Annotated in this window: 42 protein-coding genes (1 of these 42 running past the window's edge); 23 read left to right on the top strand and 19 right to left on the bottom strand. The window is 70.2% G+C overall.

Annotated features, from left to right (window positions below; all coding sequences use genetic code 11):
- The 6 genes from ACWGDB_RS24775 to ACWGDB_RS24800 all read right to left on the bottom strand — a co-directional run.
- Positions 1–104, bottom strand: the beginning of a protein-coding gene (locus tag ACWGDB_RS24775; protein WP_453824391.1) for a Yip1 family protein. The gene continues 835 nt to the left of window position 1, outside the view; the window shows 104 of its 939 coding nt (coding positions 1–104); its start codon is at positions 102–104; the stop codon falls past the left edge of the window.
- Positions 105–210: 106 nt separating this feature from the next.
- The gene (locus tag ACWGDB_RS24780) at positions 211–1,656 is read right to left on the bottom strand and encodes an FG-GAP repeat domain-containing protein (protein WP_453824392.1); all 1,446 of its coding nucleotides are present in this window, start codon (positions 1,654–1,656) and stop codon (positions 211–213) included.
- 89 nt (positions 1,657–1,745) lie between these two features.
- Positions 1,746–3,179, bottom strand: coding sequence for an FG-GAP-like repeat-containing protein (locus ACWGDB_RS24785; protein WP_453824393.1), 1,434 nt, complete (start codon positions 3,177–3,179; stop codon positions 1,746–1,748).
- Positions 3,180–3,199: 20 nt separating this feature from the next.
- A complete protein-coding gene (locus ACWGDB_RS24790) occupies positions 3,200–4,630 on the bottom strand; it encodes a hypothetical protein (RefSeq protein WP_453824394.1) in 1,431 nt (476 codons plus the stop codon).
- Between the two features lie 35 nt (positions 4,631–4,665).
- Positions 4,666–6,078: an FG-GAP-like repeat-containing protein gene (locus ACWGDB_RS24795; RefSeq protein WP_453824395.1), complete on the bottom strand. Its 1,413-nt coding sequence runs from the start codon at positions 6,076–6,078 to the stop codon at positions 4,666–4,668.
- A 120-nt stretch (positions 6,079–6,198) separates the two neighbouring features.
- Positions 6,199–7,686: an FG-GAP and VCBS repeat-containing protein gene (locus tag ACWGDB_RS24800; protein WP_453824396.1), complete on the bottom strand. Its 1,488-nt coding sequence runs from the start codon at positions 7,684–7,686 to the stop codon at positions 6,199–6,201.
- Between the two features lie 353 nt (positions 7,687–8,039).
- On the opposite strand from ACWGDB_RS24800, the gene ACWGDB_RS24805 reads away from it, so the two are divergent.
- From ACWGDB_RS24805 to ACWGDB_RS24820, 4 genes are read left to right on the top strand one after another with little or no spacing between them, the layout of a single operon-like run.
- Positions 8,040–8,345: a hypothetical protein gene (locus tag ACWGDB_RS24805; protein ID WP_453824397.1), complete on the top strand. Its 306-nt coding sequence runs from the start codon at positions 8,040–8,042 to the stop codon at positions 8,343–8,345.
- 9 nt (positions 8,346–8,354) lie between these two features.
- Positions 8,355–9,662 (top strand): hypothetical protein, encoded by a 1,308-nt coding sequence (locus ACWGDB_RS24810; protein WP_453824398.1) that lies wholly within the window; start codon positions 8,355–8,357, stop codon positions 9,660–9,662.
- On the top strand, positions 9,659–10,393 hold the full coding sequence (locus ACWGDB_RS24815; protein ID WP_453824399.1) for a hypothetical protein: 735 nt from the start codon (positions 9,659–9,661) through the stop codon (positions 10,391–10,393). Before ACWGDB_RS24810 ends, ACWGDB_RS24815 begins: the two co-directional genes overlap by 4 nt.
- Before the next feature lie 5 nt (positions 10,394–10,398).
- A complete protein-coding gene (locus ACWGDB_RS24820; protein ID WP_453824400.1) occupies positions 10,399–11,031 on the top strand; it encodes a hypothetical protein in 633 nt (210 codons plus the stop codon).
- Between the two features lie 13 nt (positions 11,032–11,044).
- On the opposite strand, the gene ACWGDB_RS24825 is transcribed toward ACWGDB_RS24820, so the two are convergent.
- The gene (locus tag ACWGDB_RS24825; protein WP_453824401.1) at positions 11,045–12,322 is read right to left on the bottom strand and encodes an FG-GAP repeat domain-containing protein; all 1,278 of its coding nucleotides are present in this window, start codon (positions 12,320–12,322) and stop codon (positions 11,045–11,047) included.
- 244 nt (positions 12,323–12,566) lie between these two features.
- Here ACWGDB_RS24825 and ACWGDB_RS24830 point away from each other — a divergent pair, with 244 nt between their 5' ends.
- Positions 12,567–13,253 carry a DUF5701 family protein gene (locus tag ACWGDB_RS24830; protein WP_453824402.1) on the top strand — a complete coding sequence of 229 codons (687 nt, stop codon included), beginning with the start codon at positions 12,567–12,569 and terminating at the stop codon, positions 13,251–13,253.
- Positions 13,254–13,310: 57 nt separating this feature from the next.
- Positions 13,311–13,796, top strand: coding sequence for a MarR family winged helix-turn-helix transcriptional regulator (locus ACWGDB_RS24835; RefSeq protein ID WP_453824403.1), 486 nt, complete (start codon positions 13,311–13,313; stop codon positions 13,794–13,796).
- Between the two features lie 105 nt (positions 13,797–13,901).
- On the opposite strand, the gene ACWGDB_RS24840 is transcribed toward ACWGDB_RS24835, so the two are convergent.
- The gene (locus ACWGDB_RS24840; RefSeq protein ID WP_453824404.1) at positions 13,902–14,552 is read right to left on the bottom strand and encodes an FMN-dependent NADH-azoreductase; all 651 of its coding nucleotides are present in this window, start codon (positions 14,550–14,552) and stop codon (positions 13,902–13,904) included.
- 154 nt (positions 14,553–14,706) lie between these two features.
- Between ACWGDB_RS24840 and ACWGDB_RS24845 the strand changes: the two genes are divergently transcribed.
- Complete coding sequence (locus tag ACWGDB_RS24845) at positions 14,707–15,375, top strand: nitroreductase (protein ID WP_453824405.1); 669 nt, start codon at positions 14,707–14,709, stop codon at positions 15,373–15,375.
- A gap of 99 nt (positions 15,376–15,474) precedes the next feature.
- Positions 15,475–16,203: an SDR family oxidoreductase gene (locus tag ACWGDB_RS24850; protein ID WP_453824406.1), complete on the top strand. Its 729-nt coding sequence runs from the start codon at positions 15,475–15,477 to the stop codon at positions 16,201–16,203.
- Here the strand turns inward: ACWGDB_RS24850 and ACWGDB_RS24855 are convergent.
- The 3 genes from ACWGDB_RS24855 to ACWGDB_RS24865 are packed head-to-tail and all read right to left on the bottom strand — an operon-like array spanning position 16,182 to position 17,439.
- Positions 16,182–16,685 (bottom strand): GNAT family N-acetyltransferase, encoded by a 504-nt coding sequence (locus tag ACWGDB_RS24855; RefSeq protein WP_453824407.1) that lies wholly within the window; start codon positions 16,683–16,685, stop codon positions 16,182–16,184. The two genes, ACWGDB_RS24850 and ACWGDB_RS24855, sit on opposite strands and share 22 nt — an antisense overlap.
- A 35-nt stretch (positions 16,686–16,720) precedes the next feature.
- Positions 16,721–16,942: a helix-turn-helix domain-containing protein gene (locus ACWGDB_RS24860; protein WP_453824408.1), complete on the bottom strand. Its 222-nt coding sequence runs from the start codon at positions 16,940–16,942 to the stop codon at positions 16,721–16,723.
- Complete coding sequence (locus tag ACWGDB_RS24865) at positions 16,942–17,439, bottom strand: DUF2975 domain-containing protein (RefSeq protein WP_453824409.1); 498 nt, start codon at positions 17,437–17,439, stop codon at positions 16,942–16,944. Before ACWGDB_RS24865 ends, ACWGDB_RS24860 begins: the two co-directional genes overlap by 1 nt.
- A 181-nt stretch (positions 17,440–17,620) precedes the next feature.
- Between ACWGDB_RS24865 and ACWGDB_RS24870 the strand changes: the two genes are divergently transcribed.
- Positions 17,621–18,238, top strand: a complete 618-nt coding sequence (locus tag ACWGDB_RS24870) for a dihydrofolate reductase family protein (RefSeq protein ID WP_453824410.1) — start codon at positions 17,621–17,623, stop codon at positions 18,236–18,238.
- A 454-nt stretch (positions 18,239–18,692) separates the two neighbouring features.
- The gene (locus ACWGDB_RS24875) at positions 18,693–19,412 is read left to right on the top strand and encodes a DUF2637 domain-containing protein (protein ID WP_453824411.1); all 720 of its coding nucleotides are present in this window, start codon (positions 18,693–18,695) and stop codon (positions 19,410–19,412) included.
- A 5-nt stretch (positions 19,413–19,417) separates the two neighbouring features.
- On the opposite strand, the gene ACWGDB_RS24880 is transcribed toward ACWGDB_RS24875, so the two are convergent.
- Together ACWGDB_RS24880 and ACWGDB_RS24885 are read right to left on the bottom strand one after the other, a co-directional pair.
- Positions 19,418–19,723 (bottom strand): zinc-ribbon domain-containing protein, encoded by a 306-nt coding sequence (locus ACWGDB_RS24880; RefSeq protein ID WP_383615256.1) that lies wholly within the window; start codon positions 19,721–19,723, stop codon positions 19,418–19,420.
- A gap of 121 nt (positions 19,724–19,844) precedes the next feature.
- Positions 19,845–22,139, bottom strand: coding sequence for a (Fe-S)-binding protein (locus tag ACWGDB_RS24885; protein ID WP_453824412.1), 2,295 nt, complete (start codon positions 22,137–22,139; stop codon positions 19,845–19,847).
- A gap of 204 nt (positions 22,140–22,343) precedes the next feature.
- On the opposite strand from ACWGDB_RS24885, the gene ACWGDB_RS24890 reads away from it, so the two are divergent.
- The 5 genes from ACWGDB_RS24890 (at position 22,344) to ACWGDB_RS24910 (ending at position 27,679) form a co-directional block, all read left to right on the top strand.
- Positions 22,344–23,408: an MraY family glycosyltransferase gene (locus ACWGDB_RS24890; RefSeq protein WP_453824413.1), complete on the top strand. Its 1,065-nt coding sequence runs from the start codon at positions 22,344–22,346 to the stop codon at positions 23,406–23,408.
- Positions 23,409–23,502: 94 nt separating this feature from the next.
- Positions 23,503–25,353 (top strand): molecular chaperone DnaK, encoded by a 1,851-nt coding sequence (gene dnaK / locus ACWGDB_RS24895; RefSeq protein WP_383615265.1) that lies wholly within the window; start codon positions 23,503–23,505, stop codon positions 25,351–25,353.
- Complete coding sequence (gene grpE, locus ACWGDB_RS24900) at positions 25,353–25,997, top strand: nucleotide exchange factor GrpE (protein WP_328425405.1); 645 nt, start codon at positions 25,353–25,355, stop codon at positions 25,995–25,997. The genes dnaK and grpE overlap by 1 nt, the downstream gene beginning before the upstream one ends.
- 42 nt (positions 25,998–26,039) lie before the next feature.
- Positions 26,040–27,227 (top strand): molecular chaperone DnaJ, encoded by a 1,188-nt coding sequence (dnaJ, locus tag ACWGDB_RS24905; protein ID WP_453824414.1) that lies wholly within the window; start codon positions 26,040–26,042, stop codon positions 27,225–27,227.
- A gap of 5 nt (positions 27,228–27,232) precedes the next feature.
- On the top strand, positions 27,233–27,679 hold the full coding sequence (locus ACWGDB_RS24910) for a heat shock protein transcriptional repressor HspR (RefSeq protein WP_037706704.1): 447 nt from the start codon (positions 27,233–27,235) through the stop codon (positions 27,677–27,679).
- A 62-nt stretch (positions 27,680–27,741) separates the two neighbouring features.
- Here the strand turns inward: ACWGDB_RS24910 and ACWGDB_RS24915 are convergent, their stop codons facing one another.
- Both ACWGDB_RS24915 and ACWGDB_RS24920 read right to left on the bottom strand, forming a co-directional pair.
- Entirely contained in the window at positions 27,742–28,257 is a 516-nt protein-coding gene (locus tag ACWGDB_RS24915) for a hypothetical protein (protein WP_453824415.1), read from the bottom strand.
- 32 nt (positions 28,258–28,289) lie between these two features.
- Complete coding sequence (locus ACWGDB_RS24920) at positions 28,290–30,038, bottom strand: PA14 domain-containing protein (protein ID WP_453824416.1); 1,749 nt, start codon at positions 30,036–30,038, stop codon at positions 28,290–28,292.
- Between the two features lie 295 nt (positions 30,039–30,333).
- Here ACWGDB_RS24920 and ACWGDB_RS24925 point away from each other — a divergent pair, with 295 nt between their 5' ends.
- Together ACWGDB_RS24925 and ACWGDB_RS24930 are read left to right on the top strand one after the other, a co-directional pair.
- Positions 30,334–31,464, top strand: a complete 1,131-nt coding sequence (locus tag ACWGDB_RS24925) for a sugar ABC transporter substrate-binding protein (RefSeq protein ID WP_453824417.1) — start codon at positions 30,334–30,336, stop codon at positions 31,462–31,464.
- 537 nt (positions 31,465–32,001) lie between these two features.
- Positions 32,002–33,072 carry a LuxR C-terminal-related transcriptional regulator gene (locus ACWGDB_RS24930; RefSeq protein ID WP_453824418.1) on the top strand — a complete coding sequence of 357 codons (1,071 nt, stop codon included), beginning with the start codon at positions 32,002–32,004 and terminating at the stop codon, positions 33,070–33,072.
- A 62-nt stretch (positions 33,073–33,134) separates the two neighbouring features.
- Here the strand turns inward: ACWGDB_RS24930 and ACWGDB_RS24935 are convergent, their stop codons facing one another.
- Complete coding sequence (locus ACWGDB_RS24935) at positions 33,135–34,079, bottom strand: helix-turn-helix transcriptional regulator (RefSeq protein WP_453824419.1); 945 nt, start codon at positions 34,077–34,079, stop codon at positions 33,135–33,137.
- Between the two features lie 373 nt (positions 34,080–34,452).
- Between ACWGDB_RS24935 and ACWGDB_RS24940 the strand changes: the two genes are divergently transcribed.
- The gene (locus tag ACWGDB_RS24940; RefSeq protein WP_369272452.1) at positions 34,453–34,788 is read left to right on the top strand and encodes a hypothetical protein; all 336 of its coding nucleotides are present in this window, start codon (positions 34,453–34,455) and stop codon (positions 34,786–34,788) included.
- 203 nt (positions 34,789–34,991) lie between these two features.
- Here the strand turns inward: ACWGDB_RS24940 and ACWGDB_RS24945 are convergent, their stop codons facing one another.
- Entirely contained in the window at positions 34,992–35,405 is a 414-nt protein-coding gene (locus ACWGDB_RS24945) for a pyridoxamine 5'-phosphate oxidase family protein (protein WP_453824420.1), read from the bottom strand.
- A gap of 127 nt (positions 35,406–35,532) precedes the next feature.
- On the opposite strand from ACWGDB_RS24945, the gene clpB reads away from it, so the two are divergent.
- Positions 35,533–38,130: an ATP-dependent chaperone ClpB gene (gene clpB / locus ACWGDB_RS24950; protein WP_453824421.1), complete on the top strand. Its 2,598-nt coding sequence runs from the start codon at positions 35,533–35,535 to the stop codon at positions 38,128–38,130.
- A gap of 98 nt (positions 38,131–38,228) precedes the next feature.
- Here clpB and ACWGDB_RS24955 read toward each other — a convergent pair whose 3' ends face one another.
- A complete protein-coding gene (locus ACWGDB_RS24955; RefSeq protein WP_453824422.1) occupies positions 38,229–38,723 on the bottom strand; it encodes a hypothetical protein in 495 nt (164 codons plus the stop codon).
- Between the two features lie 136 nt (positions 38,724–38,859).
- Here ACWGDB_RS24955 and ACWGDB_RS24960 point away from each other — a divergent pair, with 136 nt between their 5' ends.
- Complete coding sequence (locus ACWGDB_RS24960; protein WP_328425384.1) at positions 38,860–39,387, top strand: YbjN domain-containing protein; 528 nt, start codon at positions 38,860–38,862, stop codon at positions 39,385–39,387.
- Between the two features lie 115 nt (positions 39,388–39,502).
- Here the strand turns inward: ACWGDB_RS24960 and ACWGDB_RS24965 are convergent, their stop codons facing one another.
- Positions 39,503–40,693, bottom strand: coding sequence for a pyridoxal phosphate-dependent aminotransferase (locus ACWGDB_RS24965; RefSeq protein WP_453824423.1), 1,191 nt, complete (start codon positions 40,691–40,693; stop codon positions 39,503–39,505).
- Between the two features lie 1,032 nt (positions 40,694–41,725).
- Between ACWGDB_RS24965 and ACWGDB_RS24970 the strand changes: the two genes are divergently transcribed.
- The 3 genes from ACWGDB_RS24970 (at position 41,726) to ACWGDB_RS24980 (ending at position 45,061) form a co-directional block, all read left to right on the top strand.
- Complete coding sequence (locus tag ACWGDB_RS24970; protein ID WP_453824424.1) at positions 41,726–42,283, top strand: DUF2617 family protein; 558 nt, start codon at positions 41,726–41,728, stop codon at positions 42,281–42,283.
- 93 nt (positions 42,284–42,376) lie between these two features.
- On the top strand, positions 42,377–44,020 hold the full coding sequence (locus tag ACWGDB_RS24975; protein WP_453824425.1) for a polyamine aminopropyltransferase: 1,644 nt from the start codon (positions 42,377–42,379) through the stop codon (positions 44,018–44,020).
- Positions 44,021–44,143: 123 nt separating this feature from the next.
- Entirely contained in the window at positions 44,144–45,061 is a 918-nt protein-coding gene (locus tag ACWGDB_RS24980) for an SRPBCC domain-containing protein (protein ID WP_453824426.1), read from the top strand.
- Positions 45,062–45,158 lie beyond the last annotated feature (97 nt).

Here is a 45,158-nt window from a genome sequence, read left to right on the forward strand (position 1 = left end):
TACGACTGTCCCTGGGGCGCCTGCTGCCCGTACGGAGGTTGTTGGGGGCGCGCTTGCGGGCTGCCGTTGTTCCGGCTTCCGCGTCCGATCCTGAATCCAGCCACGTCTTCGAACGTACCTGGTCCGGGAGAATCGCGTGCCGGGCCCTGCGGTCAGGGCCCGGCTTTGCTGCCGAGCTGTGACATCCCCTAGGGGGAGCCACTAGGTCCCCTAGCGCAGCATCACCTGCCCGAGCCTCAGGTAGCCGGACGGCAGGCCCAGCGAACCCGGGCCGAAGCTGATCGCCTTGCCGGTGGTCACGCCCGAGGCCGCGCCGCGCAGGTTGTGGAGGGAGCCGGCGGGGTGGTTCTCGCCGTCGGCGGCGACGGACAGGTCGGCCTTGCCGTCGCCGGTGAGGTCGGAGAGGCGCACGGACGCGCCGAAGCGGTCGGCGGTCTCGGCGGTGCCGGGGACGCCGGCGGTGTTCTGGGTGAAGGACTGGGCGCCGGTCGCGGTCAGGCCGGAGGCCGAGCCGCGCAGCACGGTCACGCTGCCGGCGATCCTGGCGGTGCCGATGGTCTCGTGAATCGTGCCGACGGCCACCTCCGCCTTGCCGTCGCCGGTGACGTCGGCCACGGAGAGGGCGTTGCCGAACCAGTCGCCTTCCTCGTCGGAGCCGGGGACGCCGGGGGTGTCCTGGGTGATGGTGGTCTGCGGCTGGGTGCGGACGCCGGTCGCGCTGCCGAGGTAGGCGCTGACGGAGCCGCCGAGGCTCGTGCGGCCCTCGTCGCCGTACGTCGCCGTGACCACGTCCGCGTAGCCGTCGCCGTTGAGGTCGCCGACGGCCGCCAGCTCGTACGCGCCGTTCCTCAGGAACGTCTGGCGGGTGAGGCCGGATGAGGAGCCCAGGTAGACGAAGGCGCCTTCGTCGTACGTCTCCGTCTGGGTGCCGCTGACGACCAGGTCGGCGGTGCCGTCGCCGTTCAGGTCGCCGGCGGCCAGGCTCTGGGCGCCGTGGATGCTGTAGCCGCTGTTGTACAGGTCGGTGGCGATCTTGTGGCGGGACGCGGCGCCGGTGGTCTTGGTGAAGCCGCCCCTGTGGATCCAGATGTCGCTGCCGGTGCTGCCGACGGCGAGGTCGGCCTTGCCGTCGCCGCTGAAGTCGCCGACGGCGAGGGACATGCCGTACTCGTTGTGGTCGGCCGGGGCGGGGTCGGGCACGACCTGGCCGCCGGAAAGGCCGCTCCTGGCGCCCCAGACGATCACGACGGCCCCGGACTCGGCGTTCTCGCCCGTGCTGCCGATCACCAGGTCGGCGTATCCGTCCCGGTTCAGGTCGCCGGAGGCGAGGGCCTGGCCGAACTCGTCGTCCGTCTCGGCGGTGCCGGGGACGCCGGCCGTGTTCTGGGTGATGATCGTGCGGCGGGAGGCGCTGATGCCGTTCGCGGAGCCGTAGTTCACGACGACGGCGCCCGCGCCGGTCCTGCCGCCGACCGGGGTGTACGGCGCGGCGGTGGCGAGGTCGCGGTAGCCGTCGCCGTTGAAGTCGTCGGCGTACTTGGCGGGGGCTGCCGCCGCCGGGGCGGCGGTGAGCAGCGGGGCGGCCGTCAGCGCGGCGGCGACGGTGGCCGTGGCGAGGACCAGGGCGGGGAGTCGGCTGCGGTGGTGCCGGAGCATGTGGGGTCCTCCTGCGGTGGGGTGGGTGGTGAGAGGGGAGGGCCGCCCGCGCGGCGACGCGGACGTGCGGGCGGACCGTCAACGGGCGGTCAGCCCGCCAGTACGTCTCCGAAGTACGCGTCGCCCGTCGGGCCGCCCACCGTCGAGGCGCCGAAGGACTTGGAGCCGGTGGCGGTGATGCCGGACGTGCCGGACTTGAAGAGCCAGACGGAGCCGTCGCCGGTGTTCTCGTGCGCGGCGCTCGCGACGAGCTCCGCGCGGCCGTTGCCGTCGACGTCCGTGAGGTGGACCGCGCCGCCGAAGTTGTCCAGGCGCTCGGCCGTGCCGGGGACGCTCGCGGAGTCCTGGCTGAAGACCTTGGCGCCGCTGCCCGTCAGGCCGGACGCCGAGCCGCGCAGGACCGCGAACGAGCCCGCCTGGTACACCGAGCCGACGGCCTCGTTCTCGATGCCGACCGCGATGTCGGTGTATCCGTCGCCGTTGGTGTCGCCCGCCGCGAGGCTCCAGCCGAAGGCGTCGCCCTTTTCGGCGGCGCCGGGTACGCCCGCGGTGTCCTGGGTGATACGGACCGGGGTGCGGGAGCTGATGCCGGTGGCCGCGCCGTACGTGACGGTGAGCGCGCCGCCGGGGCCGCCGTTCGGCTCGGTGGCCGACTTCTCCATGAAGTTGCCGGTGACGATGTCGCCGTAGCCGTCCTTGTCGACGTCGGCGATGACCGCGTCGTAGCCGCCCGCGACCTTGTTGCCGGCGGTCAGGGCGGAGGCCGTGCCCTTGTAGAGGACGCTGCGGGTGCGGTAGCCGCCGGTGAACTCCTCCTGGCCCATGACCAGCAGGTCCGTCCTGCCGTCGGCCGTGACGTCGCCCGCGACGAGCTTGTCGGCGTTGATGCCGGTCTGCTCGTACGTGTCGATGCCGACGAGCTCCGTGGCCTTTCCGGTACGGGTGAACGGGCCCTTGAAGACGTTCAGTTCGGGGAAGGCGATGTTCGAGGCGGCCAGGTCGGTGTCGCCGTCGCCGTCGAAGTCGCCGGTGGCGACGGACCAGCCGAGCTCGTTGCGGTTCTCGGGGAGCGGCGAGGAGATGTCGGTGCCGGACTTGATCCCGCTCGCGCCGCCCCACAGCACCGTGAGCACGCCGGAGTCGTCGGTCGAGCCGATGCGCTCGCCGTGCACGCCGACGACGATGTCCGTGTAGCCGTCGCCGTCCAGGTCGCCGGTGGTGAGGCGGTCGCCGAAGTAGTCGCCCGACTCCGGGACGCCCGGGATACCGGCGGTGTCCTGGCTGATGACCTGCCGCTTGGCGGTGTCCAGGCCGCTCGCGCTGCCGTAGACCACGGCGACATAGCCCGCGCCGGTCTTCCCGGCGACCTTGGCGATCGGCGCGGCGATCGCGACGTCGCGGTAGCCGTCGCCGTTGAAGTCGCCGGACAGGTCCGAGGGGGCGGCGGAGGCGCTGGTGGCGGGCAGGGCGGTCAGCAGGCCCGTGGTGAGCGTCGCCGCGAGCAGAAGAGTGCGCTTGCGCATGGTGAAGTCCTTTTCAGGGCTCAGGAGTTGAGGGCCGTGCCGTAGCCGGGGCTGCCCGCCGTGGACACGCCCGTCGTGCCCGGGCCGAAGCTCGTCGCCCCGCCGGTCGTCACGCCGGTCGTCGCCCCGCGCAGGGACCAGACGGCGCCGTCACCGTTCTCGCCGGTCGCGGCGACGGTGAGCTCGGCGCGCCGGTCGCCGGAGTGGTCGGCGAGCAGGACGCGGGCGCCGAAACGGTCGTTCGACTCGGACGTGCCGGGTACGCCCGCGGTGTTCTGCGTGAGGGACTGCGCGCCGGTCGTCCGGAGGCCGGAGGCCGAGCCGTACAGGACCGTCACCGAGCCCGCCCCGGAGTTCTCGCCGGACGCGCCGACGGCCAGGTCGGCGTAGCCGTCGCCGTTGATGTCGCCGAGGGAGACGTGGCTGCCGAAGCGGTCACCGGACTCGGAGGCGCCGGGAACGCCGGCGGTGTCCTGGGTGAGGACGAGCGGGGCGCGGGAGGTGTCCGTGCCACCCGAGCCGCCGTAGACCACCGTGACCTTGCCGCCCTTGGCACCGGCCGGGTCGGCGGAGGTCTCGCGCTCGTTGCCGATGGCGATGTCCGCGTACCCGTCCTTGTCGATGTCGCCGATCGCGGAGACGTAGCCGGACGGCAACTCCTGCATCCAGTCGGTGAAGTTGCCGATGGACGGATCGGTCACCAGGTGGGTGATCGCGTCGTCGGTACCCGTCCGGCGGCCGTGGACGACCACGTTGGTGTGCCAGGAGGCGGTGACGGGTCCGACGGCCAGGGACGTGATGCCGTACGAGGACGCGTACGGGTGGGGGAAGCCGGAGCCGGAACCGCCCTGGAAGGAACTGGTCCGGGTGAAGGGGCCGTTGACGAAGGCGAGGGTGAACAGGCCGTTCGCGCCGACCAGGATGTCCAGGTCGCCGTCGTCGTCGACGTCTCCCACCCCCACCGACTGCCCGTAGCGGTCCACGTCCCGGTCGTTGGAGTTGGGCACCGTACGCGCCCCCGACAGGCCCGACTTGGCGCCCCAGATGACGACGACCGTGCCGTCGTTGGTGTCGCCGTAGACGTCCTCGCCGGGCGTGCCGATCAGGAGGTCCGCGTACCCGTCGGTGTTGAGGTCGGCGGAGGCGACGGCGGACCCGAAGGCGTCGTCGGCCTCCGCGGCGCCGGGCACACCGGCGGTGTTCTGGGTGATCAGGGTGCGCGTCGAGGTCTTCAGCCCGGTGGAGCTGCCGTAGACCACGGAGACGGCGCCCGCCTTGGCCTTGCCGCCCACCGTGGCGCCCGGCGCGCCGATCGCGAGGTCGGCGAGGCCGTCCCCGTTGAAGTCGTACGGCTGGGCGGCCGGGGCGGCGTGGGCCGCCGGGGCGGAGAGGGTGAGCGCGAGCGGGGCCAGGGCCGCCGCGAGGAGGGCGCAGGCGATGCGGTTGCGCATGGGGCGGCTTGCCTCGCAGGGGAGTTGACGGGTGGTCACTGGGAGATCACCGAGCCGAGGTGGTTGCCGGCCTTGAGGGAGATGCCGGCGACGGTCAGGCCCTTGGCGCCCGAGGTGGTCAGGCCGGTGGACGTGCCGCGCAGGGTCCAGACGCCGCCGGTGCCGTTCTCGCTGTCCACGCCGATCGTGAGGTCGGCCTTGCCGTCCTTGGTCACGTCGGTCAGGTCGACGGCGGAGCCGAAGCGGTCCCAGGTCTCGGCGTCGCCGGGGACGCCGGCCGTGTTCTGGGTGTAGGACTTCGCGCCCTTGGTGGTCAGACCGGAGGCCGAGCCGAACAGGACGGTCACCGAGCCGGCTTCCTTCGCCGAGCCGATGTCCTCGCCCCAGGCGCCGGCCACGACGTCCGCGAACCCGTCGCCGTTGATGTCGCCGGTACTCAGGGCCGAACCGAAGGAGTCGTCCGTCTCGCCGGAGCCGGGCACGCCGGGGGAGTCCTGGTGGACGACGGTCGGCGTCTGCGCGGGGTCGGGGCCGTTCGGGCCGCCGTACCAGACGGTGATCTGGCCGCCCTTGTGGCCGCCGGGCTTGTCGGCGTTGGGGTCCGAGGAGTCGCCGAGGACGAGGTCGCCGTAGCCGTCACCGTCGATGTCGGCGACGGAGCCCGCGAAGCCGTCGGCGTTCACCAGCTCGGAGAGCTTGTACCCGGTGGCGGTGTGGCGGTAGTAGAGGATCTCGCCGCCGGAGTCGCCGTCCACGCTGAACGGGTAGACGCGCTCGGCCGCGCCGTCGCCGCTCAGGTCCCCGGCGATCACGTCGAGCGTCGTGCCGAGCTCGCCGACGCGGTAGTGGCTCAGCGGACCGCCGGTGCGGGTGAACGGGCCCAGGTAGAGACGGGTGTGGTTCTGGCCGGTGAGCGTCACGTCCGTGTCGCCGTCACCGTCGAAGTCCCCGGTGGCGGCGCCACGGGAGAAGCCGCCCCACTCGGCGATCGTGGACGGCTGCGGCAGCCCCTTGCCGCCGGACAGGCCGGACTTGGAGCCCCACAGCACGGTGCCGGAGCCGACGCCGTCCCGGTCGCCGATGCTCTCGCCTGAGGAGCCGACGACGAGGTCGGAGTAGCCGTCGCGGTCCAGGTCGCCGGAGGCGAGGGAGGACCCGAACAGGTCGCTCGACTCGGCGGTGCCGGGCACGCCGGGGGAGTTCTGGGTGATGACGGCCTTCTTCGTCGCGGAGATGCCCGACGACGAGCCGTGCAGCACGACGACGGCGCCGGCGCAGGACGCGGAGCCGACATGGGTGCACGCGGCGCTGACGGCCACGTCGCGGTAGCCGTCGCCGTTGAAGTCCCCGGCCAGGCCCGACGGGGCGGCGGAGGCGCCGGCGGCGGGCAGCGCGGTGAGCAGGCCCGTGGTGAGGGTGGCGGCGAGGAGAAGGGGGCGCTTGCGCAAGTGGGTGCTCCTGGGAAGAGGGCCGGGCCCGCGGGGGACGGGCCCGGCCGTTCAGGGCGTACGACGGCCGGGTGCCGCCGTACGGCGATGCAGGCCGGACAACCGCACGGCCTGCCGGACTCAGTCCGCGAAGACCGCGCCGAACTGCGGGGTGCCGGTCGTCGAGAGGCCCGAGCTGCTCGGGGCGACGGAGCGCGAGCCGGACGTGGTGATCTTCGTGCCGTTGGAGGGCAGGTAGGTCAGGCCGCCGTTGCCCGCGTTCTCGTACGAGCCGAGGACGAGGTCGGCCCTGCCGTCGCCGGTGACGTCGTCCAGCTTGACGTCCGCGCCGAACAGGTCGTTCTTCTCGTCGTTGCCGGGGACGCCCGCGGTGCTCTGGGCGAGGCCCTGGACGCCGGAGACGGTGTCGATGCCGCTCGCGGAGCCGTACAGGACGGTGACCTGGCCGGTGTTGGCGACGCCGGCGATGTCCTCGTTCGGCGAGGCGACGACCAGGTCCTGGTATCCGTCACCGTTGACGTCACCGAGGTCCAGGTCCCAGCCGAAGCCGTCGCCCTTCTCCGAACTGCCGGGCACGTTGCCGGAGTTCTGGGTGATGCCGGAGGTGGCGGCGGGCCCGGAGGCGGCGCCGTAGGTGATGTTCACCTTGCCGCCGTTGGAGGCGTCCGGGACGGGGGTGCCGTCGGTGGTGGTGCTGTCCCAGCCGGCGCCGCTGACGATGTCGCCGTAGCCGTCGCCGTTGATGTCGCCGATGGCGGTGATGATGCCGGGCTTGAGGACCTCGGCGGAGGCGACGCTCAGGCCGCTCGCGGTGCCGGGCACGAAGTAGTTCTGGTTCCACCCGTAGTCGCTCTGGGTTTCGTACCCGTCGACGATCAGGTCCGTGCGCCGGTCGCCGTTGACGTCTCCGGCGGTGAGGCTCAGCGGGCCGTAGGGGAAGTCGTTGGTGCCGGTGTGGATGGGCGGCTTGATGGTGTAGCGCCCGCCGGGGGTGCCGGTGGCGTTGAAGCCGCCCTTGAAGACGTGGATGGTGCTGGACGAGTTGCCGACGGCCAGGTCCGCCTTGCCGTCACCGTCGAAGTCGCCGGCGGCCAGGTCCTTGCCCCAGAAGTCGTGCGAGGAGGGGGCCGGGTCCGTGACGGTGACGCCCTTGCCGGTGAGGCCGCTCGCGGAGCCCCACAGGACGGCGACGCCGCCGCCGTTGGTGTCGGTGCCGACCTTCTCCCACGGGGAGGAGACGGCGAGGTCGTCGTATCCGTCGCCGTTGAAGTCGGCGTACGCGGACTCGGCGCCGAAGCCGTCGCCCGCCTCGGCGGTGCCGGGGGATCCGGCGGTGTTCTGGCTGATGGTGGTGCGCTTCGCGGACGATACGCCGGTGGTGGTGCCGTAGAGCACGACGACCTGCCCGGCGCCCGCGCGGCCGCTGACGTAGGAGCCGTGCGCGGAGGCCACGACGTCGCCTCGGCCGTCACCGTTGAAGTCGGCGGCCGGCACGTGCATGGAGTCGGCGGCGGTCGCCGGCGTGGCCGTCGCGAGCGTGAGCAGTCCGCCCGTCACCGCGGCCGCGGTGGCTGTCGCGAGGGCGAGTCTCAGGTGGTGCTTGTGCATGCGGGTTCTCCTGCTGCATGCGGGGATGCCTGGCGGGCATCCGCAGTCAATGGGGTGCGACCGCTCGTGTTCTCCGGGAGTTGGCCTCGGGTTCACGGGGGTGGTCGGCGATCAGGAGACTCACGGTGGGGTGTGAGGGTTGTACGTGAGTTCGAGAAACTTCTGGGGTCCTAGATGCGGCACCGGCACCCGCGATCTCGGCCATCACCTGTGCGTTCACCGAGGTGGGGCGTTTCGTGTGGATTCCGTGACCCGTTGAGGTCTCGTCACGCGTCCATGGCATCATCGGGCCCATTCGGCCACCGGCTGTTGTTTGCCGATGCGACCGCGAAGCGCGAACGGGGAGAGACTGCGTGGGGGACCACTTCAAGACCGATATCGATCAGCTTGCCGCGTTCACCAAGGACCTCAACGGCGCCAACGAGTCCCTTGAGCAGGTGCGAACCGCGCTGCAGCACGTGCGGTCCGACCAGATCGGGACGGCGGAGCTGGACGAGGCGTGCGACACGTTCCAGGAGCGCTGGAAGTACGGCAACGAGCAGATCCGCGAGCGCATCGGCAAACTCACCGAGGGGCTCCAGAAGAACACGGACAACTATCGCGAAGTGGAGACCTCCCTGGAGGAGAGCTTCAGGCGGGCCGCGGCCGCGGGGAAGTGACTGATCGCAATGGCACAGAATCCCTACGTCCACCTCGGCTGGAACCCCGTCCCCGGTCAGCCCGGCGAGGTCGAGAAGCTCCGCACCCAGCTCGTGAACTCGGCGAGCGCGCTGCAGACGGCGTACCAGAAGATCGACAAGCTGCTCGGCGAGTCCAGCTTCTGGGAGGGCGACGCGGCCGTCGGCTTCCGTGAGGCCCTCGACGGCGATCTGCCGAAGTACATGAAGGACGCCCACAAGTCGCTGACCCTGGCCGCCGGTCACCTCGGCAGCTGGCACGGCGGGCTGACCGGCCGGCGCGAGCTCGCGCACAAGTACGACGCCGAGGCGGGCGACCACAAGGGCGACCTGAAGACCGCCAACGCCCGGCACGAGACGGCCAAGCAGGACCCCGACCTCAAGCTGGCGGGGCAGACCTTCCAGGACGGCCCCGAGCTGGAGTCCGCGCAGTCCCGCCTCAACGCCGCCCAGACCCGGCTCAACGACGCCGTCACCGCCGTGAACAACGCGCAGGGCGCCCTCGACGACGTACTGCGCAAGGCGCGCGAGCTGGAGGGGACGCACGAGGCGGAGGCGCGGGACCTCGCGAAGAAACTGAAGGACTCCACGAACGATCTGGCGCCCGAGGAGCCGGGGTGGCTGAGCAAGGCGCTGAGCTGGATCGGGGACAACCTCACCAACATTCTGAGTGTGCTGGCGGCTGTTGCGGGGTTGCTGGCGCTGCTGTGCACGGGGCCGTTCGGGGTTGCGATGCTGCTCGTGGCTGCCGGAGCCAGTCTCGCCACCGCGGGGTCCCGGCTCGCCAAGCCCGAGGTGCGCGCCTCCCTCGCGGATGGCTTCACGAAGGGTGAGTTCGATGCCGACTTCTGGGAGAACGCCGTGGGGCTCGCGGGTGACGCGGCGGGCGCGGTGCCGGGACTCGGGGCTGTCACGCGCGGAGCCAATGGCGCCATCAGGTCGGCGATCCACGGGGGCGAAGCCGCGGGTGGAGCGCTGCAGTTCTTCAAACAGTTCGGGGACAACACGTTCACGGCCGCTACTCGGATCTCGACCGCAGGTGCCTTCAACCCCGTCGGGGACTGGGTGGCTCATGCTGCGGGCGGCAGCCAAGCCGTCAGGGCGGGGATGGACTACCTCTCGCCTGTGGCCGGCGTCGCCACATCCGGGTTCGGGCTCGCCGCCGACAATATCGACGCACTGGACGGTGACGCGGGGAAGGACACGACCACCGGGATCGACGGCGCGCGCTGGGGTCTGTTCGACGGCCCCGGTGCCTTGTCCACGGCCCTGGACACCATCAAGGTGGTGGCACGGTGACTGGCGAATCCAACGCGTCGCCACGGCTGCTCATCGACGACTCGGCCCGGGACCCGAGTTCCAAGATCTGGTATGCGCTGCCCGGCGGCTACTTCGACATTCCGCTTGGCGCCCTTGATGCCGAGCCCGGATCGGAGCACGAGGAACGGCTCGAGCACCTCATGGCACTCGTCGTCGACTGTGCTCCCGAGACCGAGCGCGACCGCTATGCCGGCGCGGTGCACGACGTGCGGCACATGGTGCGGTACATGCGAAACGAAGGCATCATCGGCTGCTCGCTCGGTATGCACTACGCCGATGACGGCTCATCCGCGGTCTCGGTCCTCACCGTGGCGTTGAAGGACATCGAATGGGCCCCGCCCAAGCTCACGGCCGTCCGAGCGGTTTCGTTGCGTGAATGCCCGGAAAATGTCGGGCTGTTGACGCTTCCGGGCGGCCGTCCTGGCTCAGTGTCGGACACGATGGTCACCGCGCCCGCTGTTGCCGGAGCCGCCGCGCAGGAGCTCTATCAGTGCAACCTCTACGTGCCGGCTCCGTCGGGTGCGCAGCTCGCTGTCCTGACGCTGAGCACGGTGGCGGTGAACTCCCGAAGGCACTACCGCGACCTGATGGAGAGCATCGCGCACACCGTGGCCTTCCAGGACCCCATGCCTGAGATCGAGCGTGCCGCACGGGGCGATGGGGGCGGCGGCAGGACCATCAAGGACGACATCGCCGGCGACTTCGGGTGATCGACATGAGACTGAGCAAGAACGCCGGGGGCTTCGACGGCCCTGTTGCCTGGGAGACCCCCGGAACCCGAGCTGCATTGTGCCGCTGGGCGGGACGGCTTGTGGGCAAGATGCTGGCTTGGGCGGCCCTGTGGCTGGCCTGGCTCTACGGTGTGGTGATCGCGACCTTCTCGGGAGGTGCGGCAATTGCGGCGGCCCTGCCCCTGGTGGTGATCGCTTACCTCGTCAGTGTCCAGATCTACGGACTCTTCAAGCTCTGGCGCATGTACCGGATCCTCAAGGTCTATCCCTGGCGGCAGCAGTCCGACGGTGTGCACGCTGACCAGCGACGGTCCAGGTGGGCGAGAGCAAAGTTCGTCCTGCCGAATCCGGACCGGCCGGAGAAGACGGAGTCGCCCGAGGAGCATGGAGGACTCTTCCGCATCTGGGACCGCGTCGTCCGCAAGGGGTTCCACGATGCGTTGTGGTACGCCGGAGACCCGCGCTTCGCTTGTGTGGTCGCCAGGCCTGGGCCGAAGACGTTGAGCTACGTGGCCCAGCCCACCGCCTACGACCACCGCACCTCCCCCCGCCGCAAAGGCCTCAGCCCCGAAGCCCGCCGCCGCGCCCGTGCCATCGGCGCCCGGGTGGCCGACTGACGGACCGCGCCCCCTATGACGCCAGGAACTCCGAGCTGGAGAACCTGACCGAAGGCTCCGCAGCCACCAGCCCCTTCGTCGCACCCGGATACACCGCCACCGTGTCCTTCGTCTCGCCGACATACGTCCGCACCACCAGGTCCGCCCGCCCGTCCCCGTCGAAGTCGGCGGCCGTCACGACGCGTGTGGTGCCCCGGGCGGGCGGCTTCACCGTCACCATGCCCGCCGCCGTGAGCCCTGCCGTACGGCCGCGAAGGATCCGCAACTCGGTGCCGCTGGTGAGGAGTTCGCTCAGGCCGTCACCGTCGAAGTCGGCGGCGTCGAGCACCGAGCCGGGGGTGGCGAGGGTGCCGCGGGCGGTGGCCGCCGGGAGGTCGTAGCGCAGGGACGTTCCGTCCATCGTGCCGATCGCCGCGTCGAGGGCGGCCTTGCCCTTGCCGAAGGTGCCGAGCGCCACGTCGATGCCGGAGGGGAGGGTGGCGCCGGTGCGGGTCGGTCCGTTCGGGCCGCCGAGGACGAGGGACGATGTGCCCGCGCCCTCCGTCGTACGGACCACCAGGTCGTCGTATCCGTCGTCGTTCACGTCGGCCGCCGGGCCCGTGGGGGCATTGCCGGGGGCCTCGATGGGGGCGCCCGCCGCGCGCGGGGCGCCCTTGCGGGTGAACGGGCCCCGCAGGAAGCTCAGTTGGCCGCCGGAGGCGTGGACGACGAGGTCCTGCGCGTCGTCGCCGTCGAAGTCGCCGCACACGGGCTGGTCGGGCCAGTCGTTGCCGACGCGCGCACGGGCCGGGATCGCGAGCTTGACCGCCTTGCCGGTGAGGCCCTCCGGGGAGCCGTAGAGGATCTGCAACGGCACCGGGGGCTGCCCCTGGCCGTCGTAGGGCGGGTCGGTGGAGACGACCAGGTCCGTGAAGCCGTCGCCGTCCAGGTCGCAGGTCGCCTCCGCGTCGAAGACGGCCGGGAGTTGGCCCTTGGTCGGGGCCGCCTGACGACGGGGGCTGAGCAACTGCCGCGCACCCGGAGTCAGTCCGTGCGCGCCGCCGTAGACGATGCCGATGCCGGCGTCGTCGGCATGGACCTGCGCCTTGACCAGGTCGTTGAGGACCAGGTCACGGTGGCCGTCGCCGTTGAAGTCGGCCGGCGTCTTGCTGCCCTTGCCGTGCGGGACGGGGAGTTGGGCGGGGGCGTCGGCAATCTGGACGGGCGTGTGACGGGCCGGCTTGGCTTCGTCGTGGGGGGTGGGGCCGCAGGCGGTGAGGGGGAGGGCGAGGGCCAGGAACGTGCCCGTCACGGCCGCTTTACACTTCCCGCTTCTTCGCGCGCGCACCGCTCACCTCGTCAACACCAGGGGCAACAACTGGGTAATGATGCACGCGTTCGAGTTGGGGCGACAGACCTGTGCGCGGACGGGGTGCGGGGGATGTGCGGTCTGGCTGAAAGTGTCCGCAGGGCGCGCAGAGGACTCCGGGGGAACGTTTCCGGTGGGCCGCGGCGTTGACCTCAGGCCTGCTGCGAACCGCGAACCTAGGAGGACCATGCCCGATACCTCGTCCGACGCCACCGTGACCGCCCTCCCGCCGCTCACCGCCCAGGCGGCACGCCTGATCGAGCTCGGGGTGCATGAGCTCGCGGGGATGCCGGCCGACGAGCTGCGCACGTTCGCGGCGAACGCCGGCGGCACCGGCGGCGGAGAGGGCGATGCGCTCCTCGCCGTCCACCCCGACCGCGTCCCCGCGTCCGCCCTGGCCCCGCTGCTCCGCCGTGACGGCAAGCCCGGCTTCGTCGTCGTCGACATGCCGGACGTCGACGACTTCGCCCCCGACTCCGTCGAACTGCCCGACGCGCCGCTCTACGTCGTCACCGGCCTCGACCGCGGCGACCGCATGGCCAACTGGAGCCCGGAGGAGGCGCTGCCCGCCCTGACCGCGGAGGGGCGCAGTCCGCTGCTGCTCCACGAGGGCATCCACTGGGTGCTCCAGCAGCCGCCGATCCTCGAGCGCAACCGCTGCTTCATGACCATCGGTTCCCGGCTGCGCAAGCCGAACGGCACCCTGGACGCCCGTACTCCGGCGATCTGGATCAGCAACGGCACGGGACGCGACGGCCGCGAGCGGCGCAATGCCCCGAAGGTCGGCTGGTGCTGGTGGGGCAACCGCCACACATGGCTGGGATTCGCATCGGCGACGGGCCGTGGCAGCGGGGCTCAGAGGCAGGAGTCGTAGCCGCATTCGTTTCGATTGATACCGTTTCGAGTGAATCGGTCGCTGTAGTGTGGCCTCATGCCCGCCGACGTTCCCGCTGTGCCCGCCGCCTCGCGTGCGACCGACCGCCCCGGTGACGGGTCGCCGTTCGCTCTCGGTCTGTTGCTGCGCCGGGCGCACTGGCGCGCGCAGACGGTGATGACGGAGGCGCTCCGGCCGCTCGGCATCGAGTTGCGGCATTTCGCCGTGCTGATCGTGCTGGTGGACCGCGGGCCCACGGTGCAGCGGGACCTGGCGGCGGCCACCGGGACCGACAAGGCCGGGATCATGCGGGTCGTGGACGACCTGGAGCGCAAGGGGCTGGCCGTACGCAAGGCCGTGCACGGAGACCGGCGGGTGCGGGCGGTGGAGATCACGCCGCAGGGCATGGAGCTCTTCGACGCGGCCCATGTGGCGGCGGAGCCGCGGGCCGAGCGCCTGGTCGCCGGACTGCGGCCGGGCGAGGCCGAGCAGCTGAGGGATCTGCTGACCCGGTTCGCCCATCCGGCGGACGGCGAGGCGTAAGCGTACCGGCGCACCCGTCCGCCGGGCGCACGGGCGGACGGGCGCACCGCAGCGCGCCCGTCCGCCGGTCATTCCCCCAGCACTCACACGGCACGCACGCGGCACTCACCCGGCGACGCGCTCCGCGACTTCCTTGGCCTTGGCGGCAGCGTCCGCGAAGGCGCGCGTACGGGAGGCCTCGTAGCGGGGGACCAGTTCGGACATGGCCGGGTTGCGGGGGGCCATGGTGAGCTCCGGGACGATGAAGTCGAGGTCCAGGCCGAGCGTGCTCTTCAGGACGGCCTCCAGGTAGTTCTGCACGAACTCGAAGCCCTCGCGCGGGGTGCCCGGCGCGTACGAGCCGCCGCGGCTGGCGATGACGGTGACCGGGGTGCCCTGCGCGGACGGGTTCTCGCCCGCGGTGCGGCCCACGAGGATCACGTTGTCCAGCCATGCCTTGAGGGTCGACGGGACCGAGAAGTTGTGCATCGGGGCGCCGATCAGTACGGCGTCCGCCGCCTCCAGTTCCTCGATGAGCCGCACCCGCGCGGCGAACGCGGCGGACTGCTCCGTGGTGCGCTCCGACGGGGTGGTGTAGCCGGCGGACCAGGCGCCGGCCGTGATGTGCGGGACGGGGTCGGCGGCGAGGTCACGGTAGATCACCGCTCCCTCCGGGTGCTGCTCCTGCCAGGCCGTACGGAAGGCGGCCGCGACCGAACGGGACGAGGACGCCTCGCCGGGGAGTACGGACGAGTCGATGTGCAGCAGCGTGGCCATGGGCTTTCTCCAAGGGGGGCGCCCGAGGCGGGGACACCAGGGGCTGACGGACATGGCTTGAGATCGACCATAGTTAAACACGAGACGGTATCGAATGATACCGTCGCGACTGCAACGGAGACGGACGCACCGAGCAAAGAGGAGGCAGGCGACCTTGGACGTCTACGAGGCGGTCACGAGCCGACGGGCAGTGCGCGGGTTCACCGACCGGCAGGTCCCGAAGGAGGTGCTGGCCCGGGTGCTGACCGCCGCGGCATGGACCCCCTCGGCGTCGAACGTCCAGCCGTGGCACGCGTATGTGCTGACCGGCGCACCGCTGGCCGGGCTCAAGAAGCGCGCCGGCGAACGCGTGGTGTCGGGCGATCCCTGGGACGAGCCGGAGTACCAGCAGTACCCGCCCGATCTGAAGTCCCCCTACCGCGAACGCCGATTCGCCTTCGGCGAGCAGCGGTACGGCGGACTCGGCATCCCCCGTGAGGACCTGGAGGCGCGCCAGCGGGCCGCTGCCGCGAACTGGGACTGCTTCGGCGCGCCCGCCGCCCTGTTCTGCTACCTCGACCGTGACATGGGGTCGGCACAGTGGTCCGACGTCGGCATGTATCTGCAGACCGTCATGCTCCTGCTGCGCGCCGAGGGGCTGCACAGCTGCGCGCAGATGGCGTGGGCGAAGTACCGCAAGACCGTCGCGGAGGTACTGGCGCCGCCGGATGAGCTCATCCTCTTCTGCGGCATGTCGATCGGGTTCGAGGACGTCACCGTGCGGGAGGCGCGCACGGGCCGGGCGCCGCTGGAGGAGACGGTCACGTTCGTCCCCGGCTGCTGACAGGAGCCGCGTTCAGCCGGCCGGGCGGCGCTTTCTTGCCATGCCCACCTAGTTCTGCACATGCCACATTGCAAAGACGCTCGCGACGAAAGGCATCTCATGAAGTTCGCGGTCATCGGCGGTACCGGCCTCATCGGGTCGCAGGTCGTCAGCAATCTGAACGCCGTCGGGCACGAGGCGGTGCCGCACTCGCAGTCCACCGGCGTCGACGTCATCACCGGCCAGGGGCTGGACGAGGCGGTGGCGGGGGCCGAAGTCGTCGTCAACCTGACGAACTCCCCGACCTTCGACGAGGCCTCCCCGGCCTTCTTCCGGACCTCGATGGACAACCTGCTGGCCGCGGCCGGCAAGGGCGGCGCCGGCCACTTCGTCATCCTCTCGATCGTCGGCGTGGACCAGGTGCCCGAGCTGGACTACTACCGGGCCAAGTCCCTCCAGGAGAGCGTGCTGGCGGCCGGGCCGATCCCCTACTCGATCGTGCGGGCCACCCAGTTCATGGAGTTCATGGACGCCGTCATGTCCTGGACGGCCGACGGCGACACCGTCCGCTTGCCCGCCACGCCGATCCAGCCGATCGCCGCCAAGGACGTGGCGAGGGCGGTGACGGACGTTGCCGTGGGCGCCCCGCTGAACGGCATTCGCAACATCGGCGGGCCCGAGGTCTTCACCCTGGACGAGCTGGGCCGTGCGACTCTGGCCCACAAGGGAGACAGCCGTACGGTCGTCACCGACCCCACCGCCGGTATGTTCGCCGTCGTCAAGGGCGACGTCCTCACCGACAAGGAAGCCCACCTCGCCCCCACCCGCTACAGCGACTGGCTCTCCTGACCGTTCGCCCCGGGCGCTCCGTTCGGCTCGCGCACCATGAACACGTCCACCGCGTCCTCGGACCCGACCGTGAACCCGTGCCGCTCGTACAGCCGCCGGGCCGGGCTGCCCTGCAGGACGTTCAGCCGGACGAGGACGCCGTCGCGGTCACACCGCTCCAGCAGTTCGCGCAGCACGCCTGAACCGATACCCCGGCCCTGAAGAGGCGGGGCCAGGTAGAAGTGCTCCAGCCACAGCTCCTGCCGCCGCTGCGGCCGCCGACCGTCCTCGGCCGGTCGCAGCGCCACGCAGCCGGCAAAGGCGCCGCCCGCCTCGATCACCCAGGTGTGCGCCGGATCGAATCCGTCCCGCAGCCGCTGCCGCACCCGCCGCTCGTCGTACCGTCCGAGCCGCTCCAGATCCGCCCGCAGCACCACGGCACGCAAGGCGGCCACCGCCTCGACGTCGTCCGCCGACGCCGGCCGAAGCCCCCAGTCCGCCATGATCGGCACGCTATCGCGCAGGGCTCCGGCCGGCCTCAGAGGTCCGTCGCTCCGTTCCCCTCCCAGCGCAGCAGGTCCCCCGGCTGGCATTCGAGCACCTCACAGAGGGCCTCGAGGGTGGTGAAACGCACGGCCTTGGCACGGCCGTTCTTGAGTACGGCCAGGTTGGCGGGGGTGATGCCGACGCGGTCGGCCAACTCGCCCACGGACAGCTTCCGTTTGGCCAGCATCACGTCGATGTCGACGACGATCGGCATCAGATCACGGCCTCCAACTCGGCCTGCATCGCCGTCGCCTCGACGTCACGCGCCACGGCCTGGGCGAGCAGCATCCGCAGCACGAGCACGATGAGCGCCACGCCCATCACCGCCGTGGCGACCCCGCCGATCAGCAGGACGACACCCGGAGCCACGGCCTCGCCGGGGGCCAGGAGCACACCGAGCGAGAACACCAGGAGGGAGGCCGCCGCGATCGCACCGATCACGATGTGCACGTAGCGGAAGGCGCCGTGGGAGAACACCGTCCCGCGGCGCACCATCGTCACCAGCCGCCAGACGCAGACCACGATCACCTGGCCCGCCAGCACGCCCAGGAACACGAGCGTCAGCAGCGGGGCGCGCAGATACGCGTACTCCGGGCGGAGCCCCTCCAGGTCACCGGCCATCAGCGGCACCATCACCGCCTGCACGAACAACGAGCCGACGAGCAACATCGCGAGCACGACGCGCAGTGCCAGCACGGTCAGCTTTCCCATCCCTGTCGTCCTTCCTATCGTCCCACGATGGAAATCTATTGAATATCGATAGGTGCGGCAAGGAGGAGGCGGCAGCCGTCGATGAGTTCCCGCCCCGCGGAAGGTCAAAGGGGGTACAGAGATCCGACGTGCCCCGGACAGGACAGGACATCCAGGGCCCCGAGTGGAAACGGTGTGTGCGATGAAGGTGACGGTGCAGGAGTTTCTGTCGCTGGACGGTGTCTCCCAGGGGCCCGGGTCCCCGGACGAGGACACCAGTGACGGGTTCACGCAGGGGGGCTGGTTCGTGCCGTATGCGGACGAGGAGTTCGAGCGGCTGGTCGGCGGCTGGCTCGGGGAGGCGGACGGGTTCCTGTTCGGGCGGCGTACCTACGAGAACTTCGCCAGGGACTGGCCGAAGATGACCGACCACCCGAACGCCGGGCCGCTGAACGGTCTCCCGAAGTACGTGGCCACCCACACCCTGACCAGGGCCGACTGGAATCCGACCACGATCCTGTCCGGTGACGTGCCCGCCCAGGTGGCCGAGTTGAAGCAACGTCCGGGCCGGGAGCTGCAGATCCACGGCAGCGCGCGGCTCGCCCAGTCCCTGCTGGCCGCCGGGCTGATCGACACGCTGCGGCTCGCGATCGCCCCGGTCGTGGTCGGTCAGGGCCGACGCCTGTTCCCGGACGGCGGCGCCCCCGCGGGCCTACGGCTCGTCAGCCGGCAGACGACAGCCGGCGGACTGTCCGTGCACGTCTTCGAGGCGGCGGGACTTCCGCGGTACGGGACCTACGGGGCCGCCCCTCAGTCGTGACCCCCCGAACCCCCGGGTCCCTGCACTCGCCGACGTGAAGGGTCGAGCGGGACCGGCTCACCGACGCCGCCCGGGACGGGACTGGCCTAGGCGGCGCCGAGCCGCCGACGACGCGTCGGCTGTGACCTGCCCGGACCAATGGAGCCGGTAATAGTAAGTCCCTCGATAACACCGCGTCATAGATTTTCGTTGGATATTTTAGATAATCACCGTTGACGCATATTCCCCCGAATGCCAGATGTCCTGCCCCGCGCGGTACTCGTTAGGTGGGCGTGACTTGGCATGAAAAACATGCAGCTGAGGGTCGTACGCTCCGCTCGCTTCAGGCAGCTGATCAGACCACTGCGGAAGGCATCACGCACTGCTCGGATCTGCTTGAGGACTTTCTGAGAACCATCAGCCGGATGGAGAGCGAATATCTCCGGGCCACGATGGAAGGGGAAAGGTTCTAGCGATGAGGGCCGACTATGACGCGGTAGGCGAACAGCCTCTTTACACTCAGCAGCTCGACATGCAGAACCTCTGGCATGTCCCCGATGCGGCGATCTCGTCGCCGGGCGGCTGGGATCTGGACGAAGAGCTGGCCCAGATGCTGAACACGACGCAGGGCCTGGATCTTTCCGCCGCTCCTGTTCCCACTCCTGCTCCGACCCCGCCGCCGGCACACCGTGACAGGCCCCCGCCCCGGCCGGTCCATCGAAAGCGGCCTCAGCCCAGCAATCACATCCTTGCCGGAAACCCAAAGATCTTCACCGTCGGGGTCCTGGTCACACTCATCACCCTGTGTGCGGTCACGATGCTCACCTGGTCCATTTCGTATTCGTACGATCAGCTGCGCTCCATCGCGCTGCTGGTGGTGTCGCCGAATCTGGCCCATTGGTGGCCATTGACGGTCTATGGACCGTGGCTGCTGGCGGGTCTGTCCATCCTGCGGGCTTCCGTTCAGCGTCGGACGGCCCGGCGTTCCTGGGCCGTCATGCTGATCTCCTCCGGGACCGCGGTGGCGCTGTGCATCGGCCAGTCGGCGCATTCCCTGCTGGCGATGGTGGTCGTCGGAATTCCGCCGATCACCGCCCTGGTCTGCTTTCGCGAACTCGTCGGACAGTTCTCGTCACGGCCCGGCCCCCGGCACGCGGCCGACGCGATGAACGGACCCAAGCAGCCGAAGCCGTAGGCCGCTCAGGACTGGTACGGCTGCTGCGGCTGCCCGTAGGGGTGCTGACCGCCGTGGGTGCCGGGCTGTCCGCCGGCGGCGGCCTGCGCCTGCAGCTGCTCCGCCTGCTCGCCGGTCACCTTCTGCTCCGCGCCGCAGAACGTGCACTGCGTCGCGTACTTGGTCGAGACGGGGAACAGCGGCACGAAGAACAGCGTGAACTTCGTGACGCGCTTGCGCAGCGTGTGCGCGGAGGGGTTGCCGCACTGGCCGCACACCAGCGTCAGTATCGCCAGCTGGTAGAGGTAGCCCTTGGTGCCGAAGATGATCACGAGGTGGTCCTTCCGGAGCGGGTTCTGCCGCAAAAGTACAACTGTCGAGCGTACGGCGACGCCCCCAGGCCCTGCGGGGCGTGGGGGCGTCGGACTGCCGTAGGGATTGCCGTGGCGGTTCCTACTTGACCGGCTGGGGCTCCGGCTCGCTCTCCGCCTCGGCGGTGCCCGCCGGGGGCTCGTCGTCCGGGACCGGGGTCTTGACCGACTCCAGCAGCAGCTGGGCGACGTCGACGACCTGGATGGACTCCTTGGCCGTGCCGTCGTTCTTCTTGCCGTTCACGGAGTCCGTGAGCATGACCAGGCAGAACGGGCAGGCCGTCGAGACGATGTCCGGGTTCACCGAGAGAGCCTCGTCGACGCGCTCGTTGTTGATGCGCTTGCCGATCCGCTCCTCCATCCACATCCGCGCACCACCGGCGCCACAGCAGAAGCCGCGCTCCTTGTGGCGGTGCATCTCCTCGTTGCGGATGCCCGGGACGCTGGCGATGATCTCGCGCGGGGGCGTGTAGATCTTGTTGTGGCGGCCCAGGTAGCAGGGGTCGTGGTAGGTGATGATGCCCTCGACCGGGGTCACCGGGACCAGCTTGCCCTCGTCCACCAGGTGCTGCAGCAGCTGGGTGTGGTGGATGACCTCGTAGTCGCCGCCGATCTGCGGGTACTCGTTGCCGATCGTGTTGAGGCAGTGCGGGCAGGTGGCGACGATCTTCTTGGCCGACTTGGGCTTGCGGGACTCCTCGGTCACCTTGCCGTCGTCGTCCATCTCCTCGCCGAACGCCATGTTCAGGGCCATGACGTTCTCCATGCCGAGCTCCTGGAACAGGGGCTCGTTGCCGAGGCGGCGGGCGGAGTCACCGGTGCACTTCTCGTCGCCGCCCATGATGGCGAACTTGACGCCCGCCATGTGCAGCAGCTCCGCGAAGGCCTTGGTGGTCTTCTTGGCGCGGTCCTCCAGGGCGCCGGCGCAGCCGACCCAGTAGAGGTACTCGACCTCGGTGAGGTCCTCGATGTCCTTGCCGACGACCGGTACCTCGAAGTCGACTTCCTTGAGCCATTCCAGGCGCTGCTTCTTCGCCAGGCCCCAGGGGTTGCCCTTCTTCTCCAGGTTCTTGAGCATCGTGCCCGCCTCGGACGGGAACGCGCTCTCGATCATCACCTGGTAGCGGCGCATGTCGACGATGTGGTCGATGTGCTCGATGTCCACCGGGCACTGCTCGACGCAGGCGCCGCAGGTGGTGCAGGACCACAGGACGTCCGGGTCGATGACGCCGTTCTCCTCGGCGCTGCCGATCAGCGGACGCTCGGCTTCCGCGAGGGCGGCCGCGGGGACGTCCTTCAGCTGCTCCTCGGACGCCTTCTCCTCGCCCTCCATGGTCTTGCCGCCGCCGGCCAGCAGGTACGGCGCCTTGGCGTGCGCGTGGTCGCGCAGCGACATGATCAGCAGCTTGGGGGAGAGGGGCTTGCCCGTGTTCCAGGCGGGGCACTGCGACTGGCAGCGGCCGCACTCGGTGCAGGTGGAGAAGTCCAGCAGGCCCTTCCAGGAGAACTGCTCGACCTGGGAGACACCGAAGACGTCGTCGTCACCGGGGTCGGTGAAGTCGATCGGCTTGCCGCCGGAGGTCATCGGCTGGAGGCCGCCGAGGGCCGTCCCGCCGGTCGCCTCGCGCTTGAACCAGATGTTCGGGAACGCCAGGAAACGGTGCCAGGCCACACCCATGTTGGTGTTGAGCGAGACCACGATCATCCAGATGAACGAGGTGCTGATCTTCACCATCGCGGTGAAGTAGATCAGCGTCTGGAGCGTGGACAGGCTCAGGCCCTTGAAGGCCAGGACCAGCGGGTACGAGGCGAAGTACGCGGCCTCGTAGTGCTCCACGTGGTGGATCGCGCCCTCGAGGCCGCGCAGCACGTAGATCGCGAGGCCGATCGTGAGGATGACGTACTCGACGAAGTACGCCTGCCCGGACTTCGAGCCCGCGAAGCGGGACTTGCGGCCCGCGCGCGAGGGCAGGCTGAGCAGGCGGATCACCATGAGCACCGCGATGCCCAGGATCGTCATCACACCGATGAACTCGATGTACAGCTCGAACGGCAGGAAGCCGCCGATGATCGGCAGCGTCCAGTCGGCCTGGAAGAGCTGACCGAATGCCTGGGCGAGGGTCGGTGGCAGCGTCAGGAAGCCGACCGCCACGAACCAGTGGGCGACTCCGACGATGCCCCACCGGTTCATCCGGGTGTGGCCGAGGAACTCCCGCACGAGCGTCACGCTGCGCGCGTAGGGGTTGTCGGTCCGGCTGCCGGCCGGCACCGGCTGGCCGAGCTTGAAGTACCGGACGAACTGGCCGATGGCGCGTGCGAGCAGCGCAACGCCGACCACGGTCAGCACCAGCGACACGATGATCGCGGCGAGTTGCATTTCGGGGCTCCTCGGGCCTGCGAGGGGGTGGTTCGAGGGTGTCCTCGACATTACTAAGCGGTAACTTATGTAGTCCTCTGAGACTACCCGCATCCTCCGCCGCACTGTAGCCAGGCACGGAGTGATGTGAGTCGCTGAGGGTTGCCTTAAGAACCGATCGTGTTATTCATCCCGAAATGGTATATACGGCACTAACCTATCCCCGTGCTTTACGGGATCGCCGCCGCCACCACCGCCCTGCTGCTCGCCGCCCTGCTCGCGGCGCTGCTCCGGCTGCCAGCCCTGCGCTTCGGCATCCTCGACCGCCGGCGCCAGCGGCCGACGCCCCTGCTCGGCGGTGTCGCCGTCGCGCTCGTGACCTGCCTGGTGGCCGCCGCCGGGGAGTGGACCCGGTTCGCCCCGTTGGGCTCGGAGATCATGCGGCTGGTGGTCGCCGCGGGTGCCGTCGCCGCGCTCGGGCTGGTCGCCGACGTACGGCGGGTGAAGGCGCGGTTCCTGATCGGCGGTACGGCGGTGGCGGCGGCCTGCGTGGTGCCGTACGGCGACACCGGGATCCTGCTGGGGCTGGTGGCCATCGGCTGGATCGTTCTCGTGGCCATCGGGTTCAAGGCGCTCGACCATGCGGACGCACTGGCCGGCACCGTCGGGGTGCTCACCGCATTCGGCGTCGGTATCTGCGCGGCGGCCGAGGTGATGGACGAACTCGCGGTGCTGCTCAGTGTGCTGGCGGCCGCCCTGACCGGGTTCCTCATGCACAACTGGCATCCCGCGCGGATCGGGCTCGGGGCGTGCGGGTCCCTGTTCGTCGGGTTCGTGCTGGCCGCGTCCGCCGTCATCACCCGGGCCGGGCACGACCCCGTGTCGAGCGCGGCCGTGCTCTACTCGCTCACCTCCTTCGCCACCGCCGACGTACTCCTCGTGGCGCTGTCCCGGCGGCTGGCCGGACGGCCCCTGCTGCGGGGCGGGCCCGACCATTTCGCCCATCGTTTGCGCCGGGTCGGACTCACCCCGCAGGGTGGGACGGTCCTGCTGGGGGTCGCGGGCTTCTCCGGAGTGCTCGTCGGCGTCCTCGTGCACATGGGATGGATGGCGCCGTCCGGGGCGTTCTGGGTGGGAGTGGGTGCCCTCGTCACCGTATTCGCGATGCTGCACATCAAGCCGTACGGGTCTCGGCGTCACCCCTCTTTTCCCGTGGGGGGTGCTGTTCGCCCGCCCGCGCAGGCCACATCGTCGCAGGTCGGAGCCCAGTTGCGTGTAAGGAACGGATAAGAGTTGAGTGGGGTCGACTCAGCTCTGTTGACCGGTTGCGAGCCGTCATGCACACTTGAGTCCGTTCCACTCAAGTCAGCTGGAGGAATCAACCATGGCACGTGCGGTCGGCATCGACCTGGGCACGACTAACTCCGTCGTCAGCGTTCTCGAAGGCGGCGAGCCCACCGTCATCACCAACGCCGAGGGTGCCAGGACCACGCCGTCCGTCGTCGCCTTCGCGAAGAACGGCGAAGTGCTTGTCGGCGAGGTCGCCAAGCGCCAGGCGGTCACCAACGTGGACCGGACCATCAGGTCCGTGAAGCGCCACATGGGCACCGACTGGAAGACGGAGCTCGACGGGAAGCCCTTCAACCCGCAGCAGATGTCCGCCTTCATCCTGCAGAAGCTGAAGCGGGACGCCGAGTCCTACCTGGGCGAGAAGGTGACCGACGCGGTCATCACCGTCCCGGCGTACTTCAACGACTCCGAGCGCCAGGCGACGAAGGAGGCCGGCGAGATCGCCGGTCTGAACGTCCTTCGCATCGTCAACGAGCCCACCGCGGCCGCGCTCGCGTACGGCCTCGACAAGGACGACCAGACGATCCTCGTCTTCGACCTCGGTGGCGGCACCTTCGACGTGTCCCTCCTGGAGATCGGCGACGGCGTCGTCGAGGTGAAGGCCACCAACGGTGACAACCACCTCGGTGGTGACGACTGGGACCAGCGCGTCGTCGACTACCTGGTCCAGCAGTTCAAGTCCGGTCACGGCGTGGACCTCGCCAAGGACAAGATGGCTCTCCAGCGTCTGCGTGAGGCTGCCGAGAAGGCCAAGATCGAGCTGTCCTCGTCCACCGAGACCTCGATCAACCTGCCCTACATCACCGCCTCCGCCGAGGGCCCGCTGCACCTGGACGAGAAGCTCACCCGGGCTCAGTTCCAGCAGCTGACCGCGGACCTTCTGGAGCGCTGCAAGACCCCGTTCTTCAACGTCATGAAGGACGCCGGCGTCTCCATCAACGAGATCGACCACGTCGTCCTCGTCGGTGGCTCCACCCGTATGCCCGCCGTCGCCGAGCAGGTGCGCGAGCTGACCGGCGGCAAGGACGCCAACAAGGGCGTCAACCCGGACGAGGTCGTCGCCATCGGCGCCGCCCTGCAGGCCGGTGTTCTCAAGGGTGAGGTCAAGGACGTCCTGCTCCTCGACGTGACCCCGCTGTCCCTCGGTATCGAGACCAAGGGCGGCATCATGACCAAGCTCATCGAGCGCAACACCACGATCCCGACCAAGCGGTCCGAGATCTTCACGACGGCCGAGGACAACCAGCCGTCCGTGCAGATCCAGGTCTACCAGGGCGAGCGCGAGATCGCGGCGTACAACAAGAAGCTCGGCATGTTCGAGCTGACCGGTCTGCCGCCGGCCCCGCGCGGTGTCCCGCAGATCGAGGTCGCCTTCGACATCGACGCCAACGGCATCATGCACGTGACCGCGAAGGACCTCGGCACGGGCAAGGAGCAGAAGATGACCGTCACCGGTGGCTCCTCGCTGCCGAAGGACGAGGTCAACCGGATGCGCGAAGAGGCCGAGAAGTACGCGGAGGAGGACCACGCCCGCCGCGAGGCCGCCGAGTCCCGCAACCAGGGCGAGCAGCTCGTCTACCAGACGGAGAAGTTCCTCAAGGACAACGAGGACAAGGTCCCCGGCGAGGTCAAGACCGAGGTCGAGGCCGCCGTCGAGGAGCTGAAGACCGCGCTCAAGGGCGAGGACACCGCCGAGATCCGCACCGCCACCGAGAAGGTCGCCGCGGTCTCGCAGAAGGTCGGCCAGGCCATGTACGCCGACGCCCAGGCCGCGCAGGGCGCTGCCGGCGGTCCGGAGGGCGCTGCCCCGGGCGGCAAGGCCGCTGACGACGACGTCGTCGACGCCGAGATCGTGGACGACGAGCGCAAGGACGGTGCCGCGTAATGACGGAGGAGACCCCGGGCTTCGAGGAGAAGCCCGACGTCCCCTCCGGCGCGACCCCTGACGACGCCGAGTCGAAGGCCGCCCCTCAGGAAGGGGCGGCCCCGGCCGGGGACGGAGCAGCAGACCCGGGCCTGGTGGCCCAGCTGGACCAGGTGCGTACGGCGCTCGGCGAGCGCACGGCGGACCTCCAGCGGCTCCAGGCCGAGTACCAGAACTACCGCCGCCGCGTGGAGCGGGACCGGATCACGGTCAAGGAGATCGCCATCGCGAACCTCCTGACCGAGCTCCTGCCCGTGATCGACGACATCGGCCGCGCGCGTGAACACGGCGAGCTCGTCGGCGGATTCAAGTCCGTCGCGGAGTCGCTGGAGACCGTCGCGGCGAAGATGGGACTGCAGGCGTTCGGCAAGGAGGGCGAGCCCTTCGACCCGACGATCCACGAGGCCCTGATGCACTCCTACGCGCCGGACGTCACCGAGACGACCTGCGTGGCGATCCTGCAGCCCGGGTATCGCATCGGCGAGCGCACCATCCGCCCCGCGCGGGTGGCCGTCGCCGAGCCCCAGCCGGGCGCGCAGACCGTCAAGGAGGAGTCTGCCGAGGCGGCCGACGACAAGGAGAGCGGTGGCCCGGACGAGGGCTGACGTTGAACTGACGAGGGACTACGGGAAGGGGGCACGTCGAGGATGAGCACCAAGGACTTCATCGAGAAGGACTTCTACAAGGTCCTCGGCGTCCCCAAGGACGCCACCGAGGCCGAGATCAAGAAGGCGTACCGCAAGCTCGCCCGCGAGAACCACCCGGACGCCAACAAGGGCAACGCCAAGGCGGAGGAGCGCTTCAAGGAGATCTCCGAGGCGAACGACGTCCTCGGCGACCCCAAGAAGCGCAAGGAGTACGACGAGGCTCGCGCCCTGTTCGGCAACGGCGGCTTCCGCCCGGGGCCGGGCGGCGCGGGCGGCTCCTTCAACTTCGACCTGGGCGACCTCTTCGGAGGCGGCGCCCAGGGCGGCGGCGGCCAAGGAGGAGCCGGCGGCTTCGGCGGCGGACTCGGCGACGTCTTCGGGGGCCTGTTCAACCGCGGCGGCACGGGGACGACCCGTACCCAGCCCCGGCGCGGCCAGGACATCGACACCGAGGTCAACCTCAGCTTCACCGAGGCGATCGAGGGTGCGACGGTCCCGCTGCGGATGTCCTCGCAGTCACCGTGCAAGGCCTGCGCGGGCACCGGCGACAAGAACGGCACACCGCGGGTGTGCCCGACCTGCGTCGGTACCGGCCAGGTGGCGCGGGGCTCGGGCGGTGGTTTCTCCCTCACCGACCCGTGCCCGGACTGCAAGGGGCGCGGTCTGATGGCCGAGCACCCCTGCATGGAGTGCAAGGGCAGCGGCCGGGCCAAGTCCTCGCGCACCATGCAGGTCCGCATCCCCGCCGGGGTGTCGGACGGCCAGCGCATCCGCCTGCGCGGCAAGGGCGCACCCGGCGAGCGCGGCGGCCCCTCCGGCGACCTGTACGTCACCGTGCACGTCGACGCGCACCCGGTGTTCGGCCGCAAGGAGGACAACCTCACGGTGACCGTCCCCGTGACCTTCACGGAGGCGGCCCTCGGCGGCGAGGTCAGGGTCCCCACCCTGGGCGGACCGCCGGTCACCCTGAAACTGCCGCCCGGCACACCCAACGGCCGCACCATGCGGGCGCGGGGCAAGGGCGCGGTCCGCAAGGACGGCACCCGCGGCGACCTTCTGGTCACCGTCGAGGTGAGTGTTCCGAAGGACCTGACGGGGAAGGCTCGTGACGCGCTCGAGGCGTATCGCGAGGCGACCGCGGGTGAGGATCCGCGTGCGGAGCTGTTCCAGGCCGCGAAGGGAGCATGAGTCAGATGGACGGTCGTCGACGCAACCCGTATGAACTGACCGAGGAGACCCCGGTCTACGTCATCTCGGTGGCGGCCCAGCTGTCCGGCCTGCACCCGCAGACCCTGCGCCAGTACGACCGCCTGGGCCTGGTGTCTCCGGACCGCACCGCGGGCCGGGGGCGCCGTTACTCGGCCCGTGACATCGAACTGCTGCGCACCGTCCAGCAGCTGTCGCAGGACGAGGGCATCAACCTCGCCGGCATCAAGCGCATCATCGAACTGGAGAACCAGGTCGCCGCGCTCCAGTCCCGGGTGGCCGAACTCCAGGCCGCCGTCGAAGGGGCCGCCGCGGCGATGCAGCAGCGCGAGGCGGCGGTGCACGCGTCGTACCGCCGCGATCTGGTGCCGTACCAGGAGGTGCAGCAGACCAGCGCGCTGGTGGTGTGGCGGCCGAAGAAGGCCAAGGACTAGCGGCACGCAGCGGAAAGGGGCCCGGAGAACTCTCCGGGCCCCTTTCCCATGCCGGCACCGCGTCAGGGAATCAGATCCCCGATCGCATCCACGACCAGCATCCACATCGGCTGCGCCCCCGTGCCGAATCCGGCTGCGAGGGCGTGTCCGAGGCTCACGTCCATGGCCTCGGGGGCCGCGTCCGCGCGCCACTCGGCGGAGACCTCGCCGTTGCCCTGGGAGGTGAACTCACCGAGGGGCCGCCCGTCGCGCAGGAGCAGACTGTCCGGCACGGAGTCGGGTAGCAGCCGCCAGACATGGCCGGCATGCCGGACGTCGACCGCGTACGAACGCCGGGTCAGCCGCCCCTTCGCCGGGCGCACGTCCGCCTGCGCGCCGTCCACGGTGAGCGTGAGCCGGTCGCCGGCCCGGGTGCCGACGGGGATGTGCTCCTCGGCCTCGGTGCCGACGGACCGGCTCAGTACGATCCGCGGTACCGCCGCGCCCTCGACGACGACTTCGCCGCGCCCGGTGTCCAGACGGACGGTCAGCGTGCCGAACTGGCTGTCCTCGACGAGGGTTTCGGTGATGACGGTCATGCGGATGATCTTCGCAGCTCCGGTCGGGTCGGTCAGGCGGCGGGTGCGGTCACCGTCCAGTCGCCCGCGGGGACGGACTCGGTGCCGTCGGCCTGCACACCCGTGACCCAGTAGAAGGACGTGGTGCCGCGCCGGGCGCCCTTGTCGAAGTAGGTGAAGGCCCCGGCCGGGAGCTCGGCGATCTTCTCGTACGTGGCTGAGGCGGGGTTCCACCGGTGGACGCGGAAGCTCTGCGCCGGGTCGGCGGACTCTTCCTCGCCCGCGCCGAGCCCGGACCACACGAGCTGGTTGCCCTCGTCGCCCTCGGCACCCGAAGCCGTCAGACGCAGCGGCGAGCCGTCGGGCGTCGGCACGCTCGGCGTCATGTCGAGCTCCGTCGCGCGCACGGCCTCGACCGGATCGTCGCTCCACCTGATGGCGGAGTTCCCCTCGTCGTCCACGGCGTCGACGAAGAAGCAGACCTCGTCACCGTCCGGGCGCGTGGTGTACGCGTAGGAGGTCTCGGAGGGGGAGACGTGGTCCACCAGGCTGCCGTAGCAGACCTGTTCGCCCTCGTCGCCCGCGAGCTCGCCCCAGTGGACCGTGTAGTGCCGCAGATCCCTGGCCGGGCTCCTGTCCCAGTCCAGCTGGAAGCCGTACTCGGTCGGGGTGACGCTCAGCCCGGTGACGAGCGGCGGCGGATCGTTGTCCCAGATCTTGCCGGACTGCGTCGCGGACCGGGCGGACGCATTGCCCGCCGCGTCGGCGGCCGACACCCGGTAGTGGTACACGGTGCCCTCGGCGGCCGAGGTGTCCAGGTGGGAGAGCCGGTCCGTGCTCGCGACCTCGGTGTACGTGCCGTTGCGGCTCGTCGCCCGGTAGACGCGGTACGTCGCCGCGTCCGCGACCTCGTCCCACTCGACCAGCAGCCCGCCCGTGCCCCCGGCCGGGGTCACCTCGCCGGTCGCACCCGTGATGGTGGGCACGCCGGGCGCGACCCGGTCGACGGTGGTGACGGCCTGGTCCGCCGTACCGGCCGACTCGTTGCCGGCCCTGTCGTGGGCGCGGATCTCGTAGAAGTAGGTCGCGCCGGTCACCGGCAGGGTGCTGTCGGTGTAGGTGGTGGAGGTGGTCGTCGCGAGCGGGGTGCTCCCGAAGGTGGCGCCCTTGAGGCGGCGGTGGACGCGGTAACCCGCGTGGTCCATCTCCTTGTTCTTCGCCCAGGTCAGCTTCGCCTTGCCCGTGGCCCTGTCGTACGAGACCGAAGTGCCGGTCGGCGCGAGCGGCCTGACCTTGTCGACGGTCGCCGAAGTGCGGGGCGTGTAGGCGAACTTGACGTTGGCCGTGCCGGTCCAGTTGACGTGGTCGACGCGCAGGGTGTGCTTGCCGGCCGGGACGGTGACGTTGACCGTCTTCTTCGCGGTGGTCGACACGTTCTTCCAGATATCGACCTTGCGGGAGCCGTCGAGGTAGACGCGGATGCCGTCCTGGGAGGAGACGGCGAAGGAGAAGGGGCCACCGGAGCCGAAGTCGCGGGTCAGGGTCCAGCGGACGGAGAAGTTGTCCTTCGGGAGACCGGAAGCGGGGGCACCCGTGCCCCAGTTCTGGTCGATGACCGAGTCGCAGTCCGTCCTCTTCGCGGTGCCCGAAAAGGTGGTGTTCGCGAAGAACTGGCGCTTGAAGACCGGCGAGGTACAGGTCACTGCGGCGGACGCGGGGGAGGTCGTCGTGAGCAGGGCGCCCGTGGTGGCGAGCACGACCGTCGCCGCGGCTGCGGCGGTCGTGCGTCTGGCTGGGTTCATTCGATCCTCTGGTCGAGTGCGGGACGACAGGCGGGCGTCGTCCTGAACAGGACTCGTGACGAATGGGGTTGGTTGTACGGATCTTGGAAGCGTGTTCGATCGAAAGATCGGTGGAGGGGGTGTAACGGGTGATGCGATATGTTTCGCCATGTCTTTACATGATCAGCGGAGCGTGGTGTTGCGCACTCGTTAAGTGATTCCGCTTGACGCTGGGGGCGGTCGACGCGTTGGCTTTTCAGTCATCTGGGCGCAATGGCGCGCCCGTGTCCCGAAGGCACCAGAAGTGAGCTCCTCTATGCGTCCCTTGCGCCCCCTGCGCCGCACCGCCACCGCCGTGGCCGCCGCGTCCACGATGACCCTCTCGCTGGCAGCGTGCGGGGCACTGGGCGTCACCGGGGACAGCAGTGAGGCGAGCCCGACCAAGGGTGACGACGTCACCGTGGGACTGCTGCTGCCGGAGACGGCGAACACGCGCTACGACAAGTTCGACTACCCCATCATCAAGAACAAGGTCGCGGAGCTCACCGACAAACAGGGCCAGGTCGACTACCGCAACGCGGACGCAGACGCCAAGAAGCAGGCGAACCAGCTCCAGCAGATGATCAACGACCAGGTCGACGTGATCCTGCTGGACGCCGTGGACGCCCACGCGATAGCCGACGGCGTGCAGAAGGCCAAGGACGCCGGCATTCCGGTCATCGCCTACGACCGCCTGGCCGAGGGCCCGATCGACGCGTACGTCTCCTTCGACAACGAACTGGTCGGCGAGGTGCAGGGCCGCTCCCTCATGGAGGCCATGGGCCCGGACGTCGACTCGTCCGACAAGATCGTCATGATGAACGGGTCGCCCACCGACCCGAACGCCAAGCAGTTCAAGGCGGGCGCCCTCTCCGAGCTCAACGGCTCGGTGGACATCGCCAAGAGGTATGACACCAAGGACTGGAAGCCGGAGAACGCCCAGGCCAACATGACCGAGGCGATCAAGGCCATCGGCGCGAACAACATCAAGGGCGTCTACTCCGCCAACGACGGCATGGCCGGCGGCATCATCAAGGCCCTGCAGGCCGAGGGCGTGACCGACCTGCCGCCGATCACCGGACAGGACGCCGAACTGGACGCCGTCCAGCGGATCCTGAGCGGCGAGCAGTACATGAGCGTGTACAAGTCGTATCCGCAGGAGGCCGAGAGCGCCGCGGAGATGGCCGTGGCCAAGGTTCAGGGCAAGGACATCCAGTTCGACTCCCTCACCCAGGACCAGGTCGACAGCCCGACCGCCAAGGACATCCCGGCCCTGCTGGTCCCGGTGGTCGCCCTGACCGAGAACAACATCAAGCAGACCGTCCTCGCCGACGGGATCTACGATCTGTCGGAGATCTGCGCGGGCGAGTACAAGTCCGCGTGCGCGGCGGCCGGGCTCACCAAGTAGGGCACAGGCACGGCTCAGCGGACAGGGTCCGTCGGTTCTACCGGCGGGCCCTGTCTCGTTGTCCGGTGGGCGTTGACGTCGCCGTCGCCGGTGGCGAAGGGTCTGCTTTGCGAGTGCGTCGTGCCGGATCAGGTCGCCGACTCGGGGGTGGGGGGCTTGTCGTCGACGACGCCGTTCCCGACGGCGTTCGCGAGTGTGACGCGGCCCGCCCGGTCGGCCGGCGTGCTTTGCAGCGCACAGCGCAAAGGCCGGGATGACACCCCCAGCTTGTTGCAACCCGACGGACGGAGGCCGGGAAATACCGGGGCGTAACGGTGTTTTACGGCGGCCGTCCCGGCGGGAGCCGTGTTGCGGAGCACGGCCGGTCCGCGCATAGTTGCGCTGCGGAAGCGCGAGCGAACCGTAGGCCCGACGGGCCGAGCACGGTGGGCCTGTCGACCAGGGCCACGCCCGGCCCGGGTGTCCCGGCAGAGGTCGACACCGCGCTCCGGAGGTGAGCGAGCCGGCGAAAGGCAAGAACCGGGGGTGGATGGGGCGATGGCCGGGCACGGGACCGAGGAGCATCCCCACGGTGCCGACCGACTGTGCGACGCCGGGGACCGCGTGTACTCCCGGGCCGTACGGCGCGGTCGCGTGCCGCGCCGGGATGCGGAGCCGGTGCCCTGCCTGCTGGACCTGGCGCTGCTGCATCCCGACCCCGACGACATGGACTGGCTGGTGCCGACCGCCCCGCAGGAGGTCATGACACGGCTGCTGCGCGGGGTGTACGACGAGGTCAGCGCGAGCCAGCGGCGGATGGGCTCGGCGGTGGCGGCGTTCGAGTGGTACGCCGGGCTCGGGCCGCAGCTGCCGCAGGCGTCCGGCGTCGAGGGTACGGCGATCCGGGTCCTGGACGGTGACGCGCGCATCCAGGGCGCGCTGGACGAGGCGACGCAGGCGTGCACCAGCCAGGTACTGACCGTGCAGCCGGGCGGCATCCGTCCCGAGCACGAGCTGACGGAGGGGCTGCACCGGGCGATGGAGCTGCGGGGGCGGGGCGTGCGGATGCGCGACCTGTACACGCACGTGGCGCGGCACGGTCAGGGACTGCTGAACTACCTTGAACTGATGGGCGATTCGGTGGAGGCCCGCACGCTGGACGAGGTGATCGACCGGCTGATCCTCTTCGACCGCACGGTGGCCTTCGTCCCGGCGAACGCCGACCGCACGATGGCGCTGGAGCTGCGGCATCCGGCGCTGGTGAACTATCTGGTCACGGTCTTCGAGCGGCTGTGGCGCCTCGCGATCCCGCTGACCGCGCCCCTGCCCGACACCGGCATCGAGGGCATTTCCCACCGTGAACAGTCCATCGCGGCGCTGCTCGCCGAGGGCCACCAGGACGCGGTGATCGCGGAGCGGCTGGGGATAAGCGTACGGACGTGCCGTGCGCACATCGCGCGCCTGTCGGAAACACTGGGCGCGGCGAGCCGTACGCAACTCGGCGTCCGTATCGCCCAGGTGGGCCTGGACCGCTCGCGGGCGTCGTCGTCGGGGGCCGCGGTGATCAGCGTGGCGGGGGTTCCCCGGGTGCCCGGTCTACCCGGTCAGGAGTCCTCGACCGGCCGGTGAGACAGCCGGGTTGAGACCGAACCGGCTGAGCCCGAACCGATTCCTCACCGCACTCCCGTCGCTCAGCTCTCGTTGTCGAGGATTCCGGACTGCGCGATGAGGAAGCCGAGTTGAGCCCGGCTCCCGCTGCCCAGGGCGGTGGCCAGCTTGGCGATGTGGGCTCGGCAGGTGCGCACGTTCATGCCCAGCCGGCGGGCGATCGCCTCGTCGACGTGTCCCTCCACGAGGAGCTTCGCGATGGAGTGCTGGATCTCCGTGATGCCGTCGGGCGCGGTCTCGTAGGGCGCGTGCTCGGTCAGCGGAACCGCGCGGCTCCACATGAACTCGAAGACCTTGATCAGGTAGCGGATGAGTCCGGGCTGGCGCAGCTCCAGGGCCACCTGCTGGTCGTCGCGGGTGGGGATGAAGGCGACCGACTCGTCGCAGATGATCAGGCGCTCGACCAGTTCGTCGATGGTGCGGTACTCCACCTTGCCGTCCGAGAGCTGGGCGACATAGGCAAGCTTGCCCGGGTTGTGGCGCACCGTGTGCTGATAGAGGGTCCTTATGCGCACGCCGCGTTCGATCAGTGGACGGTCCCGCTCCAGACCCTGCAACAAGCTGCTCTCCGAGATGCGGTTGCTCGGCTGGACCGTGAGCATTTCGGTCTGGCACTGGGCCGTGGCCAGGTTGAGGGCGGCGTTGATCCGCTCCCCGCCCTCCAGCACGGTGATGGAGTGCGTGCCCCCCGTCACCTGAGCGCTGAGGTCCATGAATGGCTGGAGTGCGTCGGCCAGCTCGACGGACAGCCGCCTGCGGTCGGAGATCTCCCGCTCGATGGGATTGAGCCGCTGAGCCAGAGCGACCGACGCCGGAACGGGACGCAGCCAGTTCGGGTCGTCGGCGTCCGGGTAGAGCAGAGCGAACTCCATCAGGCAGGGGACGGACTCCACGTCGATGCGTGCGATACGCCCCGTGCGCAGCGCGTTCGCATAGAGTCGGCCACCTTCCGCGCACATCTCGGTCATCGCATGGGGATGTATCGCTTTAGTCTGATTCGTCACCAAATCTCCACCCCCCAGGGTCCTGAACATGCAGGAACATGATGCACCGATCGTGTGGCCATGAAGTGCCCGAATGAGCCATCGTCTTACTCGACGGGGGAAGAGGGGACCTTCAAGTGAGGACGAAGCCGACTATGCGGAACAGAATGCTTCGCTCGATTCTTGTCGCCGCCTTCTCCACCGTTGTGGCCTTCGGAGTCCTGAGTGGCCTCTCGGAAGCGAAGAGCGACTCGCGAGCGGACAGTAGCTGGCCCACCCAGTCCCAGACTGTCACGATCGCCAAGGACAGTTCGTGGCCGGCCAACGCCGTGGCGAGCAGCGGCGAGCAGGGGTCGGCATGACCACCCCACCCGACGACCGCTCCTTCCGCCGAGAAATGGCCACCGCCTACCGCTCCGGCTGGCACTTCATCGACCTGGTCACCGCGATCCCCCACTCCGGTGACTCGTTGATGGTGACCGTCTTCGGAGAGCCGGTGGTCGTCACGCGGGACGAGGACGAGGACGTGCGGGCTTACCGGTGTCTGCGACGGCCTCGGGGGGCGCCGCAACCCGTCAGGTGCGCCATCCGGTACGGAATGATCTTTGTCAATCTTGATCAGCGCGACCACCGCCTGGTGGAACCGGAGGCCCCGGCCCCAAGGACCATCTCAGCCACCCCCCGCAGTGCCTGACGCGATTCCCCCGTCGTAACAGATCGCTCAGGTGCTTCCCCCCGCAGCGGCGTCACCGTGACCTGAACACGGTGACGCCGCTGCAGTTTCCGGGGGACATTTCCTCGTATCCCCCTGTTCCTGCGGTGGCCGAAACCGGTCACCCGGTATCCGGCCACCTGGAACCCGGACCCCGGGAATCCCGTCCCAGGGCCCACTCGGGTTCACCCCTGTCCCATCGCCCGCGTCAGTTCGATCTCGATCACCACGCGGTCGGGATTCGGCCGCGGCATGCGCCCGTACCGCTCCGCGTACCGGCGCACCGCCTCCGCGACCCGCTCGGGGTCGTTCCGGACGTGCGCCAGGCCCTCCAGCGTTGCCCATCGCCGTCCGTCCACCTGGCAGACCGCGACCCGGGCGCCGTCCGGGCCGGCGGCCCGGACATGGCCCACCTTCGCGCTGGACTTGTTCGTGATCACCCGAGCAAGCCGCGCCTCAGGGTCGTATGTCACTCCGACGGGTACGACGTGCGGGGTGAGGTCCGGGCGCAGGGTCGTCAGGGTGCACAGGTGTCTCTCCTGCCAGAAGGTGAGGTACGGCGCGTCCGGCGCGCCGGGATCCTGGGGGTATGCCGCCATGGCCCGGAACCTAGCCGCCCCAAGCCTCCCCGGACTACCTTGAGTGGAATAGACTCAACTTTGTGTACGCTGACTCAGTCAGTAATGGGAGACGCTGAGACGCTGACGCCAGGAGGAGAACGCCAACGTGGACGCCGAGCTGACCAACAGGAGCCGGGACGCGATCAACGCGGCCAGTAACCGGGCCTTGACCGAGGGGCATGCGGACCTCACGCCCGCCCATCTGCTCCTCGCTCTGCTCCAGGGGCAGGAGAACGAGAACATCATCGACTTGCTGGCGGCCGTCGACGCCGACCAGGCCTCCGTGCGGGCCGGCGCCGAGAAGGCGCTCGCCGCGCTGCCCAGCGTGACCGGGTCCACGGTCGCGCCCCCGCAGCCCAACCGCGAGCTGCTCGCCGTGATCGCGGACGCGCAGGCGCGGGCCAAGGAGCTGGGGGACGAGTACCTCTCCACCGAGCACCTGCTCGTCGGTATCGCCGCCAAGGGCGGCCAGGCGGGTGAGGTGCTCGCCCAGCAGGGTGCCACCGCGAAGAAGCTGCTGGAGGCCTTTCAGAAGGCCCGCGGCGGGCGCCGCGTCACCACCGCCGACCCCGAGGGGCAGTACAAGGCGCTGGAGAAGTTCGGGACCGACTTCACCGCCGCCGCCCGGGAGGGCAAGCTCGACCCCGTCATCGGGCGGGACCAGGAGATCCGGCGGGTCGTGCAGGTGCTCTCCCGGCGCACCAAGAACAACCCCGTCCTCATCGGCGAGCCCGGCGTCGGCAAGACCGCCGTCGTGGAGGGGCTCGCCCAGCGGATCGTCAAGGGGGACGTGCCGGAGTCGCTGAAGAACAAGCGGCTCGTCGCGCTCGACCTGGGCGCCATGGTCGCCGGGGCGAAGTACCGCGGCGAGTTCGAGGAGCGGCTGAAGACCGTGCTCGCGGAGATCAAGAACTCCGACGGGCAGATCATCACCTTCATCGACGAGCTGCACACGGTCGTGGGCGCCGGTGCCGGCGGGGACTCCGCCATGGACGCCGGGAACATGCTCAAGCCCATGCTCGCGCGCGGTGAGCTGCGCATGGTCGGCGCGACCACGCTCGACGAGTACCGCGAGCGGATCGAGAAGGACCCCGCCCTGGAGCGGCGCTTCCAGCAGGTGCTGGTCGCCGAGCCGACCGTCGAGGACACCATCGCGATCCTGCGCGGGCTCAAGGGGCGTTACGAGGCCCACCACAAGGTGCAGATCGCGGACAGCGCGCTGGTCGCCGCGGCCACCCTGTCGGACCGGTACATCACCTCCCGGTTCCTGCCCGACAAGGCCATCGACCTCGTCGACGAAGCCGCCTCCCGGCTCCGGATGGAGATCGACTCGTCCCCCGTCGAGATCGACGAGCTCCAGCGGTCCGTGGACCGGCTGAAGATGGAGGAACTGGCCCTCAGCAAGGAGACCGACGCGGCCTCCCTCGAACGCCTGGAGCGCCTGCGCCGCGATCTCGCCGACAAGGAGGAGGAGCTGCGGGGCCTGACCGCCCGCTGGGAGAAGGAGAAGCAGTCCCTCAACCGCGTCGGTGAGCTGAAGGAACGGCTCGACGAGGCACGCGGGCAGGCCGAACGCGCCCAGCGCGACGGTGACTTCGACTCCGCCAGCAAGCTGCTCTACGGCGAGATCCCCGCCCTCGAGCGGGACCTGGAGGAGGCCTCGCAGGCCGAGGAGGAGGCCGCCAAGAGCACGATGGTCAAGGAGGAGGTGGGCTCCGACGACATCGCCGACACCGTCGCCGCCTGGACCGGCATCCCCGCGGGCCGCCTCCTGGAGGGCGAGACGCAGAAACTCCTGCGGATGGAGGAGGAGTTGGGCAAGCGCCTCATCGGACAGGGTGAGGCCGTGCGCGCCGTGTCGGACGCGGTACGCCGCACCCGTGCCGGCATCGCCGACCCGGACCGCCCGACCGGTTCCTTCCTCTTCCTCGGCCCGACCGGCGTCGGCAAGACCGAACTCGCCAAGGCCCTCGCCGACTTCCTCTTCGACGACGAGCGGGCGATGGTCCGCATCGACATGTCGGAGTACGGCGAGAAGCACAGCGTGGCCCGGCTGGTCGGCGCGCCCCCCGGGTACGTCGGCTACGAGGAGGGCGGCCAGCTGACGGAGGCGGTGCGCAGGCGGCCGTACAGCGTCGTGCTGCTCGACGAGGTCGAGAAGGCGCACCCCGAGGTCTTCGACATCCTCCTTCAGGTGCTGGACGACGGACGGTTGACGGACGGACAGGGCCGTACGGTCGATTTCCGCAACGCGATCCTGGTGCTGACGTCCAACCTGGGCAGTCAGTTCCTGGTCGACCCGATCACCAGTGAGGCGGAGAAGAAGGAGCAGGTCCTGGAGGTGGTCCGGGTCTCCTTCAAGCCGGAGTTCCTCAACCGCCTGGACGACCTGGTGGTCTTCTCGGCCCTGTCGAAGGACGAGCTGGGCCGGATCGCCCGGCTGCAGATCGACCGGCTCGCCAAGCGGCTGGCCGAGCGGCGGCTCACCCTGGAGGTCAGCGACGAGGCCCTGGCCTGGCTCGCCGACGAGGGCAACGACCCGGCCTACGGCGCCCGGCCCCTGCGCCGCCTCGTCCAGACCGCCATCGGCGACCGCCTCGCCAAGGAGATCCTCTCCGGCGAGGTCAAGGACGGCGACACGGTACGGGTGGACGCCTTCGGGGACGGCCTGATCGTGGGGCCGGCCACGGGGAAGACGCTGTAGCCGCGCCCGAGCCGTGGGACGGCCCGCCCCGAATCCCGGGGCGGGCCGTCGTCACTTGGTCACTCGGTCGCGGGTCACTCAGTCACGTGGTCGCGCGGTCACATGGTGAACGCGGCGAAGCGTACGAGTGCGGTGTCGGCGTCCTCGTGCTCCACCCTCACCTGCACCTTGTGGGCGCCCGCGTCGGGATGGCCGCCCGGGGCGTCCAGATCGAGACACAGATCCACGTCCAGGCCGCCGCAGAACTCGGTCCCGGGCGCCGGCGCGTCCGGATAGGTCTCCTCCAGCCAGCCCGAGACGTCGGCGCGCGGCATGCGGAAGGTCGCGCTGTAATGGATGTCCTGGAACCCTTGCGTCGTGCACGACCCGACGACCTCGGCGCCGTCCGGCAGCTCGGCCCCGCCGAAGTGCAGGGCGTCCGGGCAGGCGACCGTTTCGGGACCGGAGCGGGGCGGGTCGTCCGCCTCCACCCACATCACACCCAAGGCCATGAGGCCCGCCAGGACCAGCCCCGGCAGTGCCACGATCGCGGCGAACACCGACCATCTGGTGCGGCCGCGGCGCTCCTGTGCGCCCACCTTTGTTCCGGACATGACCCCCACCTTCCGCAATGGTCCGTTGCGACAGGCCAGATCATGTCAGCCGACGGCTGACAGGGCCTGTCCGGGCTTGCCACCCCCCTCCCCGCATGGGGGAGGATGGCGGAATCCGTACGAAGGGAAAATCACGGTGAGCATCGACCCGTCCTCGATCCCGAACTTCGGGGGCCAGCAGCCGGAGCCCGGGCCACCGCCCGGCCCCGTTGTCCCGGATCAGGACCTCGTGAAGCAGCTCCTCGACCAGATGGAGCTGAAGTACGTCGTCGACGACGAGGGTGACCTCGCGGCGCCGTGGGAGCAGTTCCGTACGTACTTCATGTTCCGCGGCGAGGGTGACCAGCAGGTCTTCTCGGTGCGGACGTTCTACGACCGGCCCCACAAGATCGACGAGAAGCCCCTGCTTCTCGAGTCGATCGACGACTGGAACCGCCGGACCCTGTGGCCCAAGGTCTACAGCCACACGCACGACGACGGCACCGTCCGCCTGATCGGCGAGGCACAGATGCTGATCGGCACCGGCGTGAGCCTGGAGCACTTCGTCTCGTCGACGGTCAGCTGGGTGCGGGCCGCCATCGAGTTCGACAAGTGGCTCGTCGAGCAGCTCGGCCTGGAGCAGGAGATCAACGAGGCGGACAAGCCCGAGGACGACGAGGAGTAGTCCTCGACACCAGGATTCGGCAGAGCCCGGCCAGGGCACCGGCCATCAAGGTCGCGTGCCGGGCCGGGTTCGTGCTGTCCGCCCCCGTCCACAGGCTGTGGACGAGTGCGAGCGCTCAGCCCGCCAGGGACTTGAGCCGCTTCACCGCCTCCTGAAGGACCTCCGTCCGCTTGCAGAACGCGAACCGGACGAACGGCGCCCCCGCGTCCCGGTGGTCGTAGAAGACCGCGTTGGGGATGGCGACCACCCCGGCCCGCTCCGGCAGGGCACGGCAGAAGGCGAAACCGTCCGTCTCGTCCAGGGGGCGGATGTCGGTGGTGATGAAGTAGGTGCCCGCGGGCTCGAAGACCTCGAAGCCCGCCTCCGCCAGCCCTCCTGCCAGCAGGTCCCGCTTGACCAGCATGTCGTCACGGAAGGCCGCGAAGTAGCTGTCGGGCAGGGCGAGCGCCTCGGCGACCGCGTACTGGAACGGCCCCGACGAGACGTACGTCAGGTACTGCTTCGCCGAGCGCACGGCCGTGACCAGGGCCGGCGTCGAGGTCACCCAGCCGACCTTCCAGCCGGTGAAGGAGAAGGTCTTGCCCGCCGACCCGATGGACACCGTCCGCTCCCGCATGCCCGGGAACGTGGCGAGCGGCAGATGCTCGGCGTCGTCGAAGACCAGGTGCTCGTACACCTCGTCGGTCACCACCAGCAGGTCCCGCTCCACGGCCAGCTCGGCGATCGCGGCCAGCTCCTCGCGGGTGAGGACCGTGCCGGTCGGGTTGTGCGGGGTGTTGATCAGCAGCAGCCGGGTGCGGTCGGTGACGGCGGCACGCAGCTCGTCGAGGTCCAGCCGGAAGCTTCCCTCGTGCGGGCGCAGGGTGACCGGCACGCGCGTGCCGCCCGCCATGGCGATACAGGCCGCGTAGGAGTCGTAGTACGGCTCGAAGGCGATGACCTCGTCGCCGGGTTCGACGAGCGCGAGCAGGGCGGCGGCGATGGCCTCGGTGGCGCCCGCGGTGACCAGGACCTCGGTGTCGGGGTCGTACGGCAGTCCGTAACGCCGCTCCTGGTGCGCGGCGATCGCGGTGCGCAGCTCGGGGACTCCGGGGCCCGGCGGGTACTGGTTGCCGCGCCCGTCGCGCAGGGCCCGTACGGCCGCCTCACGGACCTCCTCGGGTCCGTCCGTGTCGGGGAAGCCCTGACCCAGGTTGATGGATCCGGTCTGCAGGGCCAGCGCGGACATCTCGGCGAAGATCGTCGTCCCGAACTCGGCGAGCCGGCGGTTGAGCAGGGGGCGGGAGCTGGAGGTCATGCCGGCCATCCTGCGCCCAAGCTCCGGAGTTCCTCAACTCATGTCGCCGAGGTGCACCTGAGCACCTGCGTCGGCACCCGAGTGGTCGTCGGCCGCGTCCCGCCGCAGTTGACGACGTCTCAGACCGGATCGACGGTTGGAACGGTGACTTCAACGACAAGGCCGAGAGCGCCAAGACCGTCGCCAGCTGCTGGCCCACAGCCGGCCCAGGGGACCCGGACGGCCCCTGAACTGCGCTTATGTGCAGGTCAGGGGCTGTTTCTCCAGGAGAACCCTCTGAAGTTCCTCAACTCCGCTTTGGGCTGTGACGCGGCCGGGCATCTCCCTCCCACGCACCGAGCGGGAGGCGCCCACGGGGGGACGCCACGGTCCGCTTCGGGGGAACGGAAGGAGGCTGACGCCATGATCACAGGGTTCGTTCTGGCGCTGGTCGCAGTGGTGTTCGTGTTGATCGTCGTGTCCGCCGTGCGCGGCGGCTCACGGTCGGCCAACCGCTCGCACAGCCGCCGGAGTCGCTCGCACGACAGCGGCGGCAGCAGCAGCTGGTGGGCCGGCGGGGGAGACAGCGGTGGTTCGTCCTGCGGGGGCGGCTCGTCATGCGGAGGCGGGTCGTCCTGCGGAGGAGGAGGGGGCGGGGGCGGATGCGGTGGCGGAGGCAGCTGACACGGGGCAGCTGAGCTCCCCGAGCAGGGGGAACCGCATCCGTATGGAGCGGGGCCGGTACCTGGGACCGGCCCCGCTTTCGTGTTCACGCCGGCGCACCGGCGCACGCCCCGCCCTCAGAGGCGTACGCCGGAGTTGAACAGTTGAGCTGATAAGCCCTCTGAGGGATGGAAACCCTACGAACTTGGGTAAAAACGCTGTGGTGGCGCCACACTTCATGATTCCCTGAAAATCACCAACGCAGCCTCTCGGACGTCCCGCGGACACCCCTTCTGACCGGCCGACTGGGCTGACCGGGTCGCCTCCCGGTGTCGGCCGGGGTGTGCCGCCGGAGACCGAAACCTCCCCTTTTTCTTTGCGTGCTTGCGGAGCCGACCCATGCTCACGACCCTGAACACCGCCTATACCGACACGCGCGCGGCCGACCTCGCCTGGGCCCTCGGGCGGGAGCCGCTGCCCGCGCTGGCCGCGCTCGACCTCGAACTGACCGGGACAAAGCTCCAGTTGCGACTGCTCGGCGCGTCCCACCAGGTACTCCTGGAGGAGGACCGGGGCATCTGCTCGGAGACGGTGGCCTGTATGCCCGGCAGCAGCACGCCCCTTCCGCTCGGCGTGGCCAAGCGGGCGGGCGACTGGGAGTACGAGTTCGCGGCCCGGGTGGAGATCCTGTCGCCGGGTCAGTTCGCCGGTCGTGCCCAGGAGCTGCTGGCCCTGGTCTCCGACCACCCGCACGGCCTGGCCGGCGTCTTCCCCGGCAGCCCGCACGCCTTCACCGCGATGCTGGCCCAGCACCACGAGGGACAGATGCACTGGCGGACGTGGCACGCGTACCCGCAGGACGGGCAGTTGGTGGCGACGCGCACGAGGGTGGGGGTAAGGACGGTGGCGGTCACGCGCAGACCCCGGTCCAGGCAGTCCAGCCCGTCCGGCGCTTGAGCCCACCGGTGGTGGCGACGCAAACGTCCCCCACCTCAACAACACACGTGTGGGTGACGAAGCGTGCCGCAGGCGTAACGTACCGTCGGCAACGTGATCGAGCCGCACGCCCCCGCCCCGCCCGGCACAACACCGCCCTGGGGTGGCCCCGCACGGCTTCCGGTCAGGCCGGGGACCGGGCGATTCCTCGTTCTCGCGGGCGTCTTCGTCTGTGCTGCCTGCGGACTCGTGTACGAACTCGAACTCGTCGCCCTCGCCTCGTACTTGATCGGTGACTCGGTCACCCAGGCCTCCGTCGTGCTGTCCGTCATGGTCTTCGCGATGGGCCTCGGCGCCCTCGCCGCGAAACGCCTGCGTCCCTACGCCGCGGCCGGCTTCGGCGCCATCGAGGCGGTACTCGCCCTCGTCGGCGGGTGCAGCGCGTTCGCGCTCTACGCCGTCTTCGCCTGGACCGGCGACTGGGGCGGCCTGTGGGCCAGCGGTCCCCGCTGTCTCCTCGTCGCCTTCTCCCTCATCATCGGCCTGCTGATCGGCGCCGAAGTGCCGCTGCTGATGGAGCTGATCCAGCGCATCCGGCGCCAGGACGCGGGCGGCGCGGTGGCCGACCTGTTCGCCGCGGACTACGTCGGCGCGCTCGTCGGCGGCCTCGCGTTCCCCTTCCTTCTCCTGCCGCTGCTGGGCCAGTTGACCTCCGCGCTGATCACCGGCGCCGTCAACGCCGTCGTGGGCGGCGCGCTGGTCCTCGGTCTGTTCCGCAGGGACCTCAGCCGCCGCGCCCGCTGGCTGCTGGTGATCGCCAACGTCGCCGTGCTCGGCGTGCTCGCCTCGGCCGCCGTACTCGTCGACGACTTCGAACGGGCGGCACGGCACGCGGTGTACGGGCGGGACGTACGCGTGGCAGTCCACACCGGCCTCCAGGAGGTCGTCATCACCGGCGGCACGCACGGCCGCCCCCTGAACCTCTTCCTCGACGGGCGCCTGCGGGTCAGCGGCCAGGACGAACGCCGCTACCACGAGGCCCTGGTCCACCCCGTGATGAGCGGCGAGCGCACGCGCGTGCTGATCCTCGGTGGTGGGGACGGGCTGGCGGCGCGCGAGGTGCTGCGCCATCCCGGGGTGCACCGGGTCGATGTCGTCGAAGCCGACGCCGGGGTGGTGAGCCTGGCGCGCCGCGACCCTCCGCTGGCCGACCTCAACGACCACGCCTACGACGACAACCGCGTCCACGTCATGACCAGCGACGCCTTCCGCTGGCTGCGGGCGGCGCCGCCGGCGACGTACGACGTCGTCATCTCGGACCTGCCCGACCCCGGCATCACCGCCAGCACGAAGCTGTACTCGCAGGAGTTCTACGGCCTCGCCCGGCGCGCGCTGGCCCCGCACGGCCGGCTGGCCGTCCACGCCGGCCCGGTCTCGTCCCGGCCCCGCGTCTTCTGGACCGTCGACACGACACTGCGCGCTGCGGGCCTGCGGACCGCCCCGTACTGCGTCCGGGGCCGCGGGTCCGGTTTTGCGGCCGGCCCCGACCGCTCGGCGGGCCCCACGCGGGCGCCGCACGACTGGGGGTTCATCCTGGCGGGCCATGGCGAGCGTCCGGCGTTGCGGCTCGGCGCGGGGGAGGGGGTGCCGCGGCCCGGGACGTTGACGCGGCAGGGGCTGGCGGCGGATGCGCGGGCGGCCGAGGGGACGCGGGTCGGGGGGCTGGCGGCGTCGACGTTGGTGCATCCGCGGTACTGAGGGGCGTGGTGGGTGCAGGGCTCTCGGGCGGGGCGGGGAGGGTAAGCCCGGCGGGAGGGCTTGCGGTGAGAATCCTCGGATGTGTGGGTGCGGTTCACGCCAGGCTGGGTAGGCTCGGTCCCCATGGAGCATGAGGTGTTCGTTCCGGTTGCGGCCGAGCGGCTCAGGGCGGTGCTGGCCGATCCCGCACGGGTTGCCCGGGCGGTCCCCGGGCTCCAGCAGGACGCCGGGGCCGAGCCCGTTGCCGGGCGGCTGAAGGTGCGCGTCGGCGGTCACACGATCACGTATCGGGGTGCCGTACGGGTCTCCGCGCAGGAGGACGGTGACGGTGCGTCCGCCTACGCCGTCGAGGGCGATGCGACCGAGGTGCGGGGCAGCGGGGTCGTGAAGCTCGCGCTCACGGTGCGGGTCCTCGAAGCCGAGGGTGGGGCCACCGTGAAGTTCGCGGGGACCGCTTCGGCGGACGGGCGGGTGGCCGAGTTCTCGGCGGAGGCGGTCGGCTCTGCTGTGGGTCGGTTGCTGAACCGTTTCGGGGAGCAGTTGGGGGTTGTGGCGGAGGAGGCTGTGTCGCCGGAGGCGGGGCAGGAAGCGGGTGCCTCCGAGGATGTGGAGGGGCTGGCTCCTGGGGAGTTCGAGACCCGGGTGACCAGTGACTTCGAGACGACGCCGGATGCGGATGACGCTGCGGCGCCCGGGCCGGCTTCGGCTCCCGCGGCGGGGTCGGATTCCGGCGACGGGGGTGAGGAGGCGTCCGTCTTCGACGCCGAGGTTCCGCCGCCGGCGCTCGAACCGGAGGTGGAGGCGGAGGCTGAGGCCGGGGATGGTGGGGCTCCTGTGGCCGAGGCGGCTCATGCTCGGCGGACGATGATCGGGCGCAGCGCGGAGGAAGTGGATCACGCGCCGCCGCGGGGGCGGTATGCGCCTGTGCCGGCGCCGCAGACTGTCGTGCCGAGTTCTGCGTTGCGGTGGGCTGCTCCGGCGGCGGCGATCGTGGTGGCGTCGGCGATTGTGGTGGGGCGGGCGTTGCGGCGGCGCCGTTGAGGGCGTGTTTTTTCGCCCCCGCCGCCCCTACCCTTCCCGTCCTCCAGGGACTCCGCCCCTTCGACCCCGGCTCCTGGGGGGGGGGGGCCCCCCCCCC

Source organism: Streptomyces sp. NPDC055013, assembly GCF_053608645.1.

Excerpts from the sequence above, each read along its gene's own strand:
- ACWGDB_RS24780 (WP_453824392.1), bottom strand. The coding sequence starts at position 1,656 with ATGCTCCGGCACCACCGCAGCCGACTCCCCGCCCTGGTCCTCGCCACG.
- ACWGDB_RS24785 (WP_453824393.1), bottom strand. The coding sequence starts at position 3,179 with ATGCGCAAGCGCACTCTTCTGCTCGCGGCGACGCTCACCACGGGCCTG.
- ACWGDB_RS24790 (WP_453824394.1), bottom strand. The coding sequence starts at position 4,630 with ATGCGCAACCGCATCGCCTGCGCCCTCCTCGCGGCGGCCCTGGCCCCG.
- ACWGDB_RS24800 (WP_453824396.1), bottom strand. The coding sequence starts at position 7,686 with ATGCACAAGCACCACCTGAGACTCGCCCTCGCGACAGCCACCGCGGCC.
- ACWGDB_RS24810 (WP_453824398.1), top strand. The coding sequence starts at position 8,355 with ATGGCACAGAATCCCTACGTCCACCTCGGCTGGAACCCCGTCCCCGGT.
- ACWGDB_RS24820 (WP_453824400.1), top strand. The coding sequence starts at position 10,399 with ATGAGACTGAGCAAGAACGCCGGGGGCTTCGACGGCCCTGTTGCCTGG.
- ACWGDB_RS24830 (WP_453824402.1), top strand. The coding sequence starts at position 12,567 with ATGCCCGATACCTCGTCCGACGCCACCGTGACCGCCCTCCCGCCGCTC.
- ACWGDB_RS24835 (WP_453824403.1), top strand. The coding sequence starts at position 13,311 with ATGCCCGCCGACGTTCCCGCTGTGCCCGCCGCCTCGCGTGCGACCGAC.
- ACWGDB_RS24840 (WP_453824404.1), bottom strand. The coding sequence starts at position 14,552 with ATGGCCACGCTGCTGCACATCGACTCGTCCGTACTCCCCGGCGAGGCG.
- ACWGDB_RS24850 (WP_453824406.1), top strand. The coding sequence starts at position 15,475 with ATGAAGTTCGCGGTCATCGGCGGTACCGGCCTCATCGGGTCGCAGGTC.
- ACWGDB_RS24855 (WP_453824407.1), bottom strand. The coding sequence starts at position 16,685 with ATGGCGGACTGGGGGCTTCGGCCGGCGTCGGCGGACGACGTCGAGGCG.
- ACWGDB_RS24860 (WP_453824408.1), bottom strand. The coding sequence starts at position 16,942 with ATGCCGATCGTCGTCGACATCGACGTGATGCTGGCCAAACGGAAGCTG.
- ACWGDB_RS24865 (WP_453824409.1), bottom strand. The coding sequence starts at position 17,439 with ATGGGAAAGCTGACCGTGCTGGCACTGCGCGTCGTGCTCGCGATGTTG.
- ACWGDB_RS24870 (WP_453824410.1), top strand. The coding sequence starts at position 17,621 with ATGAAGGTGACGGTGCAGGAGTTTCTGTCGCTGGACGGTGTCTCCCAG.
- ACWGDB_RS24875 (WP_453824411.1), top strand. The coding sequence starts at position 18,693 with ATGAGGGCCGACTATGACGCGGTAGGCGAACAGCCTCTTTACACTCAG.
- ACWGDB_RS24885 (WP_453824412.1), bottom strand. The coding sequence starts at position 22,139 with ATGCAACTCGCCGCGATCATCGTGTCGCTGGTGCTGACCGTGGTCGGC.
- dnaK (WP_383615265.1), top strand. The coding sequence starts at position 23,503 with ATGGCACGTGCGGTCGGCATCGACCTGGGCACGACTAACTCCGTCGTC.
- grpE (WP_328425405.1), top strand. The coding sequence starts at position 25,353 with ATGACGGAGGAGACCCCGGGCTTCGAGGAGAAGCCCGACGTCCCCTCC.
- dnaJ (WP_453824414.1), top strand. The coding sequence starts at position 26,040 with ATGAGCACCAAGGACTTCATCGAGAAGGACTTCTACAAGGTCCTCGGC.
- ACWGDB_RS24910 (WP_037706704.1), top strand. The coding sequence starts at position 27,233 with ATGGACGGTCGTCGACGCAACCCGTATGAACTGACCGAGGAGACCCCG.
- ACWGDB_RS24915 (WP_453824415.1), bottom strand. The coding sequence starts at position 28,257 with ATGACCGTCATCACCGAAACCCTCGTCGAGGACAGCCAGTTCGGCACG.
- ACWGDB_RS24920 (WP_453824416.1), bottom strand. The coding sequence starts at position 30,038 with ATGAACCCAGCCAGACGCACGACCGCCGCAGCCGCGGCGACGGTCGTG.
- ACWGDB_RS24925 (WP_453824417.1), top strand. The coding sequence starts at position 30,334 with ATGCGTCCCTTGCGCCCCCTGCGCCGCACCGCCACCGCCGTGGCCGCC.
- ACWGDB_RS24930 (WP_453824418.1), top strand. The coding sequence starts at position 32,002 with ATGGCCGGGCACGGGACCGAGGAGCATCCCCACGGTGCCGACCGACTG.
- ACWGDB_RS24935 (WP_453824419.1), bottom strand. The coding sequence starts at position 34,079 with ATGACCGAGATGTGCGCGGAAGGTGGCCGACTCTATGCGAACGCGCTG.
- ACWGDB_RS24940 (WP_369272452.1), top strand. The coding sequence starts at position 34,453 with ATGACCACCCCACCCGACGACCGCTCCTTCCGCCGAGAAATGGCCACC.
- ACWGDB_RS24945 (WP_453824420.1), bottom strand. The coding sequence starts at position 35,405 with ATGGCGGCATACCCCCAGGATCCCGGCGCGCCGGACGCGCCGTACCTC.
- ACWGDB_RS24955 (WP_453824422.1), bottom strand. The coding sequence starts at position 38,723 with ATGTCCGGAACAAAGGTGGGCGCACAGGAGCGCCGCGGCCGCACCAGA.
- ACWGDB_RS24965 (WP_453824423.1), bottom strand. The coding sequence starts at position 40,693 with ATGGCCGGCATGACCTCCAGCTCCCGCCCCCTGCTCAACCGCCGGCTC.
- ACWGDB_RS24970 (WP_453824424.1), top strand. The coding sequence starts at position 41,726 with ATGCTCACGACCCTGAACACCGCCTATACCGACACGCGCGCGGCCGAC.
- ACWGDB_RS24980 (WP_453824426.1), top strand. The coding sequence starts at position 44,144 with ATGGAGCATGAGGTGTTCGTTCCGGTTGCGGCCGAGCGGCTCAGGGCG.